This window comes from Pseudomonas iridis (assembly GCF_017980685.1).
GTDB lineage: Bacteria > Pseudomonadota > Gammaproteobacteria > Pseudomonadales > Pseudomonadaceae > Aquipseudomonas > Aquipseudomonas iridis.
In genome coordinates, this window is record NZ_JACXXO010000001.1 from 570481 (window position 1) to 627949 (window position 57469).

Sequence of the window (57469 nt, forward strand, 5' to 3'; positions counted from 1 at the left end):
TTGCGTTCCGGCTTCGTTGCCGGCGATGCCGAGATCCTCAAGGGTTTCCTGCTATATCGCACCTATCACGGCTGTGCGATGCCGGTTCAAACCCAACTGGCCAGCGTTGCCGCCTGGAATGACGAAGAACATGTGCGCGCCAACCGCACCCTGTATCGCGAGAAATTCGACGCAGTACTGGAAATCCTCAGCCCGGTAATGGACGTGCAGCGTCCCGATGGCAGTTTTTATTTGTGGCCAAACGTGAAAGGTGACGACGCGACATTCTGCCGTGACCTGTTTGCCGAAGAACACGTGACCGTGGTGCCAGGTTCGTACTTGTCCCGCGAAGTGGACGGCGTCAATCCGGGCGCAGGCCGGGTACGGATGGCGCTGGTTGCACCACTTGCCGAATGCGTTGAGGCGGCACAGCGGATCCGCGCGTTCATTACTCGCCAACAGTAATCATGGCCCGCACCGGGCAATCCGGTGCGGGCATCAACCGTTGTGATATAAGCGTTTACAACGAGCACATTTACTCTTCTTCCTGCTCGGTCTAACTTCCCCCTTGAAACGCTGGCCATTGTAGAGCGACCTTAATCGCGCGAACTTCTACTAAACCGAGCCTGCCGAAAACCAAAACCCTATTACCCTCAAACACAAAGACCTTGACGCCTGCTTAATCAAGGCAACACCTTTGCAATCAATAAGGATATTGACCATGCACAATTATAATTTCGTGAGAATGGCAAAACCGAAAGACAACTCCGAGCGCTTATCGGAAAACAATAACGGCACGCCAGCAGCGCGTCGTAAACGCTCCTTGGGTTACACAACCAAGTTCTGGGAGAATGCCAGCACCATCACCATCTCTTTCATGCACGACCTGCCCGACGAACTGAAATACCGAATCGAACTAGGCATCCGCAAGTGGGAACCTTTCGTCAGCCTTGCCTTTGAATTGGTCGAAAACGTGCCTGGAATGATTCGGATCGCCCTGCAAGGAAAAGACAGCTATTCGTTTATAGGGACCGACGCGATGAAAGTGGATTTCAACGAACCCACAATGGTTTTGGGCACCGCGCCGGACTCACCGATTTTCGACCACGTGGTCCAGCATGAATTTGGCCACGCACTGGGCTTCCACCACGCCCATTTGCACCCGCAGGCGCGCATCCCGTGGAACAAGGAAGCAGCCTATGAGTACCTGGCCAAGCATCATGGCTGGACAAGGGAGGACGTAGACGACAACCTTTTCGATCTGGAATTTCCGCAAGCAGCCATCTTCGGCGACTACGACAAACACTCCATCATGCATTACCCGACTAGCAACCTGATCTATGGAAATGAAGCGGTTGGCCTCAATTTGACGCTTAGCGACAAGGACAAGGCCTTCGCCAGGAAAATCTACCCTGCTCTCAACTATGCGCAGTTGCCTGCCTGAGCATGTCAGCGCCAATCCAGCGATTTTCAAGTGACGCGTAACCGTGGTGCCGGACTCGCCCCTGCTCGCAACATTCAAATATGACGTAACAGTCTATATAACTGTGCACTGCACTTGTCTGTCGGCCAAGTACTAGTCTCGACTTGCACTATTCGCCGCTTCCGAATAACTGCCGATTCTTAATTTCAAGGACGAAATCCACCATGCACGAACTGACAGATTGCAAACTTATACAATGGCCCGACGATAAAGAGGCTTACGCGGCAGCCATCAATGAAAACCCGGCTAATGCCGGCACAACGAAAAGTTCAACTACCGGCAACCGCCGTAAACGCTCGACATTTAATTATTCAAAGCTATGGGCAAACGGCCGTGCCTTGAAGATTGCCTTCATGGACGAACTCGAAGCGGATCATAAAGACAGAATCATCAAGGCAGCCAGTCAATGGTTGCCGTATATCAACCTGAAATTCGAGTTCGTTGACGACCTCGTGGGTGACATACGCATCGCCACTACCAATAACTTCAACAGCTCAATGCTCGGCACCGACGCGTTGTTGATTCATCCTGATGACAGAACCATGGACCTGGGCGTGAAACCGGATCATCCAGACTTCGAAGTCATCGTGACTCATGAGTTTGGTCACGCCCTTGGCGCGATGCATGAACACCAGCATCCGCAGGCGAAAATCCCCTGGGATAAACCAAAGGTCTACGAGTTCTATCAGAATCGCGAAATGGGCCCGCTTGCGCCCGCGCAAGTCGACCACAACCTGTTTACCCCTTTCGACACGCTGGAAGCGATTTACACGGCCTACGACAAAAGGTCGATCATGCATCACCCGGTGGCGAACGATCTGACAGTGGGTGACTGGGAAGTCCCCATCAATCGCAAGATCAGCAAAAAAGACAAACAACTGATGAAATTACTTTATCCGAGGTAAGCCAACTCGAACCGGGGGATTCCATCACTTCACTACCCCCAGATTGGCCTCACTCAGGTCCAGTTCACCCAACACTTCTCGCAGTACGTCATCGCCAATCTGGTGATGGCGGCTGAGGCTATACAACTCCAGTCGTTGCGCCCGCAACGCTTTGAGGCGCAATCGGCGCTCCAGCAGATCCATCTGGAACGCCAGCGCCTGGGCTTCCGCCGAATCGTTGAACACCTCCAGTTGATGGCGGTATTCGGACATGATCCGCGCCTTCAGTTCCGCCGCCAGCGCAGCTTGCGCGGCGTCGTGCTGATTAGCCTCTTCGGTTTCGAGCGCATGAATCGCGGCCTCGGCCGTCTTGCGCCAGGCATCGCGGACCTCTTGACGACGCTTGTCATCAGGGCTTTTTTCGATGCCACGCAGCAACAACGGCAAGGCGATGCACGCCGATACCAGCGACAACAGGATCACCCCCGCAGCAATAAAGATCAGCAGATCACGCTCGGGAAAGGCGTCCGCCCCCATCAACATTGGCACCGACATCACACCCGCCAGTGTCACCGCACCGCGCACGCCGCCGACGGTCAGCAGCCAGCAGGATCGCGCAGTCGGCACTTGCGTCAGCGCACCTTTACCACGCAACCGCCGCAACAACACCGATAAGCGCCAGATGCTCTGTACCCAGATAAACCGCAACAGCACCAGCGCGAGGAAAATCGCGATCACATCGAGGCAGCGGTAAAACAACGCCGGCCACAACGTCGGTTCATGGCTGACCACCGCTTTGATGATGTCCGGCAGCTGCAGACCGAGCAGGAGGAAAATCAAGCCATTGAAAGCGAACTCCAGCAGCGACCAAACGCTGCGATTGAGCAATCGCGTGCTGGTCTGGCGCGGCAGCAGATCGAGCCAGCTCTGCATCATCCCCGCCGCCACCGCCGACAGAATGCCCGAGGCGCCAAGGCGTTCAGCCAACACATAAGCCGCAAACGGCAGCAGTAACATGAAGACCACGTGGGTCGCCGGATCATCCCACCCGCGAGCGATCATCCACGAACGCAAACGCCCGACCAGCCAACTCAGCGCCACACCGACGGCCAGGCCGCCGACCGCCACCAATACGAATGTCAAACTGGCGGTGGCCAGCGAGAACACGCCCGTTACCGCAGCGGCCAAAGCAAACTTGAACGTCACCAGGCCCGACGCATCGTTCATCAGCGCTTCGCCTTGCAGCATGTGCATCAAGGGGGTCGGCAAGCGGTTTTGCGAGATCGCGGAGACGGCCACGGCATCAGTCGGCGACAGCACTGCTGCCAACGCGAACGCCACCGGCAGCGGAATCGTCGGCAATAACCAATGAATGAAGTACCCGGCGCCGACCACAGTGAACAGCACCAGCCCCACGGCCAGTGTCAGGATCGGGCCACGCAGGTGCCAGAGTTCGCGTTTGGGCATGCGCCAGCCATCGGAAAACAGCAGCGGCGGCAGGAACAGGAACAGAAACAACTCGGGATCCAGCGCTACGTGCAAACCAAGGGTCGGCCAGGCCAGCAAGGCGCCGGCGGCAATTTGCACAAGTGGCAGCGGCAGTGGGATAACCCGTCCGACCAGACGCGAAACGCTGACCAGCATCAGCAGGATCAGGACGGTGTAAGCGGTTTGCATAAATCAAAATCTCGGACGATCGACAGCGTTGAACTGCCATATTAGCCGTTTAGGCTGCGCCTGACCGTTGCACCTATGTCGCACGCCGACACTGATCCCCGTGCAGGAGCTGCGCACGCTGCGATCTTTTGATGTTTAAGAACAGAATCAAAAGATCGCAGCCTCGCTTCACTCGACAGCTCCTGCAGGGATTTGGTGCAGGGTAATGAAGCCGGGCGCCCGAAACGCTTTGGTCATGGCATAATCCGACACCATTTTTTTCCAGCACCTGTAAAGGGGGCAATTCCTTGACCGTTTCAAGTAAAACGTTGCACCTTTTCGGCATCAAAGCCTGCGACACCATGAAAAAGGCGCGCACCTGGCTTGATGAACACGCTGTCGCCTATGACTTTCACGACTACAAAACCGCCGGTATCGACCGTGAACACCTGATCCAATGGTGTGACGAGCACGGCTGGCAAACGGTGTTGAACCGCGCAGGCACGACCTTTCGCAAACTCGACGACGAACGTAAAGCCGATCTCGACCAAGCAAAAGCCATCGAACTGATGCTCGCCCAACCCTCGATGATCAAGCGCCCGGTGCTCGATCTCGGTGACCGAACCCTGATTGGCTTCAAGCCAGATATCTACGCGGCCGCTCTGAAGTAAGCAGCCCGTCACTCTTTGTAGAGGTATTCACATGTCCAACTCTCTGTTCAGCATCGCTTTCGGTGTCGGCACGCAAAACCGTCAGGGCGCCTGGCTCGAAGTGTTTTACGCACAGCCACTGCTCAATCCTTCGGCCGAACTGGTCGCTGCTGTTGCGCCGATCCTCGGTTACACCGAAGGCAACCAGGCCATCACCTTCACCACCGCACAAGCGGCGCAACTGGCTGAAGCAGTCAAAGGCATTGACGCCGTTCAAGGCAAACTGCTAACCCGTCTGGCCGAGAGCCACAAGCCACTGGTCGCCACTTTGCTGGCTGAAGACGCGCAACTGACCTCCACGCCTGAGGCGTACTTGAAGCTGCATCTGCTGTCGCACCGTCTGGTCAAGCCGCACGGCGTGAGCCTGGCCGGGATCTTCCCGCTGCTGCCGAACGTTGCATGGACCAGCCAGGGCGCAATCGACCTGAGCGAACTGGCGGAAATGCAACTCGAAGCGCGTCTGCGTGGCGAGCTGCTGGAAGTGTTCTCGGTGGACAAGTTCCCGAAAATGACCGACTACGTGGTACCGGCCGGCGTGCGTATCGCTGACGCCGCGCGTCTGCGTCTGGGTGCTTACGTGGGCGAAGGCACCACCGTGATGCACGAAGGTTTCATCAACTTCAACGCCGGCACCGAAGGCCCGGGCATGATCGAAGGCCGCGTGTCGGCTGGCGTCTTCGTCGGCAAGGGTTCGGACCTGGGCGGCGGTTGCTCGACCATGGGCACCCTGTCGGGCGGCGGCAACATCGTGATCAAGGTTGGCGAAGGCTGCCTGATCGGCGCCAACGCCGGTATCGGTATTCCGTTGGGCGACCGCAACACTGTCGAGTCGGGCCTGTACGTGACCGCCGGCACCAAAGTCGCGCTGCTGGATGAACACAACAATCTGGTTAAAGTTGTGAAGGCCCGTGAACTGGCCGGCCAGACCGACCTGCTGTTCCGTCGCAATTCGGAAACCGGTGCGGTGGAATGCAAAACCCACAAATCGGCGATCGAGCTGAACGAAGCACTGCACGCTCACAACTAAATTGCCGTAGGCACCTGTGGGAGCGAGTCTGCTCGCGATGCTTTTGGCGTCTTCAAGGACGCCTTCGCGAGCAGGCTCGCTCCCACCAGGTTTGGCGTACATCCCGCCCATCTTCTCCAGGGCTGAAAACCGTGATGATTCCTTCTCCCTGGCGCGCCGATTTCCCGGCCATCGCCGCCCTGCAACGGCAAGACCAGACCTATCTGGATAACGCCGCCACCACCCAGAAACCTCAAGCCCTGCTCGACGCGCTGACGCATTACTACGCTAACGGCGCGGCCAATGTGCACCGCGCACAACACCTGCCCGGGGCCCATGCCACCCAGGCGTTCGAAGACAGTCGGCTGAAAGTTGCGCAATGGCTCAATGCCGGTGACAGCGGACAGATCATCTTTACCCACGGCGCCACCAGCGCGCTGAATCTCCTGGCTTATGGCCTGGAACATCTTTTCCAGCCGGGCGATGAAATTGTCATCAGCGCTCTGGAGCATCACGCCAACCTGCTGCCGTGGCAGCAACTGGCACAACGTCGTCAACTGAAGCTGGTGATCCTGCCACTGGACGCCGACGGTTTGATCGACCTCGCCGCCGCTGTGCACCTGATCGGCTCGCGTACGCGCTTGCTGGCGGTCAGCCAGTTGTCCAACGTGCTCGGTGCCTGGCAACCCTTGCCGGCGCTGCTGGGCATGGCCAAGGCGCACAACGCACTGACCGTGGTTGATGGCGCGCAAGGTGTGGTTCACGGTCGGCATGACGTGCAGGCACTGGGTTGCGACTTCTACGTGTTTTCCAGCCATAAGCTGTATGGCCCCGATGGCCTCGGCGTGCTATTTGGGCGCAACATGGCGCTTGAACAGCTAAAGCCGTGGCAGTTCGGTGGCGAAATGGTCCTGGAAGCCAACTATCACGACGCACGTTTCCGCCCTGCTCCACTGGGTTTTGAGGCGGGCACGCCGCCGATTGCCAGCGTGATCGGCCTCGGTGCGACCCTCGACTATCTGGCCGGGCTGGATCAGGACGCGGTATCAGCACACGAAGCGGCGTTGCATGACTATCTGTTGCGCGGCCTTGCGGCGCGTAACGGCATTCGTCTGCTGGGCAAACCGCAACTGGCGCTGGCCAGTTTTGTTGTTGAAGGCGTGCACAACGCCGATCTCGCACACCTGCTGACCGAGCAAGGCATTGCCGTGCGTGCGGGTCATCACTGCGCGATGCCACTGCTGAAGCGTTTCGAGTTGGCGGGGGCGATTCGGGTGTCGCTGGCGCTGTACAACGATTCCGAGGACCTGGAACGGTTCTTTGAAGCGCTGGATCAGGCGCTGGAGTTGTTGCGATGAGCTTGCCGGTAGAGGCCGCCGAGGCGCTGCAAACGTTTCAGAATGCCGCCGGCTGGGAACAGCGGGCGCGGTTGTTGATGCAGTTTGGTGATCGTCTGCCGCCGTTGAATGACGCGCACAAGTGCGACGCCAACCGGGTACATGGCTGTGAAAGCCAGGTGTGGCTGGTCGGCGCGTTACAGGATGGCCACTGGCAGTTCGCAGCGAGCAGCGATGCACGGATGATTCGTGGATTGGTGGCGTTGCTGCTGTTGCGAGTCAATGGCCTGACCGCTAATGAGTTGCAGCAAGTGGATTTGCCGGACTGGTTCAGTCAGTTGGGGCTGTCGCGACAGTTGTCGCCGTCACGCAGCAATGGCCTGAATGCTGTGCTCAAGCGGATGAATGAGTTGGCAGGTTGATCGCCTTCGCGAGCAGGCTCGCTCCCACATGTGAACGCATTCCAGTGTGGGAGCGAGCCTGCTCGCGAAGGGGCCATCACTGGCAACCTCAAACCTGAGGTTTGACCCGCTCCGCCGGGCGCCGAACACCCGCCACAATCTTGTCCACAGCCTTGGTCGCCGCAACCATCCCGAACGTCGCCGTGACCATCATCACCGCGCCAAACCCGCCTGCGCAGTCCAGCTTCACGCCGTCGCCGACAAAACTCTTCTGCAAACAAATGCTGCCGTCCGGTTTCGGATAGCGCAGTTGCTCGGTGGAGAACACGCACGGCACGCTGTAATGGCGGGTCACGGTGCGCGAGAACCCGTAATCACGGCGCAATGTCGAGCGCACTTTCGAAGCCAGCGGATCGTTGAACGTGCGGTTGAGGTCACAGACCTGAATCAGCGTCGGATCAATCTGCCCACCCGCGCCACCGGTGGTGATGATCTGAATCTTGCGGCGCTTGCACCAGGCGATCAGCGCCGCTTTGGCGTTGACCGCGTCGATGCAGTCGATCACGCAGTCGATGTTCGGCGTGATGTATTCGGCCATGGTCTCGCGGGTGACGAAATCCGCCACGGCGTGCACCGTACAGTCCGGGTTGATCCCGCGCAGACGCTCGGCCATCACCTCGACCTTGGGTTTGCCGACGGTGCTGTCCAGCGCGTGCAACTGGCGGTTGGCGTTGCTGACACAGACGTCGTCGAGGTCGAACAGCGAAATCTCGCCCACGCCACAGCGCGCAATGGCTTCCGCCGCCCAGGAACCGACGCCACCGACGCCGACGATCGCCACATGGGCCGCGCGCAAGCGCTCCATGCCTTCGATGCCATACAAACGGGCAATGCCTGCAAACCGCGGATCTTCTGTACTCATGACCATTACCCCAAAAACCGGCGCGCATTATAGGGCTACGCAGCCACAAGTTTTAAGCTTCAAGCGACAAGTGTAAGAACTTAAGTCAACGGCACTTGCCAAATGTGAGTAATTTCCCCGTCCGTTGTACGACTGGCGAACTACCGGTGTAGGATGCGCGCCCCTTTGGCGTATAGCCTACCGATCCTTCGTTCCACAGCCTTTGGAACCCGAAACAGCTATGTCATCGCGTAAATTTGGTCTCAACCTGGTGGTGGTTCTGGCAATCGCCGCCCTGTTCACTGGTTTCTGGGCGCTGATCAATCGCCCGGTCTCTGCGCCCAACTGGCCGGAACAGATCTCCGGTTTCTCTTATTCGCCGTTCCAGCAGGGACAGTACCCACAGAAGGACCAGTATCCGTCTGACGACGAGATGCGCCGCGACCTCGAGATCATGAGCAAGTTGACGGATAACATCCGTATCTACTCGGTCGACGGCTCCCTGCAAGACATTCCGAAACTGGCTGAAGAGTTCGGTCTGCGCGTGACTTTGGGGATCTGGATCAGCCCCGATGAAGAGCGCAATGAACGGGAAATCACTCGCGCCATCGAACTGGCCAACACGTCGCGCAGTGTGGTTCGCGTGGTGGTCGGTAACGAAGCGATCTTCCGTAAGGAAATCACCGCTGAACAACTCAGCGTGCTGCTCGACCGGGTTCGTGCTGCGGTAAAAGTGCCGGTCACCACGTCCGAACAGTGGCACGTCTGGGAAGAACACCCGGAACTGGCCAAGCACGTTGACCTGATCGCCGCGCACGTTCTTCCTTACTGGGAATTCATCCCGGTCGACAAGGCCGGCCAGTTCGTTTTCGACCGTGCCCGCGACCTGAAAAAGATGTTCCCGAAAAAACCGTTGCTGCTGTCTGAAATCGGCTGGCCGAGCAACGGTCGCATGCGCGGTGGCGCTGATGCGTCGCCGGCGGATCAGGCGATCTACCTGCGCACGCTGGTCAACAAGCTCAATCGCCAGGGCTTCAACTACTTCGTGATCGAAGCGTTCGACCAGCCGTGGAAGGCGAGCGACGAAGGTTCGGTCGGCGCGTATTGGGGCGTGTTTAACGCCGCGCGCCAGCAGAAATTCAATTTCGAAGGCCCGGTGGTAGCGATCCCACAGTGGCGCGTGCTGGCAGTCGGCTCGGTCGTGCTGGCGCTGTTGTCGCTGACGTTGCTGATGATCGATGGCTCGGCGCTGCGCCAGCGTGGACGCGTCTTCCTGACCTTTATCGCCTTCCTTTGCGGGTCGGTGCTGGTGTGGATCGGTTACGACTACAGCCTCCAATACAGCACGTGGTTCAGTCTGACGGTGGGTTTCCTGCTGGCACTTGGTGCGTTCGGGGTGTTCATCGTGTTACTCACCGAGGCCCATGAACTGGCCGAAGCGGTGTGGATTCACAAACGTCGACGCGAATTCCTGCCGGTGGTGGGTGACTCGGACTACCGCCCGAAAGTGTCGATCCATGTGCCGTGCTACAACGAGCCGCCGGAGATGGTCAAACAGACCCTCGACGCCTTGGCGGCTCTCGATTACCCGGACTACGAAGTCCTGATCATCGACAACAACACCAAGGACCCGGCGGTGTGGGAGCCGGTGCGCGACTACTGCGAAACCCTCGGCCCGCGCTTCAAGTTCTTCCACGTTTCGCCATTGGCCGGCTTCAAGGGCGGCGCGCTGAATTACCTGCTTCCGCACACCGCCAAGGATGCCGAAGTGATCGCGGTCATCGACTCCGACTACTGCGTGTCGCCGAACTGGCTCAAGCACATGGTGCCGCACTTCGCCGACCCGAAAATCGCCGTGGTGCAGTCGCCGCAGGATTACCGCGACCAGAACGAAAGCACCTTCAAAAAGCTCTGCTACGCCGAGTACAAAGGCTTCTTCCATATCGGCATGGTCACCCGCAACGACCGTGACGCGATCATCCAGCACGGCACCATGACCATGACTCGCCGTTCGGTTCTGGAAGAGTTGGGCTGGGCCGACTGGTGTATCTGCGAGGATGCCGAACTCGGTCTGCGCGTATTCGAAAAAGGCCTGTCGGCGGCGTATTACCACGACAGCTACGGCAAGGGCCTGATGCCGGATACGTTCATCGACTTCAAGAAGCAGCGCTTCCGCTGGGCCTACGGTGCGATTCAGATCATCAAGCGCCACACCGGCAGCCTGCTGCGCGGCAAGGACACCGAATTGACTCGCGGTCAGCGCTACCACTTCCTTGCGGGCTGGTTGCCGTGGGTCGCGGACGGCATGAACATCTTCTTCACCGTCGGCGCGCTGCTGTGGTCGGCGGCGATGATCATCGTGCCGCAACGGGTCGATCCGCCGCTGCTGATTTTCGCGATCCCGCCGTTGGCGCTGTTTGTGTTCAAGGTTGGCAAGATCATCTTCCTGTACCGTCGCGCCGTTGGCGTGAACCTCAAGGATGCGTTCTGCGCCGCGCTGGCCGGGCTGGCGTTGTCGCACACCATTGCCAAAGCGGTGTTGTACGGTTTCTTCACCAGCAGCATTCCGTTCTTCCGCACGCCGAAAAACGCTGATAACCACGGTTTCTGGGTGGCGATCTCCGAAGCACGCGAAGAGCTGTTCATCATGCTGCTGTTGTGGGGCGCGGCGCTGGGGATCTATCTGGTCAACGGCATGCCGAGCAACGACATGCGTTTCTGGGTGGTCATGTTGCTGGTGCAGTCGCTGCCGTATCTGGCCGCGCTGATCATGGCGTTCCTGTCGTCGCTGCCAAAACCGGCGGCGGCGCCTGAGCCCGCACCGGCCGTCTAATTCCTTGTCGATGCACTAAACGGCGGCCAATGGTCGCCGTTTTGCTTTAAGATAACCGCCATTTTGCGGGGCTTGGCGTGATAACCGGTCTTACTGACCGAACTCAATCCCCTGTGGGAGCGAGCCTGCTCGCGAAGGCGTTGTAACAATCACCGATTATGTTGACTGACACACCGCATTCGCGAGCAGGCTCGCTCCCACATTGGCCCTTGCCCAATTTCAAGTTTTCGGAGTTTTCCATGACGGCCCACGCCGACCTTTCGCCGACCCTTCAACTCGCCATCGACCTGATCCGCCGTCCGTCTGTGACGCCGGTCGACGCCGACTGCCAGAAGCAGATGATGCAGCGCCTGGGCGATGCCGGTTTCAAACTGGAGCCGATGCGCATTGAAGACGTGGATAACTTCTGGGCCACCCACGGCAACAACGATGGCCCGGTGCTGTGTTTCGCCGGTCACACCGACGTGGTGCCGACCGGTCCGGTGACTGCCTGGCAGATCGACCCGTTCAACGCGCTGATCGATGAACACGGCATGCTCTGCGGCCGTGGCGCGGCGGACATGAAAGGCAGCCTGGCGTCGATGACCGTCGCCGCCGAGCGCTTCGTCGCCGACTACCCGAACCACAAAGGCAAGGTCGCCTTCCTGATCACCAGCGACGAAGAAGGCCCGGCGCACCACGGCACCAAGGCTGTGGTTGAGCGTTTGGCCGCACGTAACGAGCGTCTGGACTGGTGCATCGTCGGCGAACCGTCGAGCACCACGCTGGTCGGCGACGTGGTGAAAAACGGCCGTCGCGGCTCGCTGGGCGCCAAGCTCACCGTCAAAGGCATTCAGGGCCACGTGGCCTATCCGCACCTGGCCAAGAACCCGATCCACCTCGCCGCGCCAGCGCTGGCCGAACTGGCCGCCGAGCACTGGGATCACGGCAACGATTTCTTCCCGCCGACCAGTTTCCAGATTTCCAACGTCAATTCCGGCACTGGCGCGACCAACGTGATTCCGGGTGATCTGGTGGCCGTGTTCAACTTCCGCTTTTCCACTGAATCGACTGTCGAAGGCCTGCAGAAACGCGTTGCCGACATCCTCGACAAACATGACCTGGACTGGCACATCGATTGGGCGCTGTCCGGCCTGCCGTTCCTCACCGAGCCGGGCGCACTGCTCGACGCGGTGTCGGCGAGCATCAAGGACATCACCGGTCGCCAGACCAAGGCTTCGACCAGCGGCGGCACCTCCGACGGCCGTTTCATCGCGACCATGGGCACGCAAGTGGTTGAACTGGGCCCGGTCAACGCGACCATTCACCAGGTCAACGAGCGTGTGCTGGCGGCCGATCTCGATGTGCTGACCGAGATTTACTACCAGACCATGATCAAGTTGCTCGCCTGATGCTCGCGTGCCCGATCTGCAGTGAGCCGCTGAATGCGGTGGACAACGGCGTGGTCTGTCCCGCCGGGCATCGTTTTGACCGTGCGCGGCAGGGTTACCTGAACCTGCTGCCGGTGCAGCACAAAAACAGCCGCGATCCTGGCGACAATCAGGCGATGGTCGAGGCCCGCCGTGATTTCTTGAACGCCGGGCATTACGCACCGGTGGCCAAGCGTCTGGCCGAGCTGGCGGCGAGTTACGCGCCGGCACGCTGGGTCGACATCGGTTGTGGTGAGGGTTACTACACCGCGCAGATCGCCGATGCGCTGCCGGATGCCGATGGCTACGCACTGGACATCTCGCGTGAAGCCGTCAAACGCGCCTGCAAACGCAATCCGCAACTGACCTGGTTGATCGCCAGCATGGCCCGCGTGCCATTGGCGTCGGGCAGCTGCCAGTTTCTCGCCAGCGTCTTCAGTCCATTGGATTGGGAAGAAGCCAAACGCCTGTTAAGCGTCGGCGGCGGATTGATGAAAGTCGGCCCGACCAGCGGCCATCTGATGGAACTGCGCGAAAGCCTGTACGACGAAGTGCGCGAATACACCGACGACAAGCATCTGGCCCTGGTGCCGCAAGGCATGGCGCTGGCGCACAGTGAAACCCTGGAATTCAAGCTGACGCTGGACAAGCCGCAGGATCGCGCCAACCTCCTGGCGATGACACCCCACGGCTGGCGCGCCAGTGCCGAGCGTCGTGCAACAGTGATCGAGCAGGCCGAGCCGTTCGAGACCACTGTGTCGATGCGCTACGATTATTTCGTTCTTCAATAACTATTGGTCTCGGGCAAATGCCCGGGGCCGGCTAAATCCGCGAATGGATTTTTCAGACCCGCAGTGAGGACATCCATGCGCCAACCGGACATCGAGATTTACCTGAAAGACGCCGACGTCGACCACAAGGCCATCTCCGCCTGGCTCGGCGCCGCGCTGGGCCCGTGCAGCGACTGGGTACAGAAAGGCCAGACCTACAAGTGCAAGGCCGGCAACGTCCCGGTCACCTGGCTGCCAAAAGCCGTGGGCAAGTGGAACAGCCTGTACCTGGAAAGCGATGCGACCCCGTGGGACGACGACATCGCCTGCGCCCGCGCAGCCTTTGCCGCGCTGAACGTCGAAGTGCGTTGCGCGCCGGGCACGTGGGTCGAGGAAGAAGGTGAGGAGACGGCGGATCGCTGGATGCGTATCAGCGAAGACGGTGAAGAAGAGATCACCTGGAAAACGGCATAAAAGCAGCTGCAAGCTACAAGCTGAAAGCCTCGAGCTGACCGCTTGTAGCTTGTAGCTTGTAGCTCGTAGCTTGTAGCTTGTAGCTTGTAGCTCAAGCCTACAGCCCGACTACATCCTCAGCCTGCAAACCCTTCTCCCCCGTCACCACGGCGTACTCGACCTGCTGACCTTCCGCCAGCGAGCGGTGCCCTTCGCCGCGAATTGCGCGGTAGTGCACGAATACGTCCACCCCGTCTTCGCGCTGAATAAAGCCGTAGCCCTTGGCGTCGTTGAACCACTTCACGTTGCCGGTTTCACGTGTTGCCATCTGTTCATACTCCTTTTTTATTATTGGACAGGCTTTTCGCAGGAAAGCCTTTGAGGAACGTCAGCCTGTGTCCGGCGGCCATTGAAGGGCCCCGGCGACAGAATGCCGAGTATAAGACAGGCGCGAAAACTCTCAACAGGAGATTACTTCGCCGCTTTTTTGCCGATTTTCGATGAATCCGTCACACTAGGGGGCGTTCTTCATGAGTTTTCACGCCGCACGAAAACTCATGAAGAACGCCCCCCTGCCCACCCGAGCAAACGCTCGGTTCTATCCACTCACGCAGAAGCCGTATGACCCGTTCCCCGTTCCGCCGTCTTGTGTTTGGCACCTTGCGCCGACTGTTGTATCTCTGGGTTCGCTCGGAGACCATTAACCAGTCGTCGTTCACCCTCAACCTCGACCGCAGTCGTCCGGTGTTCTACGTCCTGCAAAACCCTTCGCTGACCGATCTGGCCGTGCTCGACACCGAGTGCACCAAGGCCGGCCTGCCACGGCCAGTGCTGGCGGTGTCGGTGGGTAATCTGCTGGAGCCGGCCGCGTTCTTCTACTTGACGCCGGACCCGGACTGGCTCGGCCGTCAGGACAAACGCGGTGCGCCGCCGACCCTGACGCGTCTTGTCAGCGCCCTCACCCAGAACGCCGCCGAAGACGCGCAGATCATTCCGGTCAGTGTGTTCTGGGGCCAGTCGCCGGACAGCGAATCGAGTCCGTGGAAGCTGTTGTTCGCCGACAGCTGGGCAGTCACCGGGCGCTTGCGTCGACTGCTGAGCATCATGATTCTCGGGCGCAAGACCCGCGTGCAATTCTCCGCGCCAATTCATCTGCGCGAACTGATCGATCACAACAAGGGCCACGAACGCACCGTGCGCATGGCCCAGCGAATCCTGCGCGTGCACTTTCGCAATCTCAAAGCCGCCGTTATCGGCCCGGACATTTCCCACCGGCGTAATCTGGTGAAGGGTCTGCTCAACCAGCCGCTGGTCAAGCAAGCGATCCTCGACGAAGCCGAACGCGAAAACATTTCGCCGGAAAAAGCCAAGGCCCAGGCCCTGCGCTATGGCAACGAGATCGCCTCGGACTACACCTACACCGCGATCCGCTTTCTTGAAGTGGTGCTGAGCTGGTTCTGGAACAAGATCTACGACGGCATCAAGGTCAACCACATCGAAGGCGTACAGAACGTCGCGCAGGGTCACGAAGTGATCTACGTGCCGTGCCACCGCAGCCACATCGACTACCTGCTGCTCTCGTACCTGCTGTTCCGCAACGGCCTGACCCCGCCGCACATCGCCGCCGGGATCAACCTGAACATGCCGGTGATCGGCAGCCTGCTGCGCCGTGGCGGCGCGTTCTTCATGCGCCGCACGTTCAAGGGCAACCCGCTGTACACCTCGGTGTTCAACGAATACCTGCACACCCTGTTCACCAAAGGTTTCCCGGTCGAATACTTCGTCGAGGGCGGTCGCTCGCGCACCGGACGCATGCTGCAACCGAAAACCGGGATGCTCGCGATCACGATGCGCAGTTTCCTGCGCTCGTCGCGGATGCCCATTGTGTTCGTACCGGTGTACATCGGTTACGAGCGGGTGCTGGAAGGTCGCACCTACCTCGGTGAACTGCGCGGCGCGAGCAAGAAGAAAGAGTCGATCTTCGACATCTTCAAAGTCATCGGCGCACTCAAGCAGCGCTTCGGTCAGGTCGCGGTCAACTTCGGCGAGCCGATCAAACTGGCGGAGTTCCTCGACAGCGAACAGCCGGACTGGCGCCAACAGGAACTCGGTCCGCAATTCAAACCGGCGTGGCTCAACGAAACCACCCATCGTCTCGGCGAAAAAGTCGCGCAGCATCTGAACGAAGCGGCGGCGATCAACCCGGTGAATCTGGTCGCGCTCGCCCTCCTGTCGACCACACGCCTGGCGCTGGACGATCGGGCGATGGCACGGGTGCTGGATCTGTACCTGGCGCTGCTGCGCAAGGTTCCCTACTCGCCGCACACCACATTGCCCGAAGGCGATGGCCGCGCGTTGATCGAGCATGTGAAGGACATGGATCTGCTGTCCGAGCAAAACGATGCGCTGGGCAAGATCCTTTATCTCGACGAGCAAAATGCCGTCCTGATGACCTACTACCGCAACAACGTGCTGCACATTTTCGCGCTGCCGTCGCTGCTGGCGAGCTTCTTCCAGAGCACCTCGCGCATGAGCCGCGAACAGATCCTGCGCTACACCCGTGCCCTGTACCCGTACCTGCAATCGGAGTTGTTCATCCGCTGGACGCTGGACGAACTCGACGCCGTGGTCGATCAGTGGCTGCAAGCGTTTGTCGAGCAAGGTCTGCTGCGCTTCGAGAAAGAGGTGTACATGCGCCCGGCGCCAAGTTCGCGGCACTTCGTGTTACTGACCCTGCTGTCGAAAAGCATCGCGCAGACCTTGCAGCGCTTCTACATGACCGTGTCGCTGCTGCTCAACGCCGGGCAGAACACCATCAGCGCCGAAGAACTGGAAGACCTGTGCACCGTCATGGCCCAGCGCCTGTCGATCCTGCACGGCCTCAATGCCCCGGAATTCTTCGACAAAAGCCTGTTCCGCCATTTCATCCAGACCCTGCTCGACCTCGACGTTTTGCGTCGCGACGACGCCGGTAAACTGAGCTACCACGAACTGCTCGGGGAACTGGCCGAAGGCGCGGCCAAACGCGTGTTGCCGGCGGAGATTCGCTTGTCGATCCGTCAGGTGGCGCTGCATCGCAGTGAAGATGCGGCCGATCAAGTCACCGCAGAGCCCGAAGTTTGATGTTTACCTGTAGGAAATCAGTCATGAAAAAACTCACCTTGCTCGCAGCCGCCACTCTATTGAGCGCCTGCCAATCGACCACACCCGCCGGCAAGGCCAGCCTCGACGGCGAAGTGTTCTACCTGCAACGCATCGCCCTGCCACCAAGCGCGACCCTTAGCGTGAGCCTGCAAGACGTATCGCTGGCCGACGCCCCGGCCGTGGTGCTCGATGAACAGAAAGGCCCGGTCAAAGGTCAGGTGCCACTGCCGTTCCACTTGACCTACGATCCGGCGCAAGTCAAACCCGGCCACCGCTATTCGGTCAGCGCACGCATTGAGGTCAACGGTGAACTGATGTTCATCACCACCGAAAACCACGCCGTGCAACTCGACGGCAACGATCCGCAGCCGCTGAAAATCCGCGTCGACGCCATTCGCTAATTGCCTATCAAGGAAGCTGCCATGTTCCGCCCTACCCTTCGCTTCGCCGGCCTGTGCGCGGGCCTGATGATCTCCGCCAACGTGCTGGCGCTGTCGCTCGCCGACCTGTCGCAGCAAGACGCCACCGGCGGCCTCAAGGATGCCCTGACCCAAGGCGCGCAACTGGCCGTCAAACAATTAGGTACCCCGGGCGGTTTCTCCAACAACCCTGACGTGAAAATCGAACTGCCCGGCAAACTCGGCAAAGCCGCCAGTAAGATGAAAGCCTTCGGCATGGGCGCCCAGGTCGAAGAGCTGGAGACCGCCATGAACAAAGCCGCGGAAACTGCCGTAACCCAGGCCCAGCCGATCCTCGTCGACGCCGTGAAGAAAATGAGCGTCGCCGACGCCAAAGGCATCCTCAGCGGCGGCACCGACTCGGCCACCCAATACCTGGACAAATCCAGCCGCGAACAGATCCGCGCCAAATTCCTGCCCATCGTCAAACAAGCCACCGACAAGGTTGGCGTGGCACAGAAGTACAACTCGTTCGCTGGTCAGGCTGCTGCGTTTGGCGTTGTCGATGCGAAGAGCGCGAACGTCGAAAACTACGTCACCGAGCAAGCGCTCAACGGCTTGTTTGAAATGATCGGCAAACAGGAAGAAACCCTGCGCAAGAACCCGGCCGCTGCGGCGACGAGTCTGGCGAAGAAAGTGTTCGGCACGTTGTAAAGTTCTGAACGACAAAAAGCCCGCTGAACCTCACAGGTCCAGCGGGCTTTTTGTTGCGCATCAGGTTTGCGGATCGACTTGATCGAGGACGCGGTTCACCGACAGCTCTGCGAGGGAGATCATCTGCTGAATACCCAGAAGATGACTACACGTCGGGCCACCCTGGGTGAACGCCAGTTCCGTGGCCATGATATTGGCTGAGGCCAGCGTTTCACAGGCGTGAGCGAGTAGTGTTTCGGAATCGGCTTCGGGGAGGACGGTGAAGATCGTACTGGGATGATTAATGGGTTTGGGCGGGTTTGGCGTGGGTTTGAACATGGCGAAATCTCCTGAAGTAGTGGAGCCGCCACCGTTCGCTGCGAAACGAATGTTAGGTGGCAGCTGTACGCAGGTTCGCAGACCGGGACTTCAGGCACCCGGCATACCCGAAGGTATCCCGCGCACAGCCGCCATGACACAGGCATAAAAAAGCGCCCGTTTTCGGATGTTGGACGCTGTGTGTCTGAAGTTTAACCGGGCTGCGAAACCCGGTCGCTGATTTTTGCAGCGACGACCAAAGGCTAGAAATCGCACGTCCGACGGACAACCTGAAAAACATGTGGGAAGGTTCTTAGTTTTTGTCACACCGTTAAACAACTTTGCTTTTCAGGCCGCCTTCGCGAGCAGGCTCGCTCCCACAATTTGGGCTCGGGGCATTCAGATAGAAAACCGGGAGCCTGTCGGACGCCATCGCTGGCAAGCCAGCTCCTACAATTTCGGCACGCGCATTCAGGAAGAGATCGGTCGGCTGTCAGGCCGCTTTCGCGAGCAGGCTCGCTCCCACAATTTGGGCTCGGGGTAGTCAGATAGAAAACTTGGAGCCTGTCGGACGCCATCGCTGGCAAGCCAGCTCCCACAATTTCGGTCGCGCGCATTCAGGCAGAGATCGGTCGGCTGTCAGGCCGCCTTCGCGAGCAGGCTCGCTCCCACAATTTGGGCTCGGGGCATTCAGATAGAAAAGCGGGAGCCTGTCAGGACGCCATCGCTGGCAAGCCAGCTCCCACAATTTCGGTCGCGCGCATTCAGGCAGAAATCGGTCGGCTGTCAGGCCGCCTTCGCGAGCAGGCTCGCTCCCACAATTTGGGCTCGGGGCATTCAGATAGAAAACCGGGGGCTATCAGGACGCCATCGCTGGCAAGCCAGCTCCCACAATTTCGGCACGCGCATTCAGGCAGAAATCGCTCGGCTGTCAGGCCGCCTTCGCGAGCAGGCTCGCTCCCACAATTTGGGCTCGGGGCATTCAGATAGAAAACCGGGAGCCTGTCAGGACGCCATCGCTGGCAAGCCAGCTCCCACAATTTCGGCACGCGCATTCAGGAAGAGATCGGTCGGCTGTCAGGCCGCCTTCGCGAGCAGGCTCGCTACCACGATTTGGGCTCGGGGCATTCAGATAGAAAACCGGGGGCTGTCAGGACGCCATCGCTGGCAAGCCAGCTCCCACAATTTCGGCCGCGCGCATTCAGGCAGAGATCGGTCGGCTGTCAGGCCGCCTTCGCGAGCAGGCTCGCTCCCACAGAAAAACAAAAGCCAAAGCCAAAGCCAAAGCCAAAGCCAAAGCCAAAGCAAAAGCAAAAGCAAAAACAGCACCCCCCCCCGCCCCGCTTCGCTTCTCACCACTCAACAGGATGAGCGTTAGCTCGGCTGCAGCTCTTGATCTTGCCGTACCGGCCCCTTCGGCAGGCTGAGTGGAGGGATTGATCCGGGGGTGGGCGCGAAGCGCCGTTCGACGAAGTCGAATACATCGAAAGGAGGTGCAGCGAAGCAAACCGGAAGCGATGCCCCCGGATCAATTCCGGAGCGAAGGAACCCCGAGCCCCAGCGAGCGGGCCGAACGCCGGGGCCCAGACCTTTGGTTCCTTTGGGGCGTTTGCCAAAGGGACTCGCTGTAAGAGCGAAACCGCCAGCGGCAACACCCGCAGAAACGGATATTCACCCAAAACCCCCAGAGCATGGTCGGCCCAAAGGCCGCCAAGCCCCAAGAAGATCACCCCTCCCGACGAACCCTGAACCAAGCCGCATACAAAGCAGGCAAAAACAAAAGCGTCAGAGCCGTAGCCACAATCAACCCGCCCATGATCGCCACCGCCATCGGCCCGAAAAACACACTGCGCGACAACGGAATCATCGCCAGAACCGCCGCCAGCGCCGTCAGCACAATCGGCCGAAAACGCCGCACAGTCGCCTCGATAATCGCCTGCCAAGGCTTCAAACCCGAGGCAATATCCTGCTCGATCTGATCCACCAGAATCACCGAATTGCGCATGATCATCCCCGACAGCGCGATCGTCCCCAGCATCGCCACAAACCCGAACGGCTGACGGAACACCATCAAAAACAACGTCACCCCGATCAACCCCAACGGCGCCGTCAAAAACACCATCGCCGTGCGCGAGAAGCTACGCAGTTGCACCATCAGCAACGTCAACACCACAACAATGAACATCGGCACCCCGGCGTTCACCGACTTCTGCCCACGCTCCGAATCCTCCACCGTACCGCCGACATCCAACAGATAACCGTCCGGCAATTCAGCGCGAATCGAATCCAGCGTCGGCATGATCTGCTTCACCAGCGTCGCTGGCTGCTCCTTGCCATAAATGTCCGCACGCACGGTCACGTTCGGCAGACGATTACGGTGCCAGATGATGCCTTCTTCAAAACCGTATTCAAGCGTGGCGACCTGCGACAACGCCACACTGCGACCGTTATCAGTCGGTACCGCCAGGCTCGGCAACAACGACAACTCGGTGCGCTCATGCACCGTGCCGCGCAGCAGAATCTCGATCAATTCGTTGTCTTCGCGATACTGACTGACGCTCGAACCGGTGAGCGAACTCTGCAGGAATTTCGCCAGATTGGCGGTGCTCACCCCAAGTGCCCGAGCGCGATCCTGATCGATATTCAGGTACACAACCTTGCTCGGTTCTTCCCAATCCAGATGCACATTGGCCACATGCGGGTTCTCGCGAACCTTGGCCGCCACCTTGCGCGCCAGCGCGCGGACTTCTTCGATGTGCTCACCCGTGACGCGGAACTGCACCGGATAGCCAACCGGCGGGCCGTTTTCCAAACGCGTGACTCGCGAACGCAGTGCCGGGAATTGCTCGTTGAGCGTGCTGATCAGCCAGCCCCGCAGCGCCTCACGCTCCTCGATGTTTTTCGCCAACACGACAAACTGGGCGAAGCTCGCCGCCGGCAGTTGCTGATCCAGCGGCAGGTAGAAACGCGGTGATCCGGTGCCGACATACGCTACATAGTTGTCGATACCGGCGTGCTCCTTGAGCATCGCTTCCAGGCGTTTGACTTCGCCAGTGGTATTGGCCAGCGACGCACCCTCGGCCAGTTTCAGATCGACCATCAATTCCAGCCGATTGGAGGCCGGGAAGAACTGCTGCGGCACGAAACGGAACAACACCACCGAGGCGATAAACAGCCCGACCGTCAACACAATCACGGTTTTGCGGTGCGACACACACCACTCCACCACACGTCGAACCCGCTGATAGAACGGCGTGCCATACGGGTCAGCCTGACCATCGGCAGTGCCATGTTTAGCCGCATGAATTTTCGCCAGATCCGGCAGGAGTTTTTCCCCCAGATACGGCACGAACACCACCGCCGCCACCCATGAAGCGAGCAACGCGATCGTCACGACCTGAAAAATCGAACGGGTGTATTCGCCAGTACCGGACTGCGCCGTGGCAATCGGCAGGAAGCCTGCGGCGGTGATCAACGTACCGGTAAGCATCGGGAACGCGGTGCTGGTCCAGGCGTAGCTCGCCGCGCGAATGCGATCGAAGCCCTGTTCCATTTTGATCGCCATCATTTCCACGGCAATGATCGCGTCATCCACCAGCAGCCCCAACGCCAGCACCAGCGCACCGAGGGAGATCTTGTGCAGGCCGATGCCGAGGTAATACATGCAGGCGAAGGTCATCGCCAGCACCAGCGGGATGGTCAGCGCCACGACCATGCCGGTGCGCACGCCAAGGGAGAAGAAGCTCACCAGCAACACGATCGCCAGCGCCTCGACCAACACTTGAACAAACTCGCCGACCCCGGTTTTTACCGCTGCTGGCTGGTCGGAGACTTTGCGCAATTGCATGCCGGCCGGAAGGTTTTTCTGGATCCGCGAGAACTCGCCTTCCAGTGCCTTGCCGAGCACCAGAATGTCGCCGCCGTCCTTCATCGCTACGGCCAGACCAATCGCGTCTTCAGCCATGAAGCGCATGCGCGGCGCCGGAGGATCGTTGAAACCGCGCCGCACGTCGGCGACATCGGAGATACGGAACGTTCGATCGCCAACGCGGATCGGGAAGTTCTTGATCTCGTCGACTGTCTGAAAATTCCCCGTGACCCGCAGCTGCAAGCGCTCGCTTCCCGTCTCGAAGAAGCCTGCGGTGGAGACCGCGTTCTGCTCTTCCAGCGCCTGTTGCACCGCCGCCAGCGGCAAACCGAGGGTGGCGAGTTTGACGTTGGACAGCTCGACCCAGATCTTCTCGTCCTGCAAACCAAGCAAGTCGACCTTGCCGACATCCTTGACCCGTTGCAGCTGAATCTGGATGCGGTCGGCGTAATCCTTGAGCACGGCGTAGTCGAAACCGTCGCCGGTCAGCGCGTAGATATTGCCGAAGGTGGTGCCAAATTCATCGTTGAAAAACGGCCCCTGAATCCCCGGTGGCAAGGTCTGGCGAATGTCGCCGATCTTCTTGCGCACCTGATACCAGAGCTCGGGAATGTCCTTGGAATGCATCGAGTCGCGAGCAATGAACGTGACCTGAGATTCGCCGGGACGCGAGAAGGAAACGATGCGTTCGTACTCGCCGGTTTCCATCAGTTTCTTTTCGATGCGCTCGGTCACCTGGCGCGAAACCTCCTCTGCCGTAGCGCCCGGCCAGCGAGTCTGGATGACCATGGCTTTGAAGGTGAACGGCGGGTCTTCGCTCTGGCCGAGCTTGGTGTAGGACAACGCACCGACGATGGCCAGCAAAAGCATCAGGAACAGTACGATCTGGCGATTACGCAGCGCCCATTCAGAAAGGTTGAAGCGCATCGGGGCTTACTCCTTGTCCGCCAGATTGACCACACGGTTGGAGCGATCAACGGGTCGCACCTGCTGCCCTTCGAGCAGTACATGCACACCAGCGGCGACCACCCAATCATTGGCGTTCAAGCCTTCGAGCACCGGCACGACTTTCTCGCCGAACGGGCCGACACGCACCGGGGTTTTCTTCAATGTGTTGTCGGCGCCAACGACCCAGACGTAAGTCGCGCCATTTTCAGCGGTCAGCGCCGAGAGCGGCACCGACAGCGATACGGCATCGGCCGATTGCACGAACACCCGGGCGCTCTGACCCAGTTCGGCCGGGACCTTGCCGCTGGTAAAGGAAATTCGCGCGGCGAAGGTGCGCGATCTTGGGTCGGCAGACGGCGACAGCTCACGAATCTGCCCGGCGAAGCGCTGATTCTGCTGGGTCCAGAGTTCCACCGACACCGGTTGCCCGACCTTGAAGCGGCCGAAGCTCTGCTCCGGCAGGCTGATCAGTACTTCACGTTCGCCATCGGTGGCGAGGGTGAACACGGTTTGCCCGGCGGCGACCACTTGCCCTACTTCGACCGAACGCTTGGCCACCACGCCATCCTGTGGCGCGCGCAGCACGGCGTAACTGGCCTGGTTGGTCGAGACGTTGAATTCGGCTTTGATCTGCTTGAGGCGGGCTGCGCCGGAGCGGTAGAGGTTTTCGGCGTTGTCGTACGCGGAGCGGCTGACCATCTGCCGATCCATCAGGGTTTTGTAGCGGTCGCGCTCGGCACGGACGAGGTTGAGATTGGCTTCAGCGGCGGAAACCTGAGCGCGGGTGGCTTCCAGTTGCAGGCGCACGTCCTGCGGATCGAGTTCGGCGAGGGGTTGGTCAGCCTTCACGCGCTGACCTTCATCGACCAGTCGTCGGCTGACTTTGCCGCCAATGCGGAACGCCAGATCGGGTTCGTAGCGGGCACGCACCTCGCCCGGATAACTTTCCATCGCCTGCGCCGAAGGCTCTGGGTGCACCACCATGGCCGGTCGTACGGTGACTTGCGCCGCCTCTTCCTGGCCGCACGCGGACAATAAAAAAACCAGACTGACTGGCAATGCAAATGGCCACGTGAGGTGCAGTGCATGGCGGAACATGATGACGGACCTTTCGCTAATGGTGCTTGGAATAATTATACTGGCGGGTATGTTATTAATAGCAAACTCACCAGTCCAGTAATAAAAGCGAAGAATGTCGAACAATCTTTCAGCTCCAAACGGCCCGGGCCGCCCCAAGGATCTGGCCAAGCGCCAGGCCATCCTCGATGCGGCGAAAACTCTGTTTCTGAGTCACGGCTATGCCAACACCAGCATGGACGCGGTGGCCGCCGAAGCGGGGGTGTCTAAACTGACGGTCTACAGCCATTTCAACGACAAGGAGACGCTGTTCTCTGCCGCCGTGATGGCCAAATGCGAGGAGCAATTGCCGCCGCTGTTCTTCGAGTTACCGGCCGGCATTGCCGTGGAAAAGGTGTTGCTGAACATTGCCCGAGGCTTTCATCAGCTGATCAACAGCGACGAATCGGTAAATCTGCATCGCCTGATCATGGCGCTGGGCAGTCAGGATCCGAAGCTGTCGCTGATCTTCTTCGAGGCAGGCCCGCAACGCATGGTGCAGGGCATGGAGCGGTTGTTGACGCAGATCCATGACAGCGGCGCGCTGAGTATTGATCTGCCTCGCAATGCGGCGGAGCATTTTTTCTGCCTGATCAAGGGCGCGGGGAATTTCCGCTTGTTGTATGGCTGTGGTGAGCCGTTGGGTGAGGAAGCTTCAGAGAGCCATGTGCGGGAAGTGGTGGGGTTGTTTATGCGGGCTTACAGACCTTAGCTTCTGCGTTGTCTGCACTGCCGCTATCGCTGGCAAGGCAGCTCCCACAGGGATCATCGTGTGACCAGTAGTGCACACTCCCCCCTTTGGGAACTGGGTGTGAGCACAATTTGTGTGCACACCGCAAAAACCTGTGGGAGCTGGCTTGCCAGCGATTGGCAGCGACTCGGTATTAAGGTTTTAGCGCTTTCTTGGGATAGATGTCATACCGGCTGGACTTGCCATCCAGCGCATGACTCGGCTTCGGGCCCTCAATACACGGTGCCTTGCGCGGGCGTTTGACCACCACGCGGTGCGTCGCCAGCGCCAGCGCCGCTTCGAGCAACGCAGGCGCATCCGGATCATCGCCAACCAGCGGGCGGAACAGGCGCATTTCCTTCTTCACCAGTGCGGTTTTTTCGCGATGGGGAAACATCGGGTCGAGGTAGATCACCTGCGGCGGCTCGCCTTCCCAGTTGCGCATGACCTCGATGGAGTTGCCCTTGAGCAACCTCATCCGCGCCACAATCGGCGCCACATCGAAATCTTCCGCCGCCCGCGTCAGACCATCCTCCAGCAAGGCACCGATCAGCGGCTGACGCTCGATCAGGCTCATCTCGCACCCCAGACTGGCCAGCACGAACGCATCCTTGCCCAGACCCGCCGTTGCATCCAGCACCCGCGGGCGCACGCCTTGAGCGACGCCGACAGCCTTGGCAATCATCTGCCCGCTGCCACCGCCGTACAACCGACGATGCGCCGCGCCACCCTCGACGAAGTCCACGCGCACCGGCCCCGGCGCGTCCGGTCCCAGTTGTTGCAGTTGCAAACCCTGCTCGCCGACCTGCAAGGCAAACTCGCCGTCGACCACTTCAAGCGGCAGGCCCAGGCGCTCGGCCCACTGCTCGGCTTGCGCTGCGTAGGTCGGGCCGAGAGCTTCGACATGGATGCGGCAGGCCGCGGGTTGCTCAATCATGGAAAACACGCTCAAAAATTTAAGGATCGGCAAAAACCGCCGATAACTCATTCAACGCGCATTTTGCCAGAGCTGAGCGTCAACCGAAAAAAATGTCAGGCATTCTTCCCACATCGATTGGCTACATCTCGCCCCATGGCGATTTCAGCCGTCATAACACTCAAGCACTGAGCGGCGTCAGCCACCTGTGGCAGGATTTCTTTGCCCAGGCGATGGCCGAGCAGACGAGTGATGTGGTGCCGGCCTGCGGCACGTTTCCCCCGGTTGACCTGACCAGCCCGGAAGAACCGACCGTCGGCAGCGAACTGCACGCACACATCATCAGCCAGCGCGAATGCGATGTGGTTGAAACCCAGGTGCGTCCGCCAGAGCCGCTGTTCCTGCCGATCGCCGAGTTCGAAATGGAGCTGCTGGACAAACCGTTCCCACCGTTCCCGCCAGAAGAAATCAAGGCTCAACAAGGGCAGCAGGACTTCGACAGCAGTTGGGTTCGTCCGATCGTGATCAACAACGGTCAACCGATTCCGGAACCGGGTGCCGCGCCGCAGAAGCGTCCGCTGTATTTGCCGATTGCCGAGTTCGACCTGGACCTGCTGCAAAAGCCTTACCCGCCATTCCCGCCGGAAGAAATCGTCGAGCAGCAGAAAGCCCTGGACTTCGATAACGGCTGGGCACGCCCGATTGTCCTGCAGAACCTGCGCATCGCCGCTTAAACCTCAGCGACACACGCTCCAGCGCCCGACATCGACATGAAAGTGATTGCGATGGGCGGCGTTGTAATCAGGACTCAACACCACACTGAACGCCTCACAGGCGCCGTCGCGCACCTGACGCAGAAACTGTGCGTCCTGATTTTGCTTGGGCCAGTCTTTGAGCACGCTGACGGTCCGGCCATCGGCCAGCCGAAAACCGGCGATATCCAGCGCATCGGCACTGGCATGGCGGCTGAGCGCGCCACTCTCGCGGTTATAGATATTGCGACAGGCAAAGCTGCCGAGGTGATCGAGACGCGCGACGTTCTGGCCGTAAATGGCCTGTGCAGCGGGTTGCAGCGAGTGCCGTTCGAACATCGCGTACGCGACTGCCAGCGGACAACTGGCGAGAAAGCTGCTGCTCAGCGCCACCTCGCCGCCCTGCACGCGCAAAGCGCCGATCAGCGGGCACTTGGCACCGGGGCTGTCGGACTGCGGCGTGACGCGCAATGCAGAACTGCTCAGCGCCTGGGCGCAGAGTTCGGGATCACCGCGCAAGCGCATCAGCTTGTAGCCGGTCAGCCAGTTAGGCGTGGCTTTGACGTCCAGGGGCGCCCACGGATTAAATTGCGCCGGCACCTCCAGCCAACCACGCCAGACACTGATCGCAGCACCGCCGATGCTCAGTAGAATAAACAGCGCAATCCAACGTCCCATGCTCAGCCTTTGAAAAACTGATTGGCTTTGGCGTACGGCATCGACTGCGAAGTGAAGCCGAAGGTGCCGGACTGCTGGATCTCTTCAGCCGCACGGAAAAACTCACCGAACGCCGCCAGTGCGAGTGCCGAACCGGTGCTGATCCGGCGCACGCCCATTTCTTCGAGTTGCTGCACCGTGAGTTTCAAACCGCCGGACATCAACACATTGACCGGTTTCGGCGCCACCGCCTGCACCACTGCAATCACTTCTTCGGCGGTGCGCAAACCCGGCGCATACAGCACGTCGGCGCCGGCCTCGGCAAAGGCCTGCAAGCGGCGGATGGTGTCGTTGATGTCGGGATTGCCGTGCAGATAGTTTTCCGCCCGCGCCGTCAGGAGAAAGGGAAACGGCAGCGTGCGCACCGCGGCAACTGCGGCTTCGATGCGCGCCACAGCCTGTTCCAAGCAATAGATCGGTGCGTCTGCGCGGCCCGTTGCATCCTCGATCGAACCGCCAACCGCGCCCGCCTCTGCTGCACGCAACAAGCTCTTCGCGCACTCGGCCGGGTCGTCGGCGAAACCGTTTTCCAGATCCACCGCCACCGGCAAATCGGTCGATGCGACTATCGCCCGGACGTTGGCCAAGGTGTCATCCAGGTTCAAGGCACCATCGGCTTTGCCCTGGGAAAACGCATAACCTGCGCTGGTGGTCGCCAATGCCTGATAGCCCAGGCTTGCAAGCATCTTCGCCGAGCCGGCATCCCACGGATTAGGAATGACAAAAATCCCCGGACGCTCATGCAGGGCTTTGAAGGCTTGGGCTTTACGGGCTTGTTCGGTAAGGGCTTGCACGTCCATCGACTGGCTCCAGGCAGGAAACGAATCTGCCTCAGAGCAGGCCAAGTTGCTCCGCGGCGGGCTCTCTGTATAGCTCAGGCAGAGATGGCAGGCCAGGCAAACGTTGCATCAGTTGTGCGTGAAAACGTTGCGCGAGCTTTGCTGCCAGCAGGTTGTCGGCGGTGTGCAGGAAGATGTACGGCGTGCGGCCCTCTTCAATCCACTCGGCAATTTTCGCCACCCAAGGCACAAGAAACGGATCGTTGGCTTCCAGTTCCGGATGGCCGATAAAGCGCACTTGCGGGAACTGCGTGAACGCCGCCGGACGCGTCGGTACTCGTGGTTTTTTCGATTGTGCGTGGATGACCGAAGAGTCGGTCGACAGGCAACTGAACAGCGCACGCGGATCGAGGCAGATACGCTCCACGCCCCGATCAAGCAGCAGACGATTGAGCAATCGCTCACTCTCGCCCTTGGCGAAGAACTGCTCGTGGCGCACTTCCACCGCCAGCGGGCAGTCCAGCGCATCGATGAATGCCGCCAGTTCCGGCAGCCGATGCGGTGCGAAGCCTTTCGACAGTTGCAGCCACAGCGGCGATACACGCTCGCCGAGGGGTTTGAGTAATTGCAGGAAGGTTTCGGCGGCGGTCAGTTGTTCACGCAAATCGCCGCCGTGACTGATGTCGCCGGGGAACTTGGCGGTGAAGCGAAAATGCGCAGGCATAGTCTCGGCCCAGCGCTGCACGGTGGCGGGCGAAGGGCTGGCGTAGAACGTCGTGTTGCCTTCCACCGCGTTGAACACTTGGGAATAGAGGCTGAGGAAATCCGAGGTTTTTGCATCTACCGGGTAAAGATACTCGCGCCAGGCGTTTTCACTCCAGGACGGGCAACCGAGGTAGTAAGGCAGATCCATCAGATGTACAGATCGAGGCCCAGCACGTCCGCGTCCCAATCCACAAAACCGGCGGTGCTCAGGTAGCTGGCCAGAGCCATCGCTACACTTTTCTTCATCGTTCGGTGGTAGATCATGTCTTGCTGACGGGCGGGCAGATTGGCCAGGCGTTGCGCGGAGGCTTTGGCAGCGCGGGCGGCCATTTGCTCCTCAGTCGGAAATTCCAGCTCGCCGTCGATATCATCAACGGATTCGTCCAGCGCCGGATTGCCTTTGCGAGGCTTGCGCTTGATGGGGTAGGACTGAGTGGAAACGCCGTCTATACGCATAAAGTCATGCTCGGTATCAATGATGGCAATTTAGCGGCACTTGACCGACTTAGCAAACTGCCGAGTGATAACTAGAACACATAAAGAGCAAAAGGTTTAAAACGCGGGATCAGAAACTGACGATTGGCGTCTGGAAGATCAAAAGATCGCAGCCTTCGGCAGCTCCTACAGTTGGAATACGATCCCTGTAGGAGCTGCCGAAGGCTGCGATCTTTTAAAGGCTTAACGGGCTTTAGGGGTGGCCACTTTGTCGCGCAGGTAAACCGGTTGTGCATCATCCGCCGGGATCGCCTCACCGCGCTCCCAGGCAAATCGCGCCAGCGTCAGCAGGTCTTCGGCATGAGGCAGCATGCCGGCATCGGAGCCGGTCGGATTGACCGCGATGCGTTCGGCGTAACTCCAACCGGTGCCCGCACCGAACCAGTTGCCGCGGGCATCGGCCGGCAGTGCCGCGACTTGCGGCGGCAACACCGCTTCAGCTCCGACCAGACGCATCTCGCCCGCCGTTTCGCGGTAGCAGCCCCAATACACTTCATCCATCCGCGCATCGATGGCCGCGGCCACCTGGCTCACGCCATGTTCACGAAATGCGCGCTGCGCCAGCACGGCAAGGTTGGACACCGGCAACACCGGACGATCCAGCGCGAACGCCAGCCCCTGCACCACGCCAATGGCGATGCGCACACCCGTAAACGCACCCGGGCCGCGGCCGAAGGCAATTGCGTCAACCGCTTGCAACGTCGTGCCGGCGTCGGCCAGCAATTGCTGGATCATCGGCAGCAGTTTCTGCGCGTGCAGGCGCGGGATCACCTCGTAATGGCTCGTGACCTTGCCGTCATGCAGCAAGGCAACGGAGCAAGCTTCAGTCGCGGTGTCCAGGGCCAGCAAGGTGCTCATCGATGTTTCCAAAACAGGTGGGAAAAAAGTGCGTCAGTATAAACAACTACGGCCCGCAAGCGGGCCGTGGATGATGCCGCCACTCAGACTTTTCAGCTCAGCGCTTCAAGCACCTTGGCGGTGATGGCTTCAACCGAACCAACGCCCGGGATGTGGCTGTACTTTGGCTTGCCGTTGGCAGCGGACAGCTTCTGATAGAAATCCACCAGTGGCTTGGTCTGCGAATGGTAGACCGACAGGCGATGACGCACGGTTTCTTCGGTATCGTCCTTGCGCTGTACCAGTTCGTCACCGGTGATGTCGTCTTTGCCGGCAACTTTCGGCGGGTTGTAGACGATGTGGTAAACGCGGCCGCTGGCCTCGTGAACGCGACGACCGGCGATGCGTTGAACGATCTCTTCGTCTTCAACGGCGATTTCAACCACGGCGTCCAGCTCGACACCGGCAGTCACCAGTGCTTCAGCCTGCGGAATGGTGCGCGGGAAGCCGTCGAACAGGAAGCCGTTGGCGCAATCAGGTTGAGCGATGCGGTCTTGAACCAGTGCGATGATCAGGTCATCCGACACCAGGCCGCCGGCATCCATGATGCTCTTGGCTTGAACGCCCAGCGGAGTACCGGCCTTGACCGCTGCACGCAGCATGTCGCCAGTGGAAATTTGTGGAATGCCGAATTTCTCGGTGATGAACTTAGCCTGAGTACCTTTACCGGCCCCGGGAGCTCCCAGCAGAATGACGCGCATTAGATGTGCTCCTCAATTTTTTTATAAAAAGCTTTTACAAAACAAAGGCCTCGCCTCTTGGGACGAATCCTGAAAAATACGGGTCGTGGCCGCACAAACGGCCAAAGGCTGATCAAGATACACAGCAGGCTGCGCCCACACAAGACGCCAAAAGTCGGAGAAACCGACGCCCGCCGCGACTTTGGGACGCGGTGACCCAAGTCGCAACCCCATCATTAACTGTCGCCTGGCGAAACATTTCCTGAAAATATTCTGCAGCACCCGACGCATGCACCGGGTGCCCTGCCCCGCCGAAAAAACCTTAGCCGGTATTACGCAAACCGGCGGCAATCCCCGCCACAGACACCAGCAACGCCTGCTCCACAGGGCTGCCCTGCTCGACATTCTGCTGTCGCGAACGGGCGAGCAATTCGGCCTGCAATAGATGAAGCGGGTCGAGGTAGGTATTGCGCAGGCGGATGAATTCCAGGGTGTCCGGACTGTGCGCCAGCAGCTGCGACTGCCCGGTCAGCCCAAGCACGACTGCGCACGCCTGCGACAATAGGTCGCGTAACTGCGCGCCCAACGGCAGCAAGTCCGGCTCGACCAGGCGCTGGTCGTAAGACAGCGCGATATCGGCGTCAGCCTTGGCCAGAACCATCTCCAGCATGTCGATGCGCGTGCGGAAGAACGGCCATTGTTCGCGCATCTGCCCGAGCAATTCGCCTTCGCCGCGCTCCAGCGCTTTGCTCAGCGCCGACTCCCAGCCGAGCCAGGCGGGCAGCATCAGCCGTGTTTGTGTCCAGCCGAAGATCCACGGGATCGCCCGCAGACTTTCGATGCCGCCCGCGCGGCGCTTGGCCGGACGACTGCCCAATGGCAAGCGCCCCAGTTCCTGTTCCGGAGTGGACTGGCGGAAATACTCGACGAATTGCGGATTTTCCCGCACGACCTGGCGATAGGCGCTGACACCATCAGCGGCCAATTCGTCCATCAAGTGGCGCCATTCCGGTGTTGGCGGCGGCGGTGGCAACAGCGTCGCTTCGAGCACCGCCGCCAGGTACAGATTGAGGTTTTGCTCGGCGATGTCCGGCAGGCCGAATTTGAAACGAATCATTTCTCCCTGCTCGGTGGTGCGGAACCGCCCCGCTACCGATCCCGGCGGCTGCGACAGAATCGCCGCGTGTGCCGGACCACCGCCACGGCCGACAGTGCCGCCCCGACCATGGAACAACAGCAGTTCGACTTGCTGCTCACGGCAGATTTCCACCAGCCGTTCCTGGGCGCGATATTGCGCCCACGCCGCTGCGGTGGTGCCCGCATCTTTGGCCGAATCGGAGTAACCGATCATCACTTCCTGCGGACCTTGCAACCGTGCGCGGTAACCCGGCAGCAGCAACAGACGCTCCATCACCGGGCCTGCGTTGTCGAGGTCGGCGAGGGTTTCAAACAATGGCACCACACGCATCGGCCGCAGCACGCCGGATTCTTTCAGCAGCAACTGCACGGCGAGTACGTCGGAGGCAGCGCCCGCCATCGAGATCACGTAGGAGCCCAGCGAGGCGCCGGGCGCGGCGGCGATTTCCTTGCAGGTGTTGAGCACTTCGGCGGTGTCGGCGGACGGTTTGAAATGCGCTGGCAGCAACGGTCGACGATTGCTCAGTTCGTGGGTCAAAAAGGTAATGCGTTGTTCTTCATCCCAATCCTCGTAGCGGCCAAGGCCCAGGTAATCGGTGATTTCAGTCATTGCCGAACTGTGCCGTGTCGAGTCCTGACGCACATCGAGGCGCACCAGGAACAAGCCAAACGTCACCGCCCGGCGCAGACAGTCAAGCAATGGGCCGTCGGCGATCACGCCCATGCCGCATTCGTGCAACGAGTTGAAACACAGCTCCAGCGGATCAAGCAGATCACGATTGTTTTGCAGCACATCCGCGGGCGCCGGCGTCGGTGCGGTCAGCGCTGCATGCGCCCAGTTGCGCGTGGAGCGCAGGCGTTCGCGCAATTGCTTCAGTACCGCCCGATACGGTTCGGCGCTGTCACCCGCCTGGGCCTTGAGTGCGTCACTGGCCTGCTGCATCGACAACTCGGCAGCCAGATGATCGATATCGCGCAAGTACAAGTCAGCGGCCATCCAGCGCGCCAGAAGCAACACTTCACGGGTCACCGCAGCGGTGACATTCGGGTTGCCGTCACGGTCGCCGCCCATCCACGAGGCAAAGCGAATCGGCGCAGCCTCCAGCGGCAAACGCAGGCCTGTCGCGGCATGCAATGCCTGATCGGCCTTGCGCATATGGTTGGGGATCGCCTGCCATAGCGAGTGCTCGATGACCGCGAACCCCCACTTGGCCTCATCCACCGGCGTCGGGCGGGTGCGGCGGATTTCTTCGGTGTGCCAGGCTTCGGCGATCAGCCGTTGCAGGGTGTTGTGAATTTGCTCGCGTTCGGCGCTGGTCAGGTCGCGATGATCCTGTGCGGCGAGTTGCGCGGCGATGGCGTCGTACTTCTGGATCAGCGTGCGCCGCGCCACTTCGGTCGGGTGAGCGGTCAGCACCAATTCGATTTCCAGTCGCCCAAGTTGACGGGCGAGGGATTCGGCACTGTGGCCTTCGTCGCGCAAACGAGCGAGCAACTGCGGCAATACACGGGATTCGAACGGCGCGGGCTGGGACTCTTCGCGACGATGGATCAACTGATACTGTTCGGCGATGTTTGCCAGATTGAGAAACTGGTTGAACGCCCGTGCCACCGGGAGCAATTCGTCTTCGCTCAATTGATTGAGGCTGGCGCTCAGTTCTGCATCCATCGAGCCGCGGCGGTCGGCCTTGGCGCCCTTGCGAATCTGCTCGATCTTGTCGAGAAATTCCTCGCCGTACTGGTCTCGAATAGTATTGCCCAACAGCTCTCCGAGCAGGTGAACATCCTCGCGCAAGCGTGCATCAATATCGGTCATCAGCAGTTCTCCAGCGGTAATCCGGGCGGCCTGTAAACGAGTGCATGACGCAGAGAGTGCCGCTCTACGGCGCTTCTTACAAGCAGGCGACGAAGGGACTTTAAACCTTGTGGCCGAAAGCTAGTCTCAACAGTAAGCCGCATAAAGGCTTGCCGCCGGCCCCGCCGGACACTCACCCAAGCCTGCTACAGCAGGTGCGACATGAGGTCATCATGAAAATCCGTGAACTCGCCCAGCATTGGGAAGAAAACGCCAAGGGTCGCCTGACCGACACTGGCTACACGATTCATCTGGACGTCGAGGCCGCTGCGCGTCTGGCAGCGATTGCCGAGATGTACCCCAAACGCCACCCCGAAGAACTGCTCGGCGAACTGATCGGTGCAGCCCTTGAAGAGTTCGAAGCGAGCCTGCCATATGTGAAAGGCTCGACGGTGGTTGCGACGGATGAGGAAGGTGATCCGCTGTATGAAGACGTCGGGCCAACGCCCCGTTTTCTGGCGCTGTCGCGGCGGCATTTGCAGGATTTGTCATCTGCTGAAAACAAGCAGAAACACTGACGGAACAACACAAAACCTGTGGGCGCTGGCTTGCCAGCGATGACGTCAGTCCAGTCCCGGACATACTGAATCTGATGACCTCATCGCTGGCAAGCCAGCTCCCACAGGGAACATATTTGTCCTTCAATACAGGGTCGCTTTCGTCATTTCTTAAGCCCCCGCGTACCACTCCACTTCGCCAAAGTTCCCGCGTTAGAGCCTTGTCCATTCGGTCAAAACTTTTTTTGGCGATAGGCCATCTTTTCTGAACTTTTGAAAACAGCCGCCGGTCGGACCCTGTAACCACGCCTGGAACGAGCGTTTCAAAAACGCGCTGTTACAAGACGCTTACGGCTCCTCGACCAGGATGGATTCAGATGTATTCAGGAGATGCCTAATGGAGTTGAAGACCATGAAAAACCAAACCTCGTTTACCCACCTGCGCGGTCTGAAACTGGCCGCCCTGGCAATCGGCACCAGCTTCGTACTGGCCGGTTGCGCCGGTAATCCACCGACCGAGCAATACGCTGTGACCCAATCCGCGGTTAACAGCGCCGTCAGCGCCGGTGGTACCGAGTTTGCGGCCGTTGAAATGAAGCAGGCGCAGGACAAACTCAAGCAAGCCGAAATCGCCATGCACGACAAGAAGTATGACGAAGCTCGCAGGCTGTCCGAGCAAGCCGAGTGGGATGCTCGCGTAGCAGAACGCAAAGCTCAGGCGGCCAAGGCTGAACTGGCTGTGAAGGATTCCCAGAAAGGTGTTCAGGAACTGCGTCAGGAAAGTCAGCGCACTGTGAAGTAAGCGCGCATCCCGACCGCAAAGCTGAAACTCTTACCGATAGAAAGGACGACAAATTATGCGTAAGCAACTGATGATTCCCGCTCTTCTGGCCGCAAGCGTTGCCTTGGCTGCCTGCTCCACCCCGCCTAATCCGAACCTGGAAAACGCACGCACCAACTACGCCGGCCTGCAAGCCAACCCGCAGGCGAGTAAAGTAGCGGCGCTGGAAACCAAAGACGCCAGTGAGTACCTGGACAAGGCCGACAAGGCCTACTTGGACAAGCAAGACGCGGCCAAGGTCGATCAACTGGCTTACCTGACCAACCAGCGCGTGGAAGTGGCCAAGCAGACCATCGCCCTGCGTACCGCTGAAAACAATCTGAAGAACGCCGCTGCCCAACGTGCTCAGGCGCGTCTGGATGCTCGCGATCAACAGATCAAACAGCTGCAGGAAAGCCTCAACGCCAAGCAGACCGATCGCGGTACGCTGGTGACTTTCGGTGATGTGCTGTTCGCCACCAACAAGGCTGACCTGAAGTCCAGCGGTCTGGTGAACATCAACAAACTGGCCCAGTTCCTTCAGGAAAATCCTGATCGCAAAGTGATCGTCGAGGGTTACACCGACAGCACCGGTACCGCCAGCTACAACCAGACCCTGTCGGAGCGTCGCGCCAACTCCGTGCGCACTGCACTGGTGAAAATGGGCGTTGATCCAGCGCGCATCGTCGCTCAGGGTTACGGCAAGGAATATCCGGTTGCCGAGAACGGCAGTGTTTCCGGCCGTGCGATGAACCGTCGCGTGGAAGTGACCATTTCCAACGACAACCAGCCAGTGATGCCACGTTCGGCTGTCAGCTCGAACTAAGCTTCACGCTGTAACGCAAAAGCCCCGCCTGAGCGATCAGGCGGGGCTTTTTTGTTGAAGATCAAAAGATCGCAGCCTTAGGCAGCTCCAGGTGAAATGAAATCCCATGTAGGAGCGGCCGAAGGCTGCGATCTTTTGATTTTAAGGCTCCAGCTTCTGCGGAGTCTCTTCGCCCATGCAGCGCACGGCTTTTTTCTGGGCATTGATCAGCACGCCGGTCAGACCTTTCTGCTCGGTATCAAACAACACCAGCACACCATCAATGCACTGTGCCACTTGCGGTGCAGGCTGCAGCGAGATTTTGTAATCCTCACCCGGAACGGTCTTGAGCATGGTGAATTCGTTAAGCAGCAGCGCATCCTCAGGCTTGGCGAAGTGCAGGTAGCCGTAGTACCACAGGGCGCCAACGGTGCCGAGGATGCTGCAGATACCCGTGATGATCAGCGGGATGGCGTTACGTTCTTCACTCATTGCGGACTCTCATCTTCAGAATTCGGGGGTTTCGGGTAATTGGGGATTTCGCCGAGACGGCGCAGTCCGTTGAAATGCTCGGGATCGTCAAGATAGCGCAGCATCACCTGACGCCAGACCGGGTCGCCGAAGGTCTGCACATGACCGCCGCGCGTCAACTGCAACACGCGCGGAGGCGGCGCAGCTTGATACAGACGGATGCCATTGGATAGCGGCACCAGCGGATCATCGATGCTGTGGAAGATCAGTTTCGGCACGCCGTTGAGTTGCGGCATGGAATTGATCGCACTGTCACCGTCCGGCACCAGCCACGACAGCGGCACCTGAAACGGCCAGGTCAGCCACGAAGTGCTGAGGGCATATTGGCCAACGCTGCGATAACTGGCGGGCACACCGTCGAGCACCAGGGCCTTGAGTTGCTTCTGCCGCTCGGGATGCTGCACCAGCCAATGCACGGCCATCGAGCCGCCGAGGCTCTGCCCGAGGAGAATCAGCGGCTTGCCTTTGATTTCGGGGGCCTTGTCCAGCCAGGCGAAGGCCGCGTCGATGTCCTGATAGATCGCCGGCAGGCTCGGTTCACCCTCGGACAAGCCATAGCCGCGATAGTCCACCAGCAACACTTGATAGCCGTTTTTCGGTAACCACCAGCTCCCGCCCAAATGCATCGGCAGATTCCCACCGTTGCCATGCAGGTGCAGAACCGTACCTTTGACCTCGACACCCGGTTTGGCCGGCAGCCACCACGCGCTCAGCTTGAGGCCGTCGGCGGTGGTCAGGGTGACGGTGCGGTATTCGAGCCTGGCTTTTTCCGGGGTGAAGATTTGGCCTGGCTCGGGATAGAACAACAGTGAACTGCAACCACCGAGGGTCAGGAGCAGGCAGAAGATGCCGAGGATTCTCATCCGGTGAAACCTCGCGAATGTTCGGGTTGGAACACAATAATGGTGGCAATAAACAACCCTGTGGGAGCTGGTTTGCCAGCTCCCACAGGATTTACGTCAGGTTTAGAGGATGTTGGAATAGTCCGCCTCAATCCGGTCCAGACTCAAATGGTTGAGGAAATTGGAGAAACACATCCACGCCGACAAAGCATTCAAATCACGGAACTGGTCCGGCAGATATTTCGGCGCCACCACCAGCCCCTCATCCACCAACTGGCGCAAGGTGCGCATGTCTTCCAGGGTGGTTTTGCCGCAGAACAACAGGGGAATCTGCTCAAGCTTGCCCTTGCGCACGGCCAACTGAATGTAGTTGTAAACCATGATGAAGCCCTTGAGGTAGGACAAGTCTTTGGTGAATGGCAGACCCGTCGGCGTCGAGCCACGGAAAACCCGACTGGCGTTGCCATAGCTTTCCGCCATTTCAAAGCCCTGCTCGCGGAAGAACTCGAAGATCTGCAAGAAGTCCGCACCCTCCTCGACCATGTGAATGGCGCGAGTACGGTTGGTCAGTTTGCGCAGACGGCTCGGGTAGGAGGCGAAGGTGATGATTTCCATCAGGATCGCCAGGCCTTCCTGAGTCACCGTTGACGACGGCGGGCCCTTGGACAGAAAGGTGCAGATCGGCTGGTTCAAACCATTGAGCGTAGTGCCGACGTGCACCAGACCCTCGTGAACTTCCAGTGCGCGCACGTCGCGATCGTTGAACATCGCGTCGGTGCGGATCTTGATGTAGTCGGCGCCCGCCGCCGCGTCGGCAACGATGCCGTCGGACTCGAACACGCGAATGGTTTCCTCGGCCTCGCCGAACACTTTGTTCAGACGGGTTTGCAGCAGGTGCACGGCGTCCTTGGCGGTGAGGGTTTTCGGCTCGTCCTTCAGGTCGCCACGGCCATCGATGTTGTTCAGATAGTCGGACATCATCAGGCCGAGGTCGGCCAAGGTCGGGTCACCGGCGTGGAATGCGTCGGACGCAGCGCCGTACAACTCTTGGGAGATCAGACCGAAATCTTCGGTGCCGCGCGCTTCGAGCATACGCACCACCATGCGGTATTCCTTGCACATGCGCCGCATGATCTGCCCGACCGGGTTGAACTGGCCGAGCTGGCGAGTGATGTCGCGCTCGATGTTCTGGAATTCCAGTTTGACCTTGCTCGAATCGAACGCCAGCGGCCGGTTCAGGTAGTAGTCGCGATCCACCGCCGGCATTTCCTTGCCCTTGGCCTTGAGAAAGCCCTTGCGGATGCTTTCGTCCCACTTGACCGCATCAAGAACACGGATCGGCGTCTGCGCCAGCACAATGCGATCGGACAATATGCGTATCGACTGCTGGTAATCGTCCACCCGAAACTCCTGTAAAAAACGTGACGTACTGAATTATTTCGCGCCGGCCCTGCGCTGATAGCGCGCCGCTTCGACAAAGACATCGGAATTGGCCGGATCGTCGAGGTAAGCGAAAACTTTATCGAAGTTGCTATCGACCAGAACGCCATCGCCGTCGTCGGTCTGGAAGGCCTGACCGTCGAGGGCTTTGTGCTGGATTGCCTGATTGATCTGCTCGAGATCGAGGTTGTACACCACCAGTTCATGTTTGTCGGTAAGTTCGAAACCGGCGATGGTGTAGTGGCCACCGAACTGCGCCGGCACTTTCGCCGACAGGTACCAGCGATTGCCACGGTGCGAAACGGTGAACGGATAGGCTTCGCGCTCACGGGGTTTGGCTTTGAAATAGGTGACGGCCTGATAACGGTTGTTGCCCAGACGGGTCAGCTCAAGGTTCATAGGCTCGCCCCAGGCATTGACGCTCGACCACTTGCCGAGCAGGCCCATGGGCGCCGGATCACTGGTGGACAGCGGCGACTTGAACGTCACCAGACAGCCACTGAGCAGCAGGAACGACAAGGCGATCAGCACGCCACGCCAGGCTTTCATTCGACACTCCCTATGAACCTGAATCACCTTCCCCTGTAGGAGCTGCCGAAGGCTGCGATCTTTTGATCCTGATCTCTAAAAGCAAGATCAAAAGATCGCAGCCTTCGGCAACTCCTACATTGGGATCCGCATCAGACGAACCACATTGCGTTACACCGAAGCCAGCACCAAATGCATATACCGCGTCAGAATGCCCAGCATTTCTTCCTCGGCCAAAGGCTCGGCGTCGTTGAGCAGGCCCTGATATTCCATCCGTCCGATAATCGCCGTCAACACCTTGGCATCTTGCTGCGGTTCACGCGAGCCCAATACCTGAAACAACTGGCAGGTGCCCTGCAGCAAAATCTGCTGATGCGAGCGCACCAGAATCGCCAGGCGCGGGTTGAGCAGCGCTTCCTGACGGAATGCCTGCTCGGCCATCAAATGCTCGCGACGGTTGAGCAGCTGTCGTTGCACGTAATCGGCCATCAACCGCGCAATATTGTCGGCCAGTTGCGAGCGCGACTCGGGGCTGCCGTCGCCGCTGACGACCATATCGCGCAGCAGCCCTTCGTTGTTGTTCCACAGCTTGGCCATGTATTCGGCACTGCGTTCAACGTATTGGGCAAAGGTATCGGTGAGCAGGTCATCGATGTCCTTGAAGTAATAAGTGGTGGCCGAGAGAGGCACCGCCGCTTCGGCAGCCACGGCACGGTGGCGTACGGCGCGCACCCCATCACGCACGACAATGCGCATCGCCGCATCGAGAATGTCCTGACGACGCTGCTCACTGCCCTGTCGGCTGGCCTTGCGACCCTGGTACTGAACACTTTCAGCGACCGCAGTGGCGATACCCGCTGCACCTTCTTGAGCGATTGCAACCATCACGACAGGCATTCCTCTGTTATTTGAAAAGTAACCAAACGATACATTTGTACCAGACAGGCAATAAAAAGCCGCCTGTTTTAGGCGGCTTTTTAACTGAAACGTTTACGCTTGCGGTCGCATGTGCGGGAACAGGATCACATCGCGAATCGACGGCGAGTTGGTCAGCAACATCACCAGGCGGTCGATGCCGATACCTTCACCGGCCGTTGGCGGCATGCCGTACTCCAGCGCGCGAACGAAGTCGGCGTCGTAGTGCATGGCTTCGTCGTCGCCGGCGTCCTTGTCGGCCACCTGCGCCATGAAGCGCTCGGCCTGATCTTCCGCATCGTTCAACTCGGAATAGGCGTTGGCGATTTCACGGCCACCGATGAACAGCTCGAAACGGTCGGTGACGTTCGGGTTGTCGTCATTGCGACGCGCCAGCGGCGACACTTCGAACGGGTACTGAGTGATGAAGTGCGGCTGCTCCAGCTTGTGCTCGACCAGTTCTTCGAAAATCATCACTTGCAGCTTGCCCAGACCCTCGAAGCCCAGCACCTTGGCGCCGGCCTTCTTGGCGATGGCGCGAGCCTTGTCGATGTCGTTCAGATCATCGGCGGTCAGCTCAGGGTTGTACTTGAGGATCGAGTCGAACACCGACAGGCGCACGAACGGCTCGCCGAAGTGGAACACCTTGTCGCCGTAAGGCACGTCGGTGCTGCCCAATACCAGCTGCGCCAGTTCACGGAACAACTCTTCGGTCAGGTCCATGTTGTCTTCGTAGTCGGCGTAAGCCTGGTAGAACTCCAACATGGTGAATTCAGGGTTGTGACGGGTCGAGACGCCTTCGTTACGGAAGTTGCGGTTGATCTCGAAAACCTTCTCGAAACCGCCAACCACCAGACGCTTGAGGTACAACTCAGGCGCGATACGCAGGAACATTTCCATGTCCAGCGCGTTGTGGTGGGTTTCGAACGGCTTGGCCGCAGCGCCGCCGGGAATGGTTTGCAGCATTGGCGTTTCGACTTCGAGGAAGTCGCGCTGCATCAGGAAGCTGCGGATGTGCGCAATCACTTGCGAACGTACGCGGAAAGTCTGGCGCACTTCTTCATTGACGATCAGGTCAACGTAGCGCTGACGGTAGCGTTGTTCGGTGTCGGTCAGGCCGTGGTGCTTGTCCGGCAGCGGGCGCAGCGACTTGGTCAGCAGACGCACGGTGGTCATTTCAACGTACAGGTCGCCTTTGCCCGAACGGGCCAGGGTGCCTTCGGCAGCAATGATGTCGCCCATGTCCCAGGTTTTCACCGCGGCCAGGGTTTCTTCGGACAGGGTCTTGCGGTTGACGTAGACCTGAATGCGACCGGTCATGTCCTGGATCACCATGAACGAGCCACGGTTGAGCATGATGCGACCGGCAACCTTGACCGGGATTGCAGCCTCTGCCAGCTCTTCCTTGGTCTTGTCCGCGTACTGTTTCTGCAACGCATCGCAGTAGTTGTCGCGGCGGAAGTCGTTCGGGAAGGCATTGCCCTTGGCGCGCTCGGCAGCAAGCTTTTCCTTGCGCAGGGCGATCAGGGAGTTTTCTTCCTGTTGCAGGGCTTGCGGATCGAGTTGTTGGTCGCTCATGTCTTTAGATATTCCATCAGGTTCGTTGCCCCCGGGCCTTGCAGCCCGGGGATCGCCAGCAGGGCTGGCTCCTACAGGGATCGCGTTGAATCAGCCGATCCTGTATTGCGTCTTTTACAGCCCCGATTTCAGGCTGGCTTCCAGGTATTCGTCGATGTCGCCATCGAGCACCTTGTCGCAGTCGCTGCGTTCGATGTTGGTCCGCAGGTCCTTGATTCGCGACGCGTCGAGCACGTAAGAGCGAATCTGGTGACCCCAGCCGATGTCGGACTTGGTGTCTTCCAGCGCCTGGGAAGCGGCGTTGCGCTTCTGCATTTCCTGCTCGTACAACTTGGCCCGCAGCATTTTCATGGCGGTGTCCTTGTTGGCGTGCTGGGAACGCTCGTTCTGGCAGCTGACCACGGTGTTGGTCGGCACGTGAGTAATACGTACGGCCGAGTCGGTGGTGTTTACGTGCTGACCACCGGCACCCGAGGAACGATAGGTGTCGATCCGCAAGTCTGCCGGGTTGATTTCGATTTCCACTTTGTCATCAATCTCTGGCGAGACGAAAACCGCGGAGAACGAGGTGTGGCGACGGTTGCCGGAGTCAAACGGGCTCTTGCGCACCAGACGGTGCACGCCGATCTCGGTCCGCAGCCAGCCAAAGGCGTATTCACCCTTGATGTGCACGGTCGCGCCCTTGATCCCGGCGACTTCACCGGCGGACAGTTCCATGATGGTCGCGTCGAAACCGCGTTTGTCAGCCCAGCGCAGGTACATGCGCAGCAGGATGTTGGCCCAGTCCTGGGCTTCGGTGCCGCCGGAACCGGCCTGGATGTCCAGGTAGGCGTTGTTCGGGTCCATCTCGTGGCTGAACATGCGGCGGAATTCGAGCTTGGCCAGGTTGGCCTCGAGACGGGCCAGTTCAGCGACGACATCGCCCACTGCGCCTTCGTCGTTTTCTTCGACAGCCATGTCGAGCAGGTCGCGGCAATCGGCCAGACCGCCGTTCAATTCGTCGAGGGTATCGACGATTTGCGCCAGCGCAGAGCGCTCGCGGCCCAGCTCCTGGGCGTATTCAGGTTTGTTCCAGACACTCGGATCTTCAAGCTCGCGATTGACTTCAGTCAGACGCTCATGCTTTTGATCGTAGTCAAAGATACCCCCGAATAGTTTCGGAGCGCTCGGACAGGTCCTTGATGGTGTTCAGGATCGGGTTGATTTCCATGGCGGGCAGCACTCGTTGGCGAACTTTTGAAAGCCGGCGAGTATAACGTAATCGGGCTGTAACGGCAGCCCGTCTGGCGGCTTCATGGGGAATGGAATGAGGTTTTCTGTCGGTGTTGAGATTGCCTGCCCTCACCCTAGCCCTCTCCCAGAGGGAGAGGGGACTGAATGGGGGATGGTCAAGAGTTACGCCGACCTGAAATGACTTTATCGAATCCATAAACCCCAAGCTTATAGATCCATAATCGCCAAGGTCATTCAGGTCGATGTAGGACCAAAGACACCTCGGTCTGCCCCCTCTCCCTCTGGGAGAGGGCTGGGGTGAGGGGAAGGCCGTTACTCGATGCCGACCTGATTACGCCCGTTGTTCTTCGCCAGATACAACCCGCGATCCGCCGCCGAGATCAGCAACCGGCAGTCGCTGCCCGCCTGCGGCACCATGGTCGCCAGACCAATGCTGATAGTCAGGCTCGTCCCTTCGCTGGGCGCAATGTGTGGAATCTTCAATGAAGCCACGGTCTGGCGCAGTTTTTCCGCTACCAGCCGTGCGCCGCCCGGTGAAGTATTCGGCAGCACCAGCGCAAATTCCTCGCCACCGTAACGCGCTGGCAAGTCCGACGGGCGCGCACTGGCATCGCGAATGGCCGTGGCGACCTTGCGCAAGGCTTCATCGCCTTCGACATGGCCGAACGTGTCGTTATAGGACTTGAAGTAGTCGACGTCGATCATCAGCAACGACAACTGGCTCTGGTCACGCAACGAGCGGCGCCATTCCAGCTCCAGGTATTCGTCGAAGTGACGGCGGTTCGATAGCCCGGTCAGGCCGTCGGAGTTCATCAGGCGTTGCAGCACCAGGTTAGTGTCGAGCAGCTGCTGCTGACTGACGCGCAGCGCACGGTACGCCGCGTCCCGTTGCAGCAACGTCATGTAGGAGCGCGAGTGATAGCGGATGCGCGCCACCAGTTCAATGGTGTCCGGCAGCTTGACCAGATAATCGTTGGCCCCCGCGGAGAACGCCGCGCTCTTGATCAGCGGGTCTTCCTTGGTTGACAGGACAATGATTGGAATGTCCTTGGTCGCCGGGTGATTGCGGTACTCGCGCACCAGACTCAAGCCGTCGAGACCGGGCATCACCAGGTCCTGGAGAATGACCGTCGGCTTGATCCGCACCGCTTGCGCAATGGCTTGATGCGGGTCGGAGCAGAAGTGGAAGTCGATGTTTTCTTCGTTCGACAGCCCACGGCGCACGGCTTCGCCGATCATCGCCTGATCGTCTACCAACAACACCATGGCGGCATTTTCGTCGGTTTTAATGTCGTCGATCTGTAAGTCATTCATGGGCTGTCACCTGAGTACCGCGGGGGCCAGGATTGCGGATAAAACTGTTCATAGGGACCGAGGATTTTCAGGCCTTTATCGAACTGACAAACAAACGCGATGAGCTTGAGAAAAAAATCGAAGCGCGTTATTCCCAATGGGTCTCGGCTACCGGTGGCAAGTCAGCGCCACCCGGAGTGCTGTTTGTCAGCTTGCAAAAGCAGTGGTACGACCTGAACACAGAGGCTGAGCGGATTCAGACCACCGCCGAAGCACGCGTTCGAGCACTGAAGCCTCCCCGCCTCTTCCTCTGGGACGCGGAGAGCTACAAGCCAAAACCCCTCGAACGTCTGGCCAAAACCAACATTCCGCTGCGCGAACTCAGCAGTGCTTCTTCCACATCGATCCTTAACCACATCAGCCTGAAACATCTGGCTCAAGCGGGTGGCAACGCGTTCCAAGGCCAACTTAAAGAGCTGGCGACCAGTTTGCCCAAGTCGATTGCCAAAGAAGCAGACGATGATCGTGTGTTCAGTGATTGGCTGGAACAGGAAGGCGCGCTGCAATTCGATGAAAAAGGCCCATGGTTCGATGAGCATGGTCTGTTCCTGCCAGAAAAATTCTTCGCTGCGCTGGAAGCCAAAGGCTACAAAGTCGAAAGCATCAAAGCCGAAGCCAAGAAAAAAAGCTGGGGCGAAAACCTCAAAGCCATGGTTTTCGAAGATAAACAGCTTCGTAACCTCATGCTTTTTGACAACAGCCCGCAGGCCCAACTGGTGCGCTGCCTGCTACCGGAAGGTGCCAACCTGCTGACCGAAGTCAAAATGGAAGGGCCCACGTTGAAAAGTGGCAGTCCCCAACTCGCCAACGTTGAGGTCGCGCTGGATGTGGCTGCATGGCGAGGGGAAGTGACCTTGCTGAAATTCGAGTACCCCAAACGGGCCAAGGCCGAGCCTTGGACCGCTCAATACACCGCCCACGACGGCAGCGTTCGCAGCGTCAACTTCGGCAAACTATCCCTTGATCTGGAGGCCAAGGCCTGGGGATTCGCCGGTGCGAGCCTCATGCTGTCGCGCGATCTCACCCTCGATCAAAAAACCGGTTACACCAGCCTTGTCGGTGTGGACCTTGCCGAGAAATCCGGCGACCTCGCCAAGTACGAGATATTCGCCGGCGCCCAGGCCGGATGCAAAGTCACCGGCAAACTGTTCTGGTGCCCGCCACCCAGCGTCCTCCCCCCTGCCCCAGTACCCAATCGCGTATTAGCCAACCAATGGCGCCCGTTGGCCAAACTGGAAGTCGAAATGGCCGTAGCACTCGGCGCAGGCATGTCGGGCGATATGCACCTTCGCATGCAAAACGGACACCTTTTACTGTCAATCAAGGGCTCACTGGTCTGGGGCGCGGGGGTTAAAGGTTATTTGACCTTTGAGGTAGGCTACGACAGCATCGTTGCATTGACGGAACTGGTGCGACAGGAAATGGCCGCGAACCAATACAAGGATCTAGATTGGGTGGATAAAGAAGCCTCAGCCTATATGGAAAAACTGAGCTTCCTCGGCGCCACAGGTATTGATGTGGTATTTGCGTACGTGCGTGGGTATGCAATTGTTAAAGAGATTTTTGATGCGCTGACCGAAGGGGATCGGGGTGGGCAGATTGCTTACACTCTCGTTCTAGATAATGAGCAGCAAGCAATGCAGGATTGGGTATACAACCTACTCCCTCAAGCTTTCGGCCCCTTACTGATGACACTTAGTTCTACACCCAGAGCTTTTTCAGTACAGGCCGAACAAGAAAATAGAAGTTTCAACGAAGAAGAGGCACAACAGCTACAACAGCGGGCAATTGAACGCTGTTTAAATTGGATATCTACCAAGCCTGATGCAAACAAGCAATTTGAAGAGTCTATTATTTGCATGAATCGGGACGGTACCCGACCGACGCAAGCTGGTTTTTCATATTGCAAGAACAAACTTAATCTTGATTCATTTATGGCAGAACCTGTGATGCCTCTTGACAATACAAGCATTCGCGCACGCGCCCGATATCGTGATCACGCATCAAAACTCGGCGCCCGCATAAATAGTTTCTGCGAATATAGTATAACTTATAAAGGACCTGCATTCGCCCCAACAAAAAACATTAAAGCAACCTACAAGGGTCCTAACATTGATCAATAAAATCATTACAATCTTTCTTCTTTCAATTTTTTTTTCTGGTTATGCCGTTGCTGAAATCACGCCAGAGCAACAGATAGCAAAAGAGCAAGGCCTAGCACTCTTTCAGCAAAATAATTGGCATAAATCCCAACTCTTACTAGAGGATGCAGCAACAGCCGGCGACCAGACCGCACAGTATTATCTAGGTGAAGCAATACGCTTGAGTAAGCGTTACACAACTGCCGAAGCAAAAAAATGGTACGAAGCAGCAGCTGAACAGGGCAATCTTTATGCAATGCTGCGCCTGAGCAATAAAGATGATCTTTGCAGTGAATTAGGAAGCTGCGACGGTCGGAGCGCAGGGGAATGGCGAGAACAGGTTTTAAAATTAGCCCACGAGCGCGCTGAAAAAGGCGACACAGAGGCGATGACTGTTTTATTCATAACCAAACAAGGTCTTAAATGGTTAGAAAAAGCTGCGGAAGCAGGAGATCACATAGCACAAAATACTCTTGCGGGAGTTTACAAAGACGGAGATGGATGGTTCTTGGTCCCTGGCAGTCGAGATAAGGCTGTTAATAAATGGTACAAATTATCCGCTGAAGGTGGTTACCCACGAGCCATGTATCTTTATGCCAACTACTTATATACGCACGGCGGAAAAAAAGAAGAAATGGCCTACTGGCTGAGAAAATCCGTCGAAGGTGGATATATTAATGCAATCGGCACCTACGCACTTAGCGTAGCTCATATCCCAGATGACTTAGGGTATCCTCAAGATTTAGTGCAGGCGTATGGGCTTGCCTATTTACTTTCAAAGCTTGAGGGCGGTGGAATTGCTTCCGAAGATGGAAAAGAAATTCTTCCTGAAATTGCCGAAAAAATGACAGAAGATCAAGTTAAGCAAGGTGTGGCATTCGCCAAAGATTGGGAAAAAACGCGCCCTCCGCTTTCGTATTACGTTCCGATTTATGGCTATTGAAAGTAATAAAAAAGCACCAATCAAATGTAAAAGATCTTATTCAAAAATTAAGACAACCAAAGAACTTCACCCAGGAACCATGTATTGATTAAGAAACTATTTTTCGGCGCGCTAACTTCAGTCATCTTTTGCAGTTCCGCTGCTGCCGAATTAACAGCTTTGCAAAAAACAGCTAAAGACTCCGGCATTGCGTTGTTTCGCCAAAGTGATTGGTATGATTCTCAACCGCCTCTAAATATAGCGGCAGAGGCGGGAGACTCAGAAACTCAATATTATTTAGGTGAAGCGATTCGTCTCAGCAATCGCTACACAACTGCCGAAGCACAGAAATGGTACGAAGCCGCAGCCGAGCAGGGCAGTCTTTACGCGATGCTTCGACTGAGTAATGAAGAAGATTTGTGCGGAGCTATGGGTACCTGCTCCGGAAAGACCGCAGCAGAATGGCGAGAGCAAGTTTTAGAAAAAGCAGGCGAGCGAGCGGAGAAAGGTGATACGGAGGCAATGACTGTTCTATTTACGGCGGGCCAGGGTCTGTCGTGGCTAGAGAAAGCGGCTGAAGCGGGTGATAGTTATGCCCAACAACTTTTGGCTAGCGCTTATAAAAGTGGCGCTGGATGGTTCTTGATTCCTGGCAGTAGAGAAAAAGCAATAATCAAATGGTTTAAAGCATCATCTGAAGGTGGTAACCCAAGAGGTATGTTCCTCTATGCGAACTATTTATATGACCATAACGGCAGTAAAGAAGATATAGCATACTGGGTCAAAAAAGCAGCGGAACACAGCCACATAGATGCAGTGGGCACCTACGCATACAAAGTTTCAGACCCATCTAACGAACTAGGTTACCCAGAAAATCTGGCTGAAGCTTATGGCTTGACGCTTTTACTTTCGAAACTCGGGGCAGGCTCAGCACCTGAAGATGCGAACAGACTGCTCCCAGAACTGGAAAAAAAAATGAGCCCTGAAGAAATAAAAAAAGCAACGGAGTTCTCTAAAGACTGGGAAAAATCTCACGCGCCTTTATCTTATTTTGACCCCATTTACGGGTACTAGTCATACCGCTACAACCAGAGAAAAACAAACAAAACAAGGGAGATGGATTTATTTAATAACAACTACAACTAAATGAACCCATCCTATTTTGCTGACTCTTTTTAACCGTTTTAGCACCATACCCACGACTTCAAAGTCATTATCAACGGATCGAACATTGATCAATCGAGCAATCTTAAGTTTTCTTATACTCCTTTTCTTATCCAACGCTTCCGCTGGACAACTGAAAGAGTTCGAGGCAAAAGCCAGAGATAAGGGAGCTATTCTTTATCAACAAGGAGCATGGACTTCCTCGCAACCGTTTCTGCGAGTTGCGGCCGAGGCCGGCGATAAAAAGTCTCAATACTTTCTGGGCGAGGCGATACGACTGAGTAATCGATACATGACGGAGGAAGCCAGAAACTGGTACGTAGCTGCGGCACATCAGGGCTACCTATACGCCATGTTACGTCTAAGCAGTAAAAAGGATCTGTGCAACTTATTAGATGATTGTGCAGGGAAAGTTAATATTGACTGGAGAGAGCAAACTTTAAGAATTGCTCGTGAGCGTGCCGAAAAAGGTGACACTGAGGCAATGGTTGTGCTGTTTACAGCAAATCAAGGATTGGAATGGCTAGAAAGGGCCGCTGAATCGGGTGATACGTATGCTCAAAAACTACTCGCTAGTGCTTACAAAAGTGGAGAGGGCTGGTTCTTGATACCCGGCAGTCGCGAGAAAGCAATTAAAAAATGGTTTAGGGCTTCAGCAGAAGGAGGTTACCCCCCGGGTATGTACCTGTATGCAAACTATTTATATGAACACAATGGCAGTAAAGAAGAGATCGGAAGTTGGCTCAAAAAAACAGCCGAGTCCGGGCATATAAACGCACTAGGGGGCTATGCACTAAACATCGCCCATCTTCCAGACACTTATGGATTTCCTCTAGATTTGGTTAAGGCTTACGGCTTCACCTACTTAATAGCAAACCTCAAAGGCGGAGCAATCGCACCGGAAGACGCAAGATTGAATCTCCTGGAAATTGCAAAAAAGATGCAACCTGAAGAAATAAAACAGGGAATCGCACTTTCTAAAGAATGGGAAAATAATCACCCCCCTCTTTCTTACTATGCTCCCATTTACGGCTACTAAGCTGTTTCGCTGAAGGGTAGGTTTGCAAAACGCAGAATTTCATCAACACAAAATTGCAAAAAAATCGCAGCCCAACGCTGCGATTTTTTCTTTCGTACCGTTTACACAGCAGCCAACCGCACCTGCTTCTCCAACTCCACCTTCAACCCCGGCTCCAGCTTCAACTGCCGCGCCAATTCATCCAGGTAGCTCTTCTCCATAAAGCTCTCCTCGTCCACCAGCATCACACTGGCGATGTACATCTCTGCCGCCATCTCAGGCGTGCTGGCCGCGCGGGCGACGTCTGCTGGGTCGAGGGGTTTGTTGAGTTCGGCGTGTAGCCAGTGTTGCAGTTCCTGATCGTTGTCGAGTTTGGTGAATTCGCCTTCGATCAGTTGGCGTTCTCGGTCGTCGATATGGCCGTCAGCTTTGGCGGCGGCGACGAGGGCCTTGAGGATCGCCTGGCTGTGCAACTCGACCTGCGCTGGAGGCAAGCGGTCGAGGGTTTGGGGTTCGCCTTGTGGTGCGGTGCCTTTTTGCGCGTTCCAGTTGCCGTAAGCCTTGTAGGCCAACACGCCCAGCGCGGCGAGGCCGCCGTAGACAGCGACTTTGCCGCCGACATTACGCGCCTTTTTACTGCCGAGCAGCAGACCCATGGCGCCCGCCGCCAATGCACCACCACCCGCGCCAGAGAGCAGACCGCCAAGGCCACCGCCGCCGGAAGACCCGCCAAGCAAGCCACCCAAGCCACCGGCCGCCGATTTGTTCTGCGATCCGCCGGCCTTGTTCTGTAACAGATCCTGGCCGGATTTGAGAAGTTGATCGAGCAATCCACGGGTGTTCATGTTCCGCCTCCAAACTGGGGTTATCAGGATCTATAAGGCCCTCAGCCTAGTTCGAAAGTGCCCCGGAGAGACTCACAAGTGTGCTTCCAGATGTTGCTCGCCCTCGCCGCCACGGCCAGCCTCTTGACTACGCGTACAGCGAGCATTTCCTTCAGACAAAAAAGGGCGGACTGTTAAGTCCGCCCCTTCTTCATTTCAACTCAAAACCGCGAAACACTCCTCATCGCGTCCACCAGATAGCGCATCGCTATCCGGTCGCTCTCCGAAAGCTCTCGATAACGCTCCACCAGTTTCAGTTCATCAGAGCTGAGCCTGCGTCTTCTACGGCCGCTGCCCAGGCAGGGAAAGATGCCCAACATGTCGGTGATGCCTTGTATTTTTACCATGGACGATGTCCTTCTCTAATACGTCAAAGAACTGCTAAACCACCACATCGCCCTGCCCTTTTCAGCAGCGTCGAGTGCCCCACCGGTCTGAACGTTCGCGACCGGTCATGCCCATAGAATAGAAATTAATTCGGCGCTGGAAAGAGTTATTTAGAGTAATTAGTCGAGAAAAGCAGATATGTCGTATAAATCAGAAAGCGCTGTCGGAAAAAATACAGACATGTCTTGTTTCATTGCCAGTCAACGTCTTGTAATCAATCATTTCTGCTCGACAATCGAACGGTTTAAGCTGTCCGGCATCTGTTTATAGTCCGTTGCGTTTGGTCGAAGGCTTGTCCGAACCGTTTTTTATGATCCAGCACGTGCCAGGAAAGGCGCGGGATTGCACACGACAGGTTGTATTTATGCACCGCAGGAATTTGCTCAAAGCGTCCATGGCCATTGCGGCTTACACCGGTCTTTGCGCCACCGGCCTGCTGGCCAGTCGTGCCTGGGCTGCCAATGGTGGCGCCGCCGATGGCGAGGCGCAGTCCTTCGATTTCGAAGCGCTGAAGCGTCAGGCCAAGCAACTCGCTGGCAACGCCTATCAGGACACCAAACAGGTGCTGCCGCCGACCCTGGCGACCATGACCCCGCAAAACTTCAACGCGATCCGCTACGACGGTGAGCATTCGTTGTGGAAGGAGAACAAGGGTCAACTGGACGTGCAGTTCTTCCACGTCGGCATGGGTTTCCGCCAGCCGGTGCGCATGTACAGCGTAGATGCCAAGACCCGCACCGCCCGCGAGGTGCATTTCCGTCCGGCGCTGTTCAACTATGAAAACACCTCGGTCGACACCCAGCAGCTCAAAGGCGACCTGGGTTTTGCCGGTTTCAAGTTGTTCAAGGCTCCGGAACTTGATCGGCATGACGTGCTGTCGTTCCTCGGCGCCAGCTATTTCCGTGCAGTCGATGCCACTGGCCAATATGGCCTTTCGGCGCGCGGGCTGGCGATCGACACTTACGCTAAAAAACGCGAAGAATTCCCTGACTTCACCAAGTTCTGGTTCGAGACGCCGGACAAGAACGCCACGCGTTTTGTGGTGTATGCCCTGCTCGATTCGCCGAGTGCCACCGGCGCTTACCGGTTCGACATCGATTGCCAGGCTGAACGCGTGGTGATGGAAGTCGACGCACACATCAATGCGCGTACTGCCATCGAACAATTGGGCATCTCGCCGATGACGAGTATGTTCAGCTGCGGCACCCACGAGCGCCGTATGTGCGACACCATTCACCCGCAAATCCACGATTCGGATCGCCTGGCGATGTGGCGTGGCAACGGCGAGTGGGTCTGCCGCCCGCTGAACAACCCGGCAACCCTGCAATTCAACGCGTTTGCCGACAAGGATCCGAAAGGCTTTGGCCTGGTGCAGACCGACCATGAGTTCGCCAACTATCAGGACACCGTCGACTGGTACAGCAAACGTCCGAGCCTGTGGGTTGAACCTACAACCGCGTGGGGCGAAGGCTCTATCGATCTGCTGGAAATTCCTACAACCGGCGAAACCCTCGATAACATCGTGGCGTTCTGGACACCGAAAAAACCGGTGGCTGCCGGGGATTCGCTGAATTACGGCTACAAGCTCTACTGGAGCGCCCTGCCGCCGGTGAGTACGCCACTGGCGCGGGTGCACGCCACGCGTTCCGGGATGGGCGGTTTCGTCGAAGGCTGGGCACCCGGCGAGCACTATCCGCCAGTCTGGGCGCGTCGTTTCGCCGTGGACTTCAACGGCGGCGGTCTCGATCGCCTGCCGCCAGGCACCGGGATTGAGCCGGTAGTCACCTGCTCGAACGGCAAGGTGCAGGACTTCAGCGTGCTGGTGCTGGATGACATCAAGGGCTATCGGATCCTGTTCGATTGGTATCCAACCAATGACAGCGTGGAGCCGGTTGAGCTGCGGTTGTTCATCCGTACCAATGACCGCACGTTGAGTGAGACCTGGTTGTACCAGTACTTCCCGCCGGCGCCGGACAAGCGTAAGTACCCTTGAGGGATCTCTAGCGTCTGATCGGACCCCATCGCTGGCAAGCCAGCTCCCACAGTGGTTGGAGTTGAACGCAGATTTTGTGTAAAGCGCCAAACCTGTGGGAGCTGGCTTGCCAGCGATGACGGCAGCACCAGCAATAAATTACTGAGGCATAAAAACAAAGCCCCGGCCATCACTGGTCGGGGCTTTTTGCTTTACCGCTACTGACTCAGTCGCGCAGATCAGACTCATGAATCGGCTGATCACGATGGGTCGCGCGCTGATATTGCGCCGGCCACACCGCTTTGCGTCCCCCCAGATCATCATCGGCGTGCAGCGGCCAGTACGGATCACGCAGCAGCTCGCGAGCGAGGAAGATGATGTCGGCCTGACAGGTGCGCAGAATGTGCTCGGCCTGGGCGGGCTCGGTAATCATTCCCACAGTGCCGGTGGCAATGCCTGACTCCTTGCGCACGCGTTCGGCGAAGCGGGTTTGGTAGCCCGGCCCAACGGGAATCTCAGCGTTGGCTGCGGTGCCGCCCGACGAAACGTCGATCAAGTCCACTCCGAGGGTGTGCAGGCGACGCGCCAGCTCCACGGTTTCGTCAGGGTTCCAGCCGTCCTCGACCCAGTCGGTAGCCGACACGCGGACAAACACCGGCAACTCTTCCGGCCAGACAGCGCGAACGGCTTCGGTGACCTGCAGCACCAGGCGAATGCGATTTTCGAAGGAGCCGCCGTACTGATCCCGCCGTTGATTACTCAGCGGCGACAGAAACTGATGCAGCAGGTAACCATGGGCCGCATGCACTTCGACCACACTGAAGCCCGCCGTCAGCGCGCGCTTGGCGGCATCCACAAAGGCTTGAATGACGTCAGCGATCTGCGCCTCATCGAGCTGTTTCGGTTGGGTGTGTTGCGGGTCGAAGGCAATCGGTGAAGGGCCGACCGGCGTCCAGCCACCATCATCGGGTTTGACGCTGCCATGCTTGCCGATCCACGGACGGTGAGTGCTGGCCTTGCGCCCGGCGTGAGCCAGTTGAATGCCGGCGACCGCGCCCTGAGCAGTAATGAATCGGGTGATGCGTTGCAGCGGTTCGATCTGGTCGTCGTTCCACAGGCCAAGGTCTTCGGCGGTGATCCGCCCGTCAGCCGTGACCGCCGTGGCTTCGGTGAATACCAGCCCGGCGCCGCCCACCGCGCGGCTGCCGAGGTGCACCAGATGCCAGTCGTTGGCCAGGCCGTCGACGCTGGAGTACTGGCACATGGGCGATACGGCGATGCGGTTGGGCAGGGTCAGTTGGCGAAGGTTAAAAGGTTCAAGCAGCAGACTCATGGGGCACCTCTCAAATCAGTGGGCAGGCTCCAGGGTTCTGTTTGAAAAGTCGACGAGTGACAGGAAAAGGTGCAGCACCCGCCCCCGCGGGCAAAAAATTCGACAAGACGTCACAAGGCCAATCAAGCAGTGCTTAGAGCCTAGTCGACAACCGGGGATGAGGGAGGGTTCAGAGTAATTCTGTGTGTGAAAGTCCGCCTTCGCGAGCAGGCTCGCTCCCACAAGGACAACACCGTACCTGTGGGAGTGAGCCTGCTCGCGAAGGGGTCAGCGCGGTTCGATGTGGGCAATCATCAGTTGCACGGTCTCGTTGCCACGAAACTCGTTGACGTCGAGTTTGTAGGCCAGTTCGACCCATTGAATCGTCGGGTTGGGCCAGATATCACGATCGATACCGAACGCAATGCCGTCGAGTTTCACCGAGCCGCATTCACTTTTCAGCACCACTTTCAGGTGACGCTCGCCGACTACGCGCTGCTCGACCAACTGGAACACACCGTGGAACAGCGGCTCAGGAAAGTGTTGCCCCCACGGCCCGGCATGGCGCAGGGCGCGGGCCAGTTCGAGATGGAATTCTTCAACGGCCAGCGTGCCATCGGACAGCAAGCGCCCGGTCAGGTCCTCTTCGCGAAGCTGCCTGCGCACTTCGGCGTCGAATGCTTCGGCGAATAACGGAAAATTTTCTTGCGACAAGGTCAGGCCAGCCGCCATCGCGTGGCCACCGTACTTGGCAATCAGGTTAGGGTGTTGCGCCGCGACCACGCTCAACGCATCGCGAATATGGAAACCCTGCACCGAACGCCCGGAGCCCTTGAGCAAACCGTCGCCAGCGTCGGCAAAGGCAATGGTCGGACGGAAATAACGCTCTTTCATCCGCGAGGCCAGAATACCGATAACACCCTGGTGCCATTCAGGATCAAACAGGCACAGGCCAAACGGCATCGACTCGACGGGCAGATCCTTGAGCTGGGCCAGCGCTTCACGCTGCATGCCCTGCTCGATGGATTTGCGATCCTGATTCATGCCATCCAGTTGCGCGGCCATTTCCCGGGCGAGGTTGGTGTCGGCGGTGAGCAGGCATTCGATGCCCAGGCTCATGTCATCCAGACGCCCGGCGGCGTTCAGCCGTGGGCCGACGATGAACCCCAGATCGGTTGAAGTGATGCGCGCTGCATCACGCTTGGCCACTTCGAGAATCGCTTTGATCCCCGGCCGCGCGCGCCCGGCACGAATCCGCTCCAACCCCTGATGCACCAGAATCCGGTTGTTGGCGTCCAGCGGCACCACGTCAGCGACGCTGCCCAGCGCCACCAGATCGAGCAGTTCGCCGATGTTCGGTTGCGGCGCGTTCTCGTACCAGCCGAGGCTGCGCAGGCGCGCCCGCAAGGCCATCAACACGTAGAAAATCACCCCGACCCCGGCCAGTGCCTTGCTTGGGAACTCGCAGCCCGGCTGGTTTGGATTGACCAGCGCATCGGCCAACGGCAGTTCATCGCCGGGCAAGTGGTGGTCGGTGATCAATACTTTGAGCCCGGCCTTCTTGGCGGCAGCCACACCTTCGACGCTGGAGATGCCGTTGTCGACAGTGATCAACAATTGCGGCTCACGGGTCAGCGCAACTTCGACGATTTCCGGGGTCAGGCCGTAGCCGTATTCAAAGCGGTTCGGCACCAGATAGTCGACATGCGCCGCGCCCAACAAACGCAAGCCGAGCATGCCGACGGTGCTGGCCGTCGCGCCATCGGCATCGAAGTCACCGACGATGAGGATGCGCTGACGTTGTTCCAGCGCCGTCACCAGCAGGTCTACCGCGGCCTCGATGCCCTTGAGTTTCACAAACGGGATCAAGTGCTTGAGGCTCTTGTCCAGCTCCACCTCGGACCGCACGCCCCGCGCCGCGTACAAGCGGGTCAGCAGCGGCGGCAGATCACCGAGAAATGGCAGAGTGGCAGGCAGTTGGCGAGGTTCGATGCGCATGGGGTGACGGAGACTTCTCTTGAATACGTAGGATTAATCAGCGATGGCGCGAATCAGCCGCGCTCGCCTTGCAGCCATTGCAACTGGACTTCGTGTTGACCACGGTCGTCGGTGACGAAAATCGTCCCTTCGCTGATCATCACGTCCCACTTGATGACGCGGGGCATGTCCTTGGCCAGGGTTTCCAGGACTTCTTGCGGGACGGCGGCGATGTTGACGTTTTTCAGGTTCTTGATCGCCGGGATCACCTTGGTTTCCCACACGCGCAGGCTGCCATAGGCGAGCAGGCTGGTGCGCTCGGTACGGCGCGAGCACCAGGTCAGACGGTCGGAATCAGGCTGGCCGACTTCGATCCAGTGCAGGACACGGTCGTCCAGGCTTTTTTCCCACAGCGCAGGTTCATCCACATCTGACAGACCACGGCCAAACGACAACTGCTCGTTGTACCAGAGGGCGTAGGCCAGCAACCGCACGGTCATGCGCTCTTCGGTCTCCGAAGGGTGACGGGCGATGGTCTGCTTGACGCTCTCGTAGACACTGCGGTCGAGGTCGGTGAGGTTCAGTTCAAATTTGTAAGTGGTGGAAGGCTGGGCCATGAACGGGCTTCTTGATACGAGGAAAGTCGGCAAGTCTAACCGATGCGGTAGGCAATCATCGAATTGATGGCGATCAACTTGGGGCGCCTGACGGCCGGCTATGTTAAAACGCTGTATACGCTCAGCCTTGTCCTACAGGATTCTGTATGCCGTTCGCCAATAAACCGCTCAGCGGTGTGAAAGTCATTGAATTGGGTACGTTGATTGCCGGGCCATTTGCCTCGCGCATTTGCGGCGAGTTCGGCGCCGAAGTGATCAAGATCGAATCGCCGGACGGCGGTGATCCGCTGCGCAAATGGCGCAAGTTGTACGAAGGCACGTCCTTGTGGTGGTTTGTTCAGGCGCGCAACAAGAAGTCGCTGACGCTGAACCTCAAACACCCTGACGGTTTGGCCATCCTGAAAAAACTGCTCGCTGAAGCCGATATCCTGATCGAGAACTTCCGCCCGGGCGTATTGGAAAAACTCGGTCTGAGCTGGGAAACCCTGCACGCCTTGAACCCG

At 58.4% G+C, this 57469-nt stretch carries 52 protein-coding genes (2 of these 52 running past the window's edge); 25 read left to right on the forward strand and 27 right to left on the reverse strand.

All coding sequences use genetic code 11. The features are described 5' to 3' along the window. From dapC to IEQ42_RS02730, 3 genes are all read left to right on the forward strand, one after another. On the forward strand, window positions 1-444 hold the final stretch of the coding sequence (dapC, locus tag IEQ42_RS02720) for a succinyldiaminopimelate transaminase (RefSeq protein ID WP_210702469.1). 756 nt of this gene lie to the left of the window's left edge; the window shows 444 of its 1200 coding nt (coding positions 757-1200); its start codon lies off the left edge, out of view; the stop codon is at window positions 442-444. A 256-nt stretch (window positions 445-700) separates the two neighbouring features. Continuing rightward, window positions 701-1423, forward strand: coding sequence for a M12 family metallopeptidase (locus tag IEQ42_RS02725; RefSeq protein ID WP_228731924.1), 723 nt, complete (start codon window positions 701-703; stop codon window positions 1421-1423). Window positions 1424-1626: 203 nt separating this feature from the next. Next, window positions 1627-2367, forward strand: coding sequence for a zinc metalloprotease (locus IEQ42_RS02730; protein WP_210702470.1), 741 nt, complete (start codon window positions 1627-1629; stop codon window positions 2365-2367). A 24-nt stretch (window positions 2368-2391) separates the two neighbouring features. Here IEQ42_RS02730 and IEQ42_RS02735 read toward each other — a convergent pair whose 3' ends face one another. Then, on the reverse strand, window positions 2392-4023 hold the full coding sequence (locus IEQ42_RS02735) for a Na+/H+ antiporter (RefSeq protein ID WP_210702471.1): 1632 nt from the start codon (window positions 4021-4023) through the stop codon (window positions 2392-2394). Window positions 4024-4310: 287 nt separating this feature from the next. Between IEQ42_RS02735 and IEQ42_RS02740 the strand changes: the two genes are divergently transcribed. From IEQ42_RS02740 to IEQ42_RS02755, 4 genes are all read left to right on the forward strand, one after another. Continuing rightward, window positions 4311-4673, forward strand: a complete 363-nt coding sequence (locus IEQ42_RS02740; protein WP_210702472.1) for an ArsC family reductase — start codon at window positions 4311-4313, stop codon at window positions 4671-4673. Window positions 4674-4704: 31 nt separating this feature from the next. Further along, a complete protein-coding gene (gene dapD / locus IEQ42_RS02745) occupies window positions 4705-5739 on the forward strand; it encodes a 2,3,4,5-tetrahydropyridine-2,6-dicarboxylate N-succinyltransferase (protein ID WP_003222105.1) in 1035 nt (344 codons plus the stop codon). 131 nt (window positions 5740-5870) lie between these two features. Further along, complete coding sequence (locus tag IEQ42_RS02750) at window positions 5871-7076, forward strand: aminotransferase class V-fold PLP-dependent enzyme (RefSeq protein ID WP_210702473.1); 1206 nt, start codon at window positions 5871-5873, stop codon at window positions 7074-7076. After that, window positions 7073-7477 carry a SufE family protein gene (locus IEQ42_RS02755; RefSeq protein WP_210702474.1) on the forward strand — a complete coding sequence of 135 codons (405 nt, stop codon included), beginning with the start codon at window positions 7073-7075 and terminating at the stop codon, window positions 7475-7477. The genes IEQ42_RS02750 and IEQ42_RS02755 overlap by 4 nt, the downstream gene beginning before the upstream one ends. A gap of 88 nt (window positions 7478-7565) precedes the next feature. On the opposite strand, the gene tcdA is transcribed toward IEQ42_RS02755, so the two are convergent. Next, complete coding sequence (tcdA, locus tag IEQ42_RS02760) at window positions 7566-8384, reverse strand: tRNA cyclic N6-threonylcarbamoyladenosine(37) synthase TcdA (RefSeq protein WP_042557865.1); 819 nt, start codon at window positions 8382-8384, stop codon at window positions 7566-7568. A gap of 214 nt (window positions 8385-8598) precedes the next feature. Between tcdA and IEQ42_RS02765 the strand changes: the two genes are divergently transcribed. From IEQ42_RS02765 to IEQ42_RS02780, 4 genes are all read left to right on the forward strand, one after another. After that, window positions 8599-11190, forward strand: coding sequence for a glycosyltransferase (locus IEQ42_RS02765; RefSeq protein ID WP_150594536.1), 2592 nt, complete (start codon window positions 8599-8601; stop codon window positions 11188-11190). Between the two features lie 239 nt (window positions 11191-11429). Then, window positions 11430-12581: a succinyl-diaminopimelate desuccinylase gene (gene dapE / locus IEQ42_RS02770; protein WP_210622033.1), complete on the forward strand. Its 1152-nt coding sequence runs from the start codon at window positions 11430-11432 to the stop codon at window positions 12579-12581. Then, window positions 12581-13390, forward strand: a complete 810-nt coding sequence (locus tag IEQ42_RS02775) for a putative RNA methyltransferase (RefSeq protein WP_210702476.1) — start codon at window positions 12581-12583, stop codon at window positions 13388-13390. The genes dapE and IEQ42_RS02775 overlap by 1 nt, the downstream gene beginning before the upstream one ends. A 75-nt stretch (window positions 13391-13465) precedes the next feature. After that, window positions 13466-13843 (forward strand): hypothetical protein, encoded by a 378-nt coding sequence (locus IEQ42_RS02780; RefSeq protein ID WP_210702477.1) that lies wholly within the window; start codon window positions 13466-13468, stop codon window positions 13841-13843. 97 nt (window positions 13844-13940) lie between these two features. Here the strand turns inward: IEQ42_RS02780 and IEQ42_RS02785 are convergent, their stop codons facing one another. After that, window positions 13941-14150: a cold-shock protein gene (locus IEQ42_RS02785; RefSeq protein ID WP_010462862.1), complete on the reverse strand. Its 210-nt coding sequence runs from the start codon at window positions 14148-14150 to the stop codon at window positions 13941-13943. 293 nt (window positions 14151-14443) lie between these two features. Here IEQ42_RS02785 and plsB point away from each other — a divergent pair, with 293 nt between their 5' ends. From plsB to IEQ42_RS02800, 3 genes are read left to right on the forward strand one after another with little or no spacing between them, the layout of a single operon-like run. After that, on the forward strand, window positions 14444-16945 hold the full coding sequence (plsB, locus tag IEQ42_RS02790; RefSeq protein WP_210702478.1) for a glycerol-3-phosphate 1-O-acyltransferase PlsB: 2502 nt from the start codon (window positions 14444-14446) through the stop codon (window positions 16943-16945). Window positions 16946-16968: 23 nt separating this feature from the next. After that, window positions 16969-17367, forward strand: coding sequence for a YbaY family lipoprotein (locus IEQ42_RS02795; protein ID WP_115146377.1), 399 nt, complete (start codon window positions 16969-16971; stop codon window positions 17365-17367). Between the two features lie 21 nt (window positions 17368-17388). After that, a complete protein-coding gene (locus IEQ42_RS02800) occupies window positions 17389-18078 on the forward strand; it encodes a DUF4197 domain-containing protein (RefSeq protein ID WP_210702479.1) in 690 nt (229 codons plus the stop codon). Between the two features lie 60 nt (window positions 18079-18138). On the opposite strand, the gene IEQ42_RS02805 is transcribed toward IEQ42_RS02800, so the two are convergent. The 3 genes from IEQ42_RS02805 to IEQ42_RS02815 all read right to left on the reverse strand — a co-directional run bounded on the left by IEQ42_RS02805 (window position 18139) and on the right by IEQ42_RS02815 (window position 24289). Further along, window positions 18139-18396: a DUF6124 family protein gene (locus tag IEQ42_RS02805; protein ID WP_210702480.1), complete on the reverse strand. Its 258-nt coding sequence runs from the start codon at window positions 18394-18396 to the stop codon at window positions 18139-18141. Window positions 18397-20101: 1705 nt separating this feature from the next. Then, window positions 20102-23170 (reverse strand): efflux RND transporter permease subunit, encoded by a 3069-nt coding sequence (locus tag IEQ42_RS02810; protein WP_210702482.1) that lies wholly within the window; start codon window positions 23168-23170, stop codon window positions 20102-20104. 6 nt (window positions 23171-23176) lie between these two features. Further along, window positions 23177-24289, reverse strand: coding sequence for an efflux RND transporter periplasmic adaptor subunit (locus tag IEQ42_RS02815; RefSeq protein WP_210702483.1), 1113 nt, complete (start codon window positions 24287-24289; stop codon window positions 23177-23179). A gap of 94 nt (window positions 24290-24383) precedes the next feature. On the opposite strand from IEQ42_RS02815, the gene IEQ42_RS02820 reads away from it, so the two are divergent. Beyond that, the gene (locus tag IEQ42_RS02820) at window positions 24384-25019 is read left to right on the forward strand and encodes a TetR/AcrR family transcriptional regulator (RefSeq protein ID WP_042560793.1); all 636 of its coding nucleotides are present in this window, start codon (window positions 24384-24386) and stop codon (window positions 25017-25019) included. Window positions 25020-25191: 172 nt separating this feature from the next. On the opposite strand, the gene IEQ42_RS02825 is transcribed toward IEQ42_RS02820, so the two are convergent. Next, entirely contained in the window at window positions 25192-25974 is a 783-nt protein-coding gene (locus IEQ42_RS02825; protein ID WP_215729520.1) for a class I SAM-dependent methyltransferase, read from the reverse strand. Window positions 25975-26066: 92 nt separating this feature from the next. Between IEQ42_RS02825 and IEQ42_RS02830 the strand changes: the two genes are divergently transcribed. Then, the gene (locus IEQ42_RS02830) at window positions 26067-26687 is read left to right on the forward strand and encodes a hypothetical protein (RefSeq protein WP_042560794.1); all 621 of its coding nucleotides are present in this window, start codon (window positions 26067-26069) and stop codon (window positions 26685-26687) included. A 3-nt stretch (window positions 26688-26690) separates the two neighbouring features. On the opposite strand, the gene IEQ42_RS02835 is transcribed toward IEQ42_RS02830, so the two are convergent. From IEQ42_RS02835 to ppc, 7 genes are all read right to left on the reverse strand, one after another. Next, window positions 26691-27383: an extensin-like domain-containing protein gene (locus tag IEQ42_RS02835; protein ID WP_210702484.1), complete on the reverse strand. Its 693-nt coding sequence runs from the start codon at window positions 27381-27383 to the stop codon at window positions 26691-26693. Window positions 27384-27385: 2 nt separating this feature from the next. After that, the gene (locus IEQ42_RS02840) at window positions 27386-28222 is read right to left on the reverse strand and encodes an isocitrate lyase/PEP mutase family protein (protein WP_210702485.1); all 837 of its coding nucleotides are present in this window, start codon (window positions 28220-28222) and stop codon (window positions 27386-27388) included. A 31-nt stretch (window positions 28223-28253) separates the two neighbouring features. After that, window positions 28254-29114 (reverse strand): DUF72 domain-containing protein, encoded by an 861-nt coding sequence (locus IEQ42_RS02845; protein WP_150604733.1) that lies wholly within the window; start codon window positions 29112-29114, stop codon window positions 28254-28256. Next, window positions 29114-29422 (reverse strand): hypothetical protein, encoded by a 309-nt coding sequence (locus IEQ42_RS02850; protein WP_210622023.1) that lies wholly within the window; start codon window positions 29420-29422, stop codon window positions 29114-29116. The genes IEQ42_RS02845 and IEQ42_RS02850 overlap by 1 nt, the downstream gene beginning before the upstream one ends. 222 nt (window positions 29423-29644) lie before the next feature. Continuing rightward, on the reverse strand, window positions 29645-30319 hold the full coding sequence (gene tsaB, locus IEQ42_RS02855) for a tRNA (adenosine(37)-N6)-threonylcarbamoyltransferase complex dimerization subunit type 1 TsaB (RefSeq protein WP_210702486.1): 675 nt from the start codon (window positions 30317-30319) through the stop codon (window positions 29645-29647). Between the two features lie 92 nt (window positions 30320-30411). Continuing rightward, on the reverse strand, window positions 30412-31059 hold the full coding sequence (gene adk / locus IEQ42_RS02860; RefSeq protein ID WP_042560800.1) for an adenylate kinase: 648 nt from the start codon (window positions 31057-31059) through the stop codon (window positions 30412-30414). Between the two features lie 301 nt (window positions 31060-31360). Next, a complete protein-coding gene (gene ppc / locus IEQ42_RS02865) occupies window positions 31361-33991 on the reverse strand; it encodes a phosphoenolpyruvate carboxylase (protein WP_210702487.1) in 2631 nt (876 codons plus the stop codon). 212 nt (window positions 33992-34203) lie between these two features. Here ppc and IEQ42_RS02870 point away from each other — a divergent pair, with 212 nt between their 5' ends. The 3 genes from IEQ42_RS02870 to lptF all read left to right on the forward strand — a co-directional run bounded on the left by IEQ42_RS02870 (window position 34204) and on the right by lptF (window position 36173). After that, window positions 34204-34548, forward strand: a complete 345-nt coding sequence (locus IEQ42_RS02870; protein ID WP_047299892.1) for a hypothetical protein — start codon at window positions 34204-34206, stop codon at window positions 34546-34548. Window positions 34549-34924: 376 nt separating this feature from the next. Beyond that, complete coding sequence (locus tag IEQ42_RS02875; protein WP_123536652.1) at window positions 34925-35329, forward strand: DUF4398 domain-containing protein; 405 nt, start codon at window positions 34925-34927, stop codon at window positions 35327-35329. A gap of 55 nt (window positions 35330-35384) precedes the next feature. Beyond that, window positions 35385-36173, forward strand: a complete 789-nt coding sequence (gene lptF, locus IEQ42_RS02880; RefSeq protein ID WP_210702488.1) for a lipotoxin F family OmpA-related lipoprotein LptF — start codon at window positions 35385-35387, stop codon at window positions 36171-36173. Between the two features lie 141 nt (window positions 36174-36314). Here the strand turns inward: lptF and IEQ42_RS02885 are convergent, their stop codons facing one another. The 8 genes from IEQ42_RS02885 to IEQ42_RS02920 form a co-directional block, all read right to left on the reverse strand. Beyond that, window positions 36315-36644, reverse strand: a complete 330-nt coding sequence (locus IEQ42_RS02885) for a PA3694 family proteiin (protein ID WP_210622020.1) — start codon at window positions 36642-36644, stop codon at window positions 36315-36317. Beyond that, window positions 36641-37546 carry an alpha/beta hydrolase gene (locus IEQ42_RS02890; protein ID WP_210702489.1) on the reverse strand — a complete coding sequence of 302 codons (906 nt, stop codon included), beginning with the start codon at window positions 37544-37546 and terminating at the stop codon, window positions 36641-36643. The genes IEQ42_RS02885 and IEQ42_RS02890 overlap by 4 nt, the downstream gene beginning before the upstream one ends. A gap of 102 nt (window positions 37547-37648) precedes the next feature. Beyond that, window positions 37649-38926: a flavohemoglobin expression-modulating QEGLA motif protein gene (locus tag IEQ42_RS02895; protein ID WP_150594558.1), complete on the reverse strand. Its 1278-nt coding sequence runs from the start codon at window positions 38924-38926 to the stop codon at window positions 37649-37651. Between the two features lie 33 nt (window positions 38927-38959). Further along, entirely contained in the window at window positions 38960-39514 is a 555-nt protein-coding gene (locus IEQ42_RS02900; RefSeq protein WP_210702490.1) for a hypothetical protein, read from the reverse strand. A gap of 150 nt (window positions 39515-39664) precedes the next feature. Further along, window positions 39665-40378, reverse strand: a complete 714-nt coding sequence (locus IEQ42_RS02905) for a TetR/AcrR family transcriptional regulator (RefSeq protein WP_115146368.1) — start codon at window positions 40376-40378, stop codon at window positions 39665-39667. A 105-nt stretch (window positions 40379-40483) separates the two neighbouring features. After that, window positions 40484-41986 (reverse strand): lysine--tRNA ligase, encoded by a 1503-nt coding sequence (gene lysS / locus IEQ42_RS02910; protein WP_047299888.1) that lies wholly within the window; start codon window positions 41984-41986, stop codon window positions 40484-40486. Window positions 41987-42100: 114 nt separating this feature from the next. Further along, window positions 42101-43196, reverse strand: a protein-coding gene (prfB, locus tag IEQ42_RS02915; RefSeq protein WP_150594562.1) for a peptide chain release factor 2 whose coding sequence is annotated in 2 segments (ribosomal slippage) — window positions 42101-43123 and window positions 43125-43196 — 1095 coding nt in all. Because the reading frame shifts where the segments join, the coding sequence is not laid out codon by codon here. 335 nt (window positions 43197-43531) lie between these two features. Next, complete coding sequence (locus IEQ42_RS02920; RefSeq protein WP_042560882.1) at window positions 43532-44533, reverse strand: response regulator; 1002 nt, start codon at window positions 44531-44533, stop codon at window positions 43532-43534. A gap of 32 nt (window positions 44534-44565) precedes the next feature. Between IEQ42_RS02920 and IEQ42_RS02925 the strand changes: the two genes are divergently transcribed. The 4 genes from IEQ42_RS02925 (at window position 44566) to IEQ42_RS02940 (ending at window position 49838) form a co-directional block, all read left to right on the forward strand. Beyond that, window positions 44566-46695, forward strand: coding sequence for a hypothetical protein (locus IEQ42_RS02925; RefSeq protein WP_210702491.1), 2130 nt, complete (start codon window positions 44566-44568; stop codon window positions 46693-46695). Then, a complete protein-coding gene (locus IEQ42_RS02930) occupies window positions 46685-47656 on the forward strand; it encodes a tetratricopeptide repeat protein (RefSeq protein ID WP_210702492.1) in 972 nt (323 codons plus the stop codon). The genes IEQ42_RS02925 and IEQ42_RS02930 overlap by 11 nt, the downstream gene beginning before the upstream one ends. A gap of 84 nt (window positions 47657-47740) precedes the next feature. Then, a complete protein-coding gene (locus IEQ42_RS02935; RefSeq protein WP_210702493.1) occupies window positions 47741-48709 on the forward strand; it encodes a tetratricopeptide repeat protein in 969 nt (322 codons plus the stop codon). A 157-nt stretch (window positions 48710-48866) separates the two neighbouring features. After that, window positions 48867-49838: a tetratricopeptide repeat protein gene (locus IEQ42_RS02940; RefSeq protein WP_210702494.1), complete on the forward strand. Its 972-nt coding sequence runs from the start codon at window positions 48867-48869 to the stop codon at window positions 49836-49838. 101 nt (window positions 49839-49939) lie between these two features. On the opposite strand, the gene IEQ42_RS02945 is transcribed toward IEQ42_RS02940, so the two are convergent. Then, entirely contained in the window at window positions 49940-50662 is a 723-nt protein-coding gene (locus IEQ42_RS02945) for a tellurite resistance TerB family protein (RefSeq protein ID WP_047299878.1), read from the reverse strand. Window positions 50663-50862: 200 nt separating this feature from the next. Beyond that, on the reverse strand, window positions 50863-51048 hold the full coding sequence (locus tag IEQ42_RS02950; protein ID WP_210702495.1) for a hypothetical protein: 186 nt from the start codon (window positions 51046-51048) through the stop codon (window positions 50863-50865). A gap of 404 nt (window positions 51049-51452) precedes the next feature. On the opposite strand from IEQ42_RS02950, the gene IEQ42_RS02955 reads away from it, so the two are divergent. Next, entirely contained in the window at window positions 51453-53081 is a 1629-nt protein-coding gene (locus tag IEQ42_RS02955) for a glucan biosynthesis protein D (RefSeq protein ID WP_210702496.1), read from the forward strand. A gap of 205 nt (window positions 53082-53286) precedes the next feature. On the opposite strand, the gene IEQ42_RS02960 is transcribed toward IEQ42_RS02955, so the two are convergent. The 3 genes from IEQ42_RS02960 to IEQ42_RS02970 form a co-directional block, all read right to left on the reverse strand. Further along, the gene (locus IEQ42_RS02960) at window positions 53287-54393 is read right to left on the reverse strand and encodes an NADH:flavin oxidoreductase/NADH oxidase (protein WP_042557840.1); all 1107 of its coding nucleotides are present in this window, start codon (window positions 54391-54393) and stop codon (window positions 53287-53289) included. A gap of 267 nt (window positions 54394-54660) precedes the next feature. Next, complete coding sequence (gene recJ, locus IEQ42_RS02965) at window positions 54661-56370, reverse strand: single-stranded-DNA-specific exonuclease RecJ (RefSeq protein ID WP_210702497.1); 1710 nt, start codon at window positions 56368-56370, stop codon at window positions 54661-54663. A gap of 53 nt (window positions 56371-56423) precedes the next feature. Continuing rightward, window positions 56424-56966 carry a YaeQ family protein gene (locus IEQ42_RS02970; protein ID WP_042557838.1) on the reverse strand — a complete coding sequence of 181 codons (543 nt, stop codon included), beginning with the start codon at window positions 56964-56966 and terminating at the stop codon, window positions 56424-56426. 146 nt (window positions 56967-57112) lie between these two features. On the opposite strand from IEQ42_RS02970, the gene IEQ42_RS02975 reads away from it, so the two are divergent. Further along, window positions 57113-57469, forward strand: partial view of a CaiB/BaiF CoA transferase family protein gene (locus IEQ42_RS02975; protein ID WP_042557837.1) — the start only. 843 nt of this gene lie beyond the right edge of the window; only the first 357 of its 1200 coding nucleotides appear in the window; the start codon lies at window positions 57113-57115; the stop codon falls past the right edge of the window.

What these genes read in the sequence shown, in the direction of transcription:
- IEQ42_RS02725 (WP_228731924.1), top strand. Translation starts at nt 701, where the DNA reads ATGCACAATTATAATTTCGTGAGAATGGCAAAACCGAAAGACAACTCC.
- IEQ42_RS02730 (WP_210702470.1), top strand. Translation starts at nt 1,627, where the DNA reads ATGCACGAACTGACAGATTGCAAACTTATACAATGGCCCGACGATAAA.
- IEQ42_RS02735 (WP_210702471.1), bottom strand. Translation starts at nt 4,023, where the DNA reads ATGCAAACCGCTTACACCGTCCTGATCCTGCTGATGCTGGTCAGCGTT.
- dapD (WP_003222105.1), top strand. Translation starts at nt 4,705, where the DNA reads ATGTCCAACTCTCTGTTCAGCATCGCTTTCGGTGTCGGCACGCAAAAC.
- IEQ42_RS02755 (WP_210702474.1), top strand. Translation starts at nt 7,073, where the DNA reads ATGAGCTTGCCGGTAGAGGCCGCCGAGGCGCTGCAAACGTTTCAGAAT.
- tcdA (WP_042557865.1), bottom strand. Translation starts at nt 8,384, where the DNA reads ATGGTCATGAGTACAGAAGATCCGCGGTTTGCAGGCATTGCCCGTTTG.
- IEQ42_RS02765 (WP_150594536.1), top strand. Translation starts at nt 8,599, where the DNA reads ATGTCATCGCGTAAATTTGGTCTCAACCTGGTGGTGGTTCTGGCAATC.
- dapE (WP_210622033.1), top strand. Translation starts at nt 11,430, where the DNA reads ATGACGGCCCACGCCGACCTTTCGCCGACCCTTCAACTCGCCATCGAC.
- IEQ42_RS02775 (WP_210702476.1), top strand. Translation starts at nt 12,581, where the DNA reads ATGCTCGCGTGCCCGATCTGCAGTGAGCCGCTGAATGCGGTGGACAAC.
- IEQ42_RS02780 (WP_210702477.1), top strand. Translation starts at nt 13,466, where the DNA reads ATGCGCCAACCGGACATCGAGATTTACCTGAAAGACGCCGACGTCGAC.
- IEQ42_RS02785 (WP_010462862.1), bottom strand. Translation starts at nt 14,150, where the DNA reads ATGGCAACACGTGAAACCGGCAACGTGAAGTGGTTCAACGACGCCAAG.
- plsB (WP_210702478.1), top strand. Translation starts at nt 14,444, where the DNA reads ATGACCCGTTCCCCGTTCCGCCGTCTTGTGTTTGGCACCTTGCGCCGA.
- IEQ42_RS02795 (WP_115146377.1), top strand. Translation starts at nt 16,969, where the DNA reads ATGAAAAAACTCACCTTGCTCGCAGCCGCCACTCTATTGAGCGCCTGC.
- IEQ42_RS02800 (WP_210702479.1), top strand. Translation starts at nt 17,389, where the DNA reads ATGTTCCGCCCTACCCTTCGCTTCGCCGGCCTGTGCGCGGGCCTGATG.
- IEQ42_RS02805 (WP_210702480.1), bottom strand. Translation starts at nt 18,396, where the DNA reads ATGTTCAAACCCACGCCAAACCCGCCCAAACCCATTAATCATCCCAGT.
- IEQ42_RS02810 (WP_210702482.1), bottom strand. Translation starts at nt 23,170, where the DNA reads ATGCGCTTCAACCTTTCTGAATGGGCGCTGCGTAATCGCCAGATCGTA.
- IEQ42_RS02815 (WP_210702483.1), bottom strand. Translation starts at nt 24,289, where the DNA reads ATGTTCCGCCATGCACTGCACCTCACGTGGCCATTTGCATTGCCAGTC.
- IEQ42_RS02820 (WP_042560793.1), top strand. Translation starts at nt 24,384, where the DNA reads ATGTCGAACAATCTTTCAGCTCCAAACGGCCCGGGCCGCCCCAAGGAT.
- IEQ42_RS02825 (WP_215729520.1), bottom strand. Translation starts at nt 25,974, where the DNA reads ATGATTGAGCAACCCGCGGCCTGCCGCATCCATGTCGAAGCTCTCGGC.
- IEQ42_RS02830 (WP_042560794.1), top strand. Translation starts at nt 26,067, where the DNA reads ATGTCAGGCATTCTTCCCACATCGATTGGCTACATCTCGCCCCATGGC.
- IEQ42_RS02835 (WP_210702484.1), bottom strand. Translation starts at nt 27,383, where the DNA reads ATGGGACGTTGGATTGCGCTGTTTATTCTACTGAGCATCGGCGGTGCT.
- IEQ42_RS02840 (WP_210702485.1), bottom strand. Translation starts at nt 28,222, where the DNA reads ATGGACGTGCAAGCCCTTACCGAACAAGCCCGTAAAGCCCAAGCCTTC.
- IEQ42_RS02845 (WP_150604733.1), bottom strand. Translation starts at nt 29,114, where the DNA reads ATGGATCTGCCTTACTACCTCGGTTGCCCGTCCTGGAGTGAAAACGCC.
- IEQ42_RS02850 (WP_210622023.1), bottom strand. Translation starts at nt 29,422, where the DNA reads ATGCGTATAGACGGCGTTTCCACTCAGTCCTACCCCATCAAGCGCAAG.
- tsaB (WP_210702486.1), bottom strand. Translation starts at nt 30,319, where the DNA reads ATGAGCACCTTGCTGGCCCTGGACACCGCGACTGAAGCTTGCTCCGTT.
- adk (WP_042560800.1), bottom strand. Translation starts at nt 31,059, where the DNA reads ATGCGCGTCATTCTGCTGGGAGCTCCCGGGGCCGGTAAAGGTACTCAG.
- ppc (WP_210702487.1), bottom strand. Translation starts at nt 33,991, where the DNA reads ATGACCGATATTGATGCACGCTTGCGCGAGGATGTTCACCTGCTCGGA.
- IEQ42_RS02870 (WP_047299892.1), top strand. Translation starts at nt 34,204, where the DNA reads ATGAAAATCCGTGAACTCGCCCAGCATTGGGAAGAAAACGCCAAGGGT.
- IEQ42_RS02875 (WP_123536652.1), top strand. Translation starts at nt 34,925, where the DNA reads ATGGAGTTGAAGACCATGAAAAACCAAACCTCGTTTACCCACCTGCGC.
- lptF (WP_210702488.1), top strand. Translation starts at nt 35,385, where the DNA reads ATGCGTAAGCAACTGATGATTCCCGCTCTTCTGGCCGCAAGCGTTGCC.
- IEQ42_RS02885 (WP_210622020.1), bottom strand. Translation starts at nt 36,644, where the DNA reads ATGAGTGAAGAACGTAACGCCATCCCGCTGATCATCACGGGTATCTGC.
- IEQ42_RS02890 (WP_210702489.1), bottom strand. Translation starts at nt 37,546, where the DNA reads ATGAGAATCCTCGGCATCTTCTGCCTGCTCCTGACCCTCGGTGGTTGC.
- IEQ42_RS02900 (WP_210702490.1), bottom strand. Translation starts at nt 39,514, where the DNA reads ATGAAAGCCTGGCGTGGCGTGCTGATCGCCTTGTCGTTCCTGCTGCTC.
- IEQ42_RS02905 (WP_115146368.1), bottom strand. Translation starts at nt 40,378, where the DNA reads ATGGTTGCAATCGCTCAAGAAGGTGCAGCGGGTATCGCCACTGCGGTC.
- lysS (WP_047299888.1), bottom strand. Translation starts at nt 41,986, where the DNA reads ATGAGCGACCAACAACTCGATCCGCAAGCCCTGCAACAGGAAGAAAAC.
- IEQ42_RS02920 (WP_042560882.1), bottom strand. Translation starts at nt 44,533, where the DNA reads ATGAATGACTTACAGATCGACGACATTAAAACCGACGAAAATGCCGCC.
- IEQ42_RS02945 (WP_047299878.1), bottom strand. Translation starts at nt 50,662, where the DNA reads ATGAACACCCGTGGATTGCTCGATCAACTTCTCAAATCCGGCCAGGAT.
- IEQ42_RS02950 (WP_210702495.1), bottom strand. Translation starts at nt 51,048, where the DNA reads ATGGTAAAAATACAAGGCATCACCGACATGTTGGGCATCTTTCCCTGC.
- IEQ42_RS02955 (WP_210702496.1), top strand. Translation starts at nt 51,453, where the DNA reads ATGCACCGCAGGAATTTGCTCAAAGCGTCCATGGCCATTGCGGCTTAC.
- IEQ42_RS02960 (WP_042557840.1), bottom strand. Translation starts at nt 54,393, where the DNA reads ATGAGTCTGCTGCTTGAACCTTTTAACCTTCGCCAACTGACCCTGCCC.
- recJ (WP_210702497.1), bottom strand. Translation starts at nt 56,370, where the DNA reads ATGCGCATCGAACCTCGCCAACTGCCTGCCACTCTGCCATTTCTCGGT.
- IEQ42_RS02970 (WP_042557838.1), bottom strand. Translation starts at nt 56,966, where the DNA reads ATGGCCCAGCCTTCCACCACTTACAAATTTGAACTGAACCTCACCGAC.